Source organism: Lactobacillus sp. ESL0260, from assembly GCF_003692935.1.
Taxonomy (GTDB): Bacteria; Bacillota; Bacilli; order Lactobacillales; family Lactobacillaceae; genus Lactobacillus; species Lactobacillus melliventris.
The window spans coordinates 115,343-173,013 of record NZ_REHO01000010.1; the positions used below are offsets into that span (position 1 = coordinate 115,343).

59 protein-coding genes and 1 riboswitch (2 of these 60 running past the window's edge) are annotated in these 57,671 nt (G+C 36.3%); of the genes, 50 read left to right on the plus strand and 9 right to left on the minus strand.

The window, feature by feature from the left end:
• The 5 genes from F5ESL0260_RS04290 to F5ESL0260_RS04310 form a co-directional block, all read left to right on the plus strand.
• A protein-coding gene (locus F5ESL0260_RS04290; protein ID WP_122025996.1) for an ATP-dependent RecD-like DNA helicase crosses the window boundary here: on the plus strand, window positions 1–1,098 show its end. The gene continues 1,278 nt to the left of window position 1, outside the view; 1,098 of the gene's 2,376 nt are visible here — the last part of the coding sequence; its start codon lies beyond the left edge, outside the window; the stop codon is at window positions 1,096–1,098.
• A gap of 9 nt (window positions 1,099–1,107) precedes the next feature.
• On the plus strand, window positions 1,108–1,497 hold the full coding sequence (locus F5ESL0260_RS04295; RefSeq protein WP_122025997.1) for a DUF1828 domain-containing protein: 390 nt from the start codon (window positions 1,108–1,110) through the stop codon (window positions 1,495–1,497).
• Between the two features lie 93 nt (window positions 1,498–1,590).
• Complete coding sequence (locus F5ESL0260_RS04300) at window positions 1,591–2,304, plus strand: ABC transporter ATP-binding protein (protein WP_122025998.1); 714 nt, start codon at window positions 1,591–1,593, stop codon at window positions 2,302–2,304.
• Window positions 2,305–2,312: 8 nt separating this feature from the next.
• Window positions 2,313–3,104 (plus strand): ABC transporter permease, encoded by a 792-nt coding sequence (locus tag F5ESL0260_RS04305; protein ID WP_122025999.1) that lies wholly within the window; start codon window positions 2,313–2,315, stop codon window positions 3,102–3,104.
• Window positions 3,105–3,238: 134 nt separating this feature from the next.
• Complete coding sequence (locus tag F5ESL0260_RS04310) at window positions 3,239–3,661, plus strand: GNAT family N-acetyltransferase (RefSeq protein ID WP_158593813.1); 423 nt, start codon at window positions 3,239–3,241, stop codon at window positions 3,659–3,661.
• A gap of 136 nt (window positions 3,662–3,797) precedes the next feature.
• Here F5ESL0260_RS04310 and F5ESL0260_RS04315 read toward each other — a convergent pair whose 3' ends face one another.
• The 4 genes from F5ESL0260_RS04315 to def form a co-directional block, all read right to left on the minus strand.
• A complete protein-coding gene (locus tag F5ESL0260_RS04315) occupies window positions 3,798–4,748 on the minus strand; it encodes a diacylglycerol kinase family protein (protein ID WP_122026001.1) in 951 nt (316 codons plus the stop codon).
• Window positions 4,749–4,793: 45 nt separating this feature from the next.
• A complete protein-coding gene (gene rnjA, locus F5ESL0260_RS04320; protein ID WP_110446035.1) occupies window positions 4,794–6,473 on the minus strand; it encodes a ribonuclease J1 in 1,680 nt (559 codons plus the stop codon).
• Window positions 6,474–6,478: 5 nt separating this feature from the next.
• Window positions 6,479–6,703 carry a DNA-dependent RNA polymerase subunit epsilon gene (locus F5ESL0260_RS04325; RefSeq protein ID WP_046324764.1) on the minus strand — a complete coding sequence of 75 codons (225 nt, stop codon included), beginning with the start codon at window positions 6,701–6,703 and terminating at the stop codon, window positions 6,479–6,481.
• Between the two features lie 175 nt (window positions 6,704–6,878).
• Window positions 6,879–7,433 carry a peptide deformylase gene (gene def, locus F5ESL0260_RS04330; RefSeq protein ID WP_122026002.1) on the minus strand — a complete coding sequence of 185 codons (555 nt, stop codon included), beginning with the start codon at window positions 7,431–7,433 and terminating at the stop codon, window positions 6,879–6,881.
• Between the two features lie 254 nt (window positions 7,434–7,687).
• On the opposite strand from def, the gene typA reads away from it, so the two are divergent.
• The 9 genes from typA (at window position 7,688) to holA (ending at window position 17,240) form a co-directional block, all read left to right on the plus strand.
• The gene (gene typA / locus F5ESL0260_RS04335; protein ID WP_122026003.1) at window positions 7,688–9,529 is read left to right on the plus strand and encodes a translational GTPase TypA; all 1,842 of its coding nucleotides are present in this window, start codon (window positions 7,688–7,690) and stop codon (window positions 9,527–9,529) included.
• Window positions 9,530–9,630: 101 nt separating this feature from the next.
• Window positions 9,631–10,809, plus strand: coding sequence for an FtsW/RodA/SpoVE family cell cycle protein (locus F5ESL0260_RS04340; protein WP_122026004.1), 1,179 nt, complete (start codon window positions 9,631–9,633; stop codon window positions 10,807–10,809).
• A complete protein-coding gene (locus F5ESL0260_RS04345; RefSeq protein WP_122026005.1) occupies window positions 10,806–11,147 on the plus strand; it encodes a YlbG family protein in 342 nt (113 codons plus the stop codon). Before F5ESL0260_RS04340 ends, F5ESL0260_RS04345 begins: the two co-directional genes overlap by 4 nt.
• Complete coding sequence (gene rsmD / locus F5ESL0260_RS04350) at window positions 11,144–11,692, plus strand: 16S rRNA (guanine(966)-N(2))-methyltransferase RsmD (RefSeq protein WP_122026006.1); 549 nt, start codon at window positions 11,144–11,146, stop codon at window positions 11,690–11,692. Before F5ESL0260_RS04345 ends, rsmD begins: the two co-directional genes overlap by 4 nt.
• Window positions 11,693–11,701: 9 nt before the next feature.
• Complete coding sequence (coaD, locus tag F5ESL0260_RS04355) at window positions 11,702–12,181, plus strand: pantetheine-phosphate adenylyltransferase (protein ID WP_122026007.1); 480 nt, start codon at window positions 11,702–11,704, stop codon at window positions 12,179–12,181.
• The gene (locus F5ESL0260_RS04360) at window positions 12,178–13,227 is read left to right on the plus strand and encodes a SepM family pheromone-processing serine protease (protein WP_122026008.1); all 1,050 of its coding nucleotides are present in this window, start codon (window positions 12,178–12,180) and stop codon (window positions 13,225–13,227) included. Before coaD ends, F5ESL0260_RS04360 begins: the two co-directional genes overlap by 4 nt.
• 59 nt (window positions 13,228–13,286) lie before the next feature.
• Window positions 13,287–14,000, plus strand: coding sequence for a helix-hairpin-helix domain-containing protein (locus F5ESL0260_RS04365; RefSeq protein WP_122026009.1), 714 nt, complete (start codon window positions 13,287–13,289; stop codon window positions 13,998–14,000).
• A complete protein-coding gene (locus tag F5ESL0260_RS04370) occupies window positions 13,969–16,257 on the plus strand; it encodes a DNA internalization-related competence protein ComEC/Rec2 (protein WP_122026010.1) in 2,289 nt (762 codons plus the stop codon). The genes F5ESL0260_RS04365 and F5ESL0260_RS04370 overlap by 32 nt, the downstream gene beginning before the upstream one ends.
• Complete coding sequence (gene holA, locus F5ESL0260_RS04375) at window positions 16,254–17,240, plus strand: DNA polymerase III subunit delta (protein ID WP_122026011.1); 987 nt, start codon at window positions 16,254–16,256, stop codon at window positions 17,238–17,240. Before F5ESL0260_RS04370 ends, holA begins: the two co-directional genes overlap by 4 nt.
• A gap of 78 nt (window positions 17,241–17,318) precedes the next feature.
• Here holA and rpsT read toward each other — a convergent pair whose 3' ends face one another.
• Entirely contained in the window at window positions 17,319–17,570 is a 252-nt protein-coding gene (gene rpsT, locus F5ESL0260_RS04380; protein WP_046324775.1) for a 30S ribosomal protein S20, read from the minus strand.
• 200 nt (window positions 17,571–17,770) lie between these two features.
• On the opposite strand from rpsT, the gene rpsO reads away from it, so the two are divergent.
• The 7 genes from rpsO (at window position 17,771) to yihA (ending at window position 25,639) form a co-directional block, all read left to right on the plus strand.
• Window positions 17,771–18,040 (plus strand): 30S ribosomal protein S15, encoded by a 270-nt coding sequence (rpsO, locus tag F5ESL0260_RS04385; protein WP_034979304.1) that lies wholly within the window; start codon window positions 17,771–17,773, stop codon window positions 18,038–18,040.
• Window positions 18,041–18,200: 160 nt separating this feature from the next.
• The gene (locus F5ESL0260_RS04390) at window positions 18,201–19,985 is read left to right on the plus strand and encodes a ribonuclease J (RefSeq protein ID WP_122026012.1); all 1,785 of its coding nucleotides are present in this window, start codon (window positions 18,201–18,203) and stop codon (window positions 19,983–19,985) included.
• The gene (locus F5ESL0260_RS04395; protein ID WP_122026013.1) at window positions 19,986–20,819 is read left to right on the plus strand and encodes a tetratricopeptide repeat protein; all 834 of its coding nucleotides are present in this window, start codon (window positions 19,986–19,988) and stop codon (window positions 20,817–20,819) included. It abuts the gene before it with no gap.
• A gap of 185 nt (window positions 20,820–21,004) precedes the next feature.
• Complete coding sequence (gene tuf / locus F5ESL0260_RS04400) at window positions 21,005–22,195, plus strand: elongation factor Tu (protein ID WP_045928030.1); 1,191 nt, start codon at window positions 21,005–21,007, stop codon at window positions 22,193–22,195.
• Between the two features lie 143 nt (window positions 22,196–22,338).
• The gene (tig, locus tag F5ESL0260_RS04405; RefSeq protein ID WP_122026014.1) at window positions 22,339–23,664 is read left to right on the plus strand and encodes a trigger factor; all 1,326 of its coding nucleotides are present in this window, start codon (window positions 22,339–22,341) and stop codon (window positions 23,662–23,664) included.
• Between the two features lie 123 nt (window positions 23,665–23,787).
• Window positions 23,788–25,065 (plus strand): ATP-dependent Clp protease ATP-binding subunit ClpX, encoded by a 1,278-nt coding sequence (gene clpX, locus F5ESL0260_RS04410; RefSeq protein WP_122026015.1) that lies wholly within the window; start codon window positions 23,788–23,790, stop codon window positions 25,063–25,065.
• Window positions 25,055–25,639, plus strand: coding sequence for a ribosome biogenesis GTP-binding protein YihA/YsxC (gene yihA / locus F5ESL0260_RS04415; RefSeq protein WP_046324780.1), 585 nt, complete (start codon window positions 25,055–25,057; stop codon window positions 25,637–25,639). The genes clpX and yihA overlap by 11 nt, the downstream gene beginning before the upstream one ends.
• 39 nt (window positions 25,640–25,678) lie before the next feature.
• Here yihA and F5ESL0260_RS09570 read toward each other — a convergent pair whose 3' ends face one another.
• On the minus strand, window positions 25,679–25,804 hold the full coding sequence (locus F5ESL0260_RS09570; protein ID WP_255410400.1) for an SPJ_0845 family protein: 126 nt from the start codon (window positions 25,802–25,804) through the stop codon (window positions 25,679–25,681).
• A gap of 214 nt (window positions 25,805–26,018) precedes the next feature.
• Here F5ESL0260_RS09570 and uvrC point away from each other — a divergent pair, with 214 nt between their 5' ends.
• The 8 genes from uvrC (at window position 26,019) to F5ESL0260_RS04455 (ending at window position 35,045) form a co-directional block, all read left to right on the plus strand.
• Window positions 26,019–27,821, plus strand: coding sequence for an excinuclease ABC subunit UvrC (uvrC, locus tag F5ESL0260_RS04420; protein ID WP_122026016.1), 1,803 nt, complete (start codon window positions 26,019–26,021; stop codon window positions 27,819–27,821).
• A 66-nt stretch (window positions 27,822–27,887) separates the two neighbouring features.
• The gene (gene obgE / locus F5ESL0260_RS04425; RefSeq protein ID WP_122026017.1) at window positions 27,888–29,192 is read left to right on the plus strand and encodes a GTPase ObgE; all 1,305 of its coding nucleotides are present in this window, start codon (window positions 27,888–27,890) and stop codon (window positions 29,190–29,192) included.
• A 23-nt stretch (window positions 29,193–29,215) separates the two neighbouring features.
• Window positions 29,216–31,135 (plus strand): acyltransferase family protein, encoded by a 1,920-nt coding sequence (locus F5ESL0260_RS04430; RefSeq protein WP_122026018.1) that lies wholly within the window; start codon window positions 29,216–29,218, stop codon window positions 31,133–31,135.
• Window positions 31,136–31,146: 11 nt separating this feature from the next.
• Entirely contained in the window at window positions 31,147–32,088 is a 942-nt protein-coding gene (gene rnz / locus F5ESL0260_RS04435; protein WP_046324784.1) for a ribonuclease Z, read from the plus strand.
• Window positions 32,081–32,875, plus strand: coding sequence for an SDR family oxidoreductase (locus F5ESL0260_RS04440; RefSeq protein ID WP_122026019.1), 795 nt, complete (start codon window positions 32,081–32,083; stop codon window positions 32,873–32,875). Before rnz ends, F5ESL0260_RS04440 begins: the two co-directional genes overlap by 8 nt.
• 8 nt (window positions 32,876–32,883) lie before the next feature.
• Entirely contained in the window at window positions 32,884–33,105 is a 222-nt protein-coding gene (locus F5ESL0260_RS04445; protein WP_122026020.1) for a lipopolysaccharide assembly protein LapA domain-containing protein, read from the plus strand.
• Between the two features lie 109 nt (window positions 33,106–33,214).
• Window positions 33,215–33,406 (plus strand): 50S ribosomal protein L32, encoded by a 192-nt coding sequence (gene rpmF, locus F5ESL0260_RS04450; protein WP_122026021.1) that lies wholly within the window; start codon window positions 33,215–33,217, stop codon window positions 33,404–33,406.
• A 91-nt stretch (window positions 33,407–33,497) separates the two neighbouring features.
• Window positions 33,498–35,045, plus strand: coding sequence for a bifunctional UDP-sugar hydrolase/5'-nucleotidase (locus F5ESL0260_RS04455; protein ID WP_122026022.1), 1,548 nt, complete (start codon window positions 33,498–33,500; stop codon window positions 35,043–35,045).
• 38 nt (window positions 35,046–35,083) lie between these two features.
• Here F5ESL0260_RS04455 and F5ESL0260_RS04460 read toward each other — a convergent pair whose 3' ends face one another.
• Window positions 35,084–35,290 (minus strand): YjzD family protein, encoded by a 207-nt coding sequence (locus F5ESL0260_RS04460; protein WP_046324788.1) that lies wholly within the window; start codon window positions 35,288–35,290, stop codon window positions 35,084–35,086.
• A gap of 107 nt (window positions 35,291–35,397) precedes the next feature.
• Here F5ESL0260_RS04460 and F5ESL0260_RS04465 point away from each other — a divergent pair, with 107 nt between their 5' ends.
• The 16 genes from F5ESL0260_RS04465 (at window position 35,398) to F5ESL0260_RS04540 (ending at window position 52,523) form a co-directional block, all read left to right on the plus strand.
• The gene (locus tag F5ESL0260_RS04465) at window positions 35,398–38,538 is read left to right on the plus strand and encodes a DNA polymerase III subunit alpha (protein ID WP_122026023.1); all 3,141 of its coding nucleotides are present in this window, start codon (window positions 35,398–35,400) and stop codon (window positions 38,536–38,538) included.
• Window positions 38,539–38,701: 163 nt separating this feature from the next.
• Window positions 38,702–39,661, plus strand: a complete 960-nt coding sequence (gene pfkA / locus F5ESL0260_RS04470; RefSeq protein ID WP_110446052.1) for a 6-phosphofructokinase — start codon at window positions 38,702–38,704, stop codon at window positions 39,659–39,661.
• Window positions 39,662–39,690: 29 nt separating this feature from the next.
• The gene (gene pyk / locus F5ESL0260_RS04475; protein WP_110446053.1) at window positions 39,691–41,460 is read left to right on the plus strand and encodes a pyruvate kinase; all 1,770 of its coding nucleotides are present in this window, start codon (window positions 39,691–39,693) and stop codon (window positions 41,458–41,460) included.
• A 166-nt stretch (window positions 41,461–41,626) separates the two neighbouring features.
• Window positions 41,627–42,514 (plus strand): S1 RNA-binding domain-containing protein, encoded by an 888-nt coding sequence (locus F5ESL0260_RS04480; RefSeq protein ID WP_122026024.1) that lies wholly within the window; start codon window positions 41,627–41,629, stop codon window positions 42,512–42,514.
• Window positions 42,507–43,406: a site-specific tyrosine recombinase XerD gene (xerD, locus tag F5ESL0260_RS04485; RefSeq protein ID WP_122026025.1), complete on the plus strand. Its 900-nt coding sequence runs from the start codon at window positions 42,507–42,509 to the stop codon at window positions 43,404–43,406. The genes F5ESL0260_RS04480 and xerD overlap by 8 nt, the downstream gene beginning before the upstream one ends.
• A 9-nt stretch (window positions 43,407–43,415) precedes the next feature.
• On the plus strand, window positions 43,416–43,775 hold the full coding sequence (locus tag F5ESL0260_RS04490; protein WP_122026026.1) for a reductase: 360 nt from the start codon (window positions 43,416–43,418) through the stop codon (window positions 43,773–43,775).
• Window positions 43,772–44,509 carry a ScpA family protein gene (locus F5ESL0260_RS04495; RefSeq protein ID WP_122026027.1) on the plus strand — a complete coding sequence of 246 codons (738 nt, stop codon included), beginning with the start codon at window positions 43,772–43,774 and terminating at the stop codon, window positions 44,507–44,509. Before F5ESL0260_RS04490 ends, F5ESL0260_RS04495 begins: the two co-directional genes overlap by 4 nt.
• Window positions 44,499–45,107, plus strand: a complete 609-nt coding sequence (gene scpB, locus F5ESL0260_RS04500; RefSeq protein WP_122026028.1) for an SMC-Scp complex subunit ScpB — start codon at window positions 44,499–44,501, stop codon at window positions 45,105–45,107. The genes F5ESL0260_RS04495 and scpB overlap by 11 nt, the downstream gene beginning before the upstream one ends.
• Window positions 45,108–45,109: 2 nt before the next feature.
• Window positions 45,110–45,826, plus strand: coding sequence for a pseudouridine synthase (locus F5ESL0260_RS04505; RefSeq protein WP_046325201.1), 717 nt, complete (start codon window positions 45,110–45,112; stop codon window positions 45,824–45,826).
• 29 nt (window positions 45,827–45,855) lie between these two features.
• Window positions 45,856–45,970: riboswitch (FMN riboswitch) on the plus strand.
• An 82-nt stretch (window positions 45,971–46,052) separates the two neighbouring features.
• Window positions 46,053–46,739 carry an ECF transporter S component gene (locus tag F5ESL0260_RS04510; protein WP_110446702.1) on the plus strand — a complete coding sequence of 229 codons (687 nt, stop codon included), beginning with the start codon at window positions 46,053–46,055 and terminating at the stop codon, window positions 46,737–46,739.
• 103 nt (window positions 46,740–46,842) lie between these two features.
• Complete coding sequence (locus F5ESL0260_RS04515) at window positions 46,843–47,331, plus strand: LysM domain-containing protein (RefSeq protein WP_122026029.1); 489 nt, start codon at window positions 46,843–46,845, stop codon at window positions 47,329–47,331.
• Between the two features lie 38 nt (window positions 47,332–47,369).
• Entirely contained in the window at window positions 47,370–48,056 is a 687-nt protein-coding gene (gene cmk / locus F5ESL0260_RS04520) for a (d)CMP kinase (protein ID WP_122026030.1), read from the plus strand.
• A gap of 60 nt (window positions 48,057–48,116) precedes the next feature.
• Window positions 48,117–49,322 carry a 30S ribosomal protein S1 gene (rpsA, locus tag F5ESL0260_RS04525; protein WP_122026031.1) on the plus strand — a complete coding sequence of 402 codons (1,206 nt, stop codon included), beginning with the start codon at window positions 48,117–48,119 and terminating at the stop codon, window positions 49,320–49,322.
• 58 nt (window positions 49,323–49,380) lie between these two features.
• A complete protein-coding gene (gene der, locus F5ESL0260_RS04530) occupies window positions 49,381–50,688 on the plus strand; it encodes a ribosome biogenesis GTPase Der (protein WP_122026032.1) in 1,308 nt (435 codons plus the stop codon).
• A 185-nt stretch (window positions 50,689–50,873) separates the two neighbouring features.
• Window positions 50,874–51,149 (plus strand): HU family DNA-binding protein, encoded by a 276-nt coding sequence (locus F5ESL0260_RS04535; protein ID WP_046324801.1) that lies wholly within the window; start codon window positions 50,874–50,876, stop codon window positions 51,147–51,149.
• A gap of 117 nt (window positions 51,150–51,266) precedes the next feature.
• A complete protein-coding gene (locus F5ESL0260_RS04540) occupies window positions 51,267–52,523 on the plus strand; it encodes a tetratricopeptide repeat protein (protein ID WP_122026033.1) in 1,257 nt (418 codons plus the stop codon).
• Between the two features lie 137 nt (window positions 52,524–52,660).
• On the opposite strand, the gene F5ESL0260_RS04545 is transcribed toward F5ESL0260_RS04540, so the two are convergent.
• Entirely contained in the window at window positions 52,661–53,548 is an 888-nt protein-coding gene (locus F5ESL0260_RS04545; protein WP_122026034.1) for a YitT family protein, read from the minus strand.
• A gap of 84 nt (window positions 53,549–53,632) precedes the next feature.
• Here F5ESL0260_RS04545 and F5ESL0260_RS04550 point away from each other — a divergent pair, with 84 nt between their 5' ends.
• Window positions 53,633–54,832 (plus strand): CCA tRNA nucleotidyltransferase, encoded by a 1,200-nt coding sequence (locus F5ESL0260_RS04550; RefSeq protein WP_122026035.1) that lies wholly within the window; start codon window positions 53,633–53,635, stop codon window positions 54,830–54,832.
• A gap of 1 nt (window position 54,833) precedes the next feature.
• Here the strand turns inward: F5ESL0260_RS04550 and F5ESL0260_RS04555 are convergent, their stop codons facing one another.
• The gene (locus F5ESL0260_RS04555) at window positions 54,834–55,499 is read right to left on the minus strand and encodes a hemolysin III family protein (RefSeq protein ID WP_122026074.1); all 666 of its coding nucleotides are present in this window, start codon (window positions 55,497–55,499) and stop codon (window positions 54,834–54,836) included.
• Between the two features lie 121 nt (window positions 55,500–55,620).
• On the opposite strand from F5ESL0260_RS04555, the gene F5ESL0260_RS04560 reads away from it, so the two are divergent.
• The 4 genes in view from F5ESL0260_RS04560 to F5ESL0260_RS04575 are tightly spaced (at most 51 nt apart) and all read left to right on the plus strand, a layout consistent with a single transcriptional unit that may run on beyond the window.
• Window positions 55,621–56,481 carry a DegV family protein gene (locus F5ESL0260_RS04560; RefSeq protein WP_122026036.1) on the plus strand — a complete coding sequence of 287 codons (861 nt, stop codon included), beginning with the start codon at window positions 55,621–55,623 and terminating at the stop codon, window positions 56,479–56,481.
• 3 nt (window positions 56,482–56,484) lie between these two features.
• Window positions 56,485–56,715, plus strand: a complete 231-nt coding sequence (locus tag F5ESL0260_RS04565) for a YozE family protein (protein WP_046324806.1) — start codon at window positions 56,485–56,487, stop codon at window positions 56,713–56,715.
• Between the two features lie 51 nt (window positions 56,716–56,766).
• Window positions 56,767–57,606 carry a ribosome biogenesis GTPase YlqF gene (gene ylqF, locus F5ESL0260_RS04570; protein WP_122026037.1) on the plus strand — a complete coding sequence of 280 codons (840 nt, stop codon included), beginning with the start codon at window positions 56,767–56,769 and terminating at the stop codon, window positions 57,604–57,606.
• Window positions 57,603–57,671, plus strand: partial view of a ribonuclease HII gene (locus F5ESL0260_RS04575; RefSeq protein WP_122026038.1) — the 5' end (the start) only. The gene runs 687 nt beyond the window's last position; the window shows 69 of its 756 coding nt (coding positions 1–69); its start codon is at window positions 57,603–57,605; its stop codon lies off the right edge, out of view. The genes ylqF and F5ESL0260_RS04575 overlap by 4 nt, the downstream gene beginning before the upstream one ends.

Below are 57,671 nucleotides of genomic sequence, written 5' to 3' on the forward strand. Positions count from 1 at the left end.
GGTGAGATTTTAATCATTGATGAAATGTCAATGGTAGATATGTTTTTGTTTAAACAGTTGGTTTATAGCATTAATGAGACTAAACATATTGTTTTCGTAGGAGATAAAGATCAACTGCCTTCTGTTGGTGCAGGAAATGTGTTTGCTGATTTGATTAAATCGCAAGCTTTTCCCACTACAGTTCTCAAGCAAATCCACCGTCAAGGTGATGATTCCAGCATTATCACACTTGCTCATGACATTAATATGGGTAAAAATGTCCAAGAATTATTTCAAAAAACCAGCAACTATTCCTTCATTTCTTGTCCACCTCATGAAGTCGCTCACGTAGTTAGTCAAATTGTTGAGCGAGCTTTGGCAAAAGGTTTTAATCCCGATGATATCCAAGTCTTGGGGGCTATGTATCAGGGCGATGGCGGAGTAAATAATTTGAATGATGTAATTCAGGAAATTATGAATCCAGCTAAGCCAAACAGTAAAATTCTGGAAGTGCATGACGAGATTTTTCGTATTGGTGATCGCATTCTACAGCTGCAAAATAATCCGGAAAAAGATATTTATAACGGTCAAATCGGCAAAATTTTAGCAATTGATAACGAAAATTCGCAAAAGTGTATGGTTGCTGACTTCGATGATAGGGAAATTACTTTTAGCAAAAAGGATCTTTTCGATTTAACCAGAGCATATGCAATTACTATTCATAAAGCCCAGGGTTCTGAATTTCCTTTAGTTATCCTTAGTCTGACTATGCAAAATTATGTCATGCTCAAACGTAATTTGTTATATACTGCCGTTACTCGTGCAGAAAAAAATTTGGTTTTAATTGGTGACCCTCGTGCTTATGAAATGGCTTTGAATACTTCTGGTAATGATCGCAAGACTGGCTTAACTACTAAATTACAAGCGACGTTAAAAGTTGAGCCCATGGAAACTAAGAAGCAGATTCCAGCTAAAAGTGACCAAGACGTTGTATCAAATTCTGAAGAAATAAGTCCTGAGAAAACGAATTATATTTTGACACCTGAATTGATATACTCAGGACAGATAGATCCTATGATTGGGATGCAAGATGTCAAGTTAGTAACAAGAGCGGGGTAAAAATTCGCTATGATAGGAAAACATGCTGATTTGAATGAGTTTAATGATGCTTTACAAATATGGGTTAATAATCATACTCATGTTTTACTGCTGGATCAAATTACCCTGGAAGTTGAAACAATTTATCGAGATTCTTTTAATGAGTCAGTTTATTGTTTTGTAGAAAGAACTGCAAAAGAAAAGTTTATTGTCAGTGATGATGGCCGTTCACTTTTTAAGCTTGATCCTAGTGCAAGTGACGTTGATTTAATAGCAACTATTGGTGATATAGCGATAGCCTCAGAGTTTAATTTTAATCTCCAAAATGGCGTTATCAGTGCTAAAGCTGACAGAGAAAATTTAATCGACACCATTATGCGTTTAGCGCAACTCCAAGTAAATATTTCATATCTTAATTAAAAAATTTTTCAAATACAATTTTTATTGCTTTTTTTAAAATATAATGATTAAATTAGTAATATTATTTTATTTTAATCTGGGGGAGCAAAGTCTATGACAATAGTTTTTGATCAGGTAAAGAAAAATTACGGTAAAAAGCCAGTTTTACATGATATTAACATTAAAATCCCTTTGGAACCTATAGTAATTGGTTTGGTTGGACCTAATGGTGTGGGCAAGTCAACCATGTTAAGACTACTTGCAGGAGTACTAGAACCAACTGAGGGCACGATCAGGAATGATCAAACGAAAGGATCCTATTTTAAGTGGGCCTGCTTGCACACAAGTTTCGTTGCATCCGGAGAAAGGGGTCTTATGTATAGACTGAATACCCTTGAAAACGGAATGTACTTTTCCTCACTTAAAGGAATTAGTACTAAAAGAACTGAAAATAACATTCGTAAAATGGCTCAAGATTTTAATTTTTCAAATGAGCTTAATACTTTTTTTCAGAACTTGTCCACTGGCTTAAAGAAAAAAGCTGCTATCTTGGTGGGAGCTGCAATGGGAACAGAAGTTTTACTCTTGGATGAACCATCAAATGGTTTGGACATAGCAGCTCAAGAGGATTTAGCCTCTTTTATTCTGGATTTAAAAAATAAGAATGGCAATATTATTTTCATTTCTTCTCACGATACACAGATGCTCTCTGGAGTTGTTGATCATTATCTCTTCTTAAGAGATGGCCAAATAGAGCAAAATATTGAACATAAAATGGCTGAAGATGACCTAATTTCTGAATACCGTGAAATTTATAAGCGAAAGTAGGAAGCAAAATGAAAAAAATCAAAAAGCTATTTAATATTTTTTGGGTACAATTATATTTAGAGCTAAAACTGCAAATGCGCTATGTTAATTCTGCTATTAGTTCGCTTGTTTTATATGCTGGAGCTTTCTTAATTGTTATCCTTTTCACCAAGCCTGCCGAATTGGGCCAGGCCTATGGTACCAAACAAGGGGTTTTATTTACTATTGTTGGCTTTTTGTTTTGGAGTATTGGTATTGCCTCATTGGGTGGATGCAGTAATGGGGTGGAGACTGATGAGCGAACTGGTCTGCTTGAAAGTGAAACGCAATCCGTCTTTCCCTTGTGGGTTCTATACTTTATTCAAACTTTGGCAGAAAACTTATTTGTTTGGATTTATCTTTTAATTATAGGCATTGTAGCCTCGTTTTTTTCAATGTTTACAGTAGCGGAATTATTAAAAGCTATATTATTGACGTTTGCTTTTTCCTTAATTTCCAACTTAGGAATGTTTGGCATCGGAATGATTTTTGCTTCTGGTTCTATTAGATTTAAAAGAATGGGTCAGTGGGCTACTATTTTGCAGGCTTTATTGCTAATGTTGTCAAATGTTTATTTACCAGTATATAATGCGTTTCAGGAGATCATTCCCTATGTCGGTGGCATCGAAATAGTGCGGCAAATATTTCTTGGTCATGGAGTTTCATTGTCGAAACTGATGTTATTGATAGTGGTAAATGTAATTTGGTTCTTGTTTGGTATATTGATTTTCAATTATTGTATTAAAAAAGAGCGCAAAAACGGTTCATTTGACGCATTTTAAGTTAGAGAAAGGTGATATTTATTTTAACGTTTAAAAATGTTAAATGGGGAACAAAAAATTATTTTAAAGTAAAAAAATTATATTTAAGTGCATTTCCAAAAAGAGAGCGGTTTCCAATTAGTGGCTTGCTTGCAATGGGTCTGCAAAAAAGAGTAAATTTTCAGGCCGTTTATGACCAAGAAAATTTTATAGGTTTAATTTTCTGGACTTATGCGAAGCAAATCATTTATATTGGGTATTTGGCAGTTGATCCAATCTGGCGTGGCAAGGGCTATGGTAGTGAGATTTTAAATCTAATGAAAAGAAACCATCCAGGTCAGGAAATTGTTTTGGACATTGAGCCAGTTATTAAAACAGCAAAAAACTACTCTCAAAGGAGCAACAGATTATTATTTTACAAACATAATGGCTTCAAACTAACTCAAGATAATTTAGTCGACGAAGGAGGTCGTTATTCGATTTTAAGCTCAGATAAACACTTTAAAAAGCGTAGTTTAAGTCAGCTGCTTGATCATATGAGTTTTAATTGTTATAAGTATAAAATTGTAAAAAACTAAAAAACTAACGTGCAAAAAAGACTGATATTAAAAAGTGTATATCTTAATTAAGGTAAATGTAGTCAAAAACAAAATACCGAGCATAGCAAATGCGCGGTATTTTTTGTTTTTGCAAGTTTTGGCAAAACTAATTTTTTCAGCGTAAAAGATTAAAACTTGAAACAGAAAAATTAATGTTAAAAATATTACGTTTAATTTCTTCCCCATCTACTTGGGCATATTCTTTTTTTATTGTTGTTACCTTAACTTTATTAGTTTCAAAATAATGAAATTGAGGATCATTGACATGTGAGCCATCTTTTAGGAGGTTGATAAATAGTTTAATCAATTTGGCTAAGCTAAATTTTTCAACCACCACGGTGTATATTTTATGGCTGTCAATTCTAGCACTGGGTAAAAGGGGAAGACCTCCGCCTAAATAAGGATGATTAGTTGTGGTAACCATGAAAGCATCGTCAAAATGGAATTTTTGACCATTTTTTTCAATATCGACAATAAAAGTATCTTGCTTGGTAACAGTTGCTAAAACATTACAGCCGTATATTAATTTACCTTCACTAAGATGATTCAGAACCTTTTTCAATTTTGAAATATTACTATTATGGTTGACAAATGCGTCAAAGCCGATGCCAAAGCTATTGGCAAAATAATACTTCTTATTAGGGGCAATATCAGGAAAAATAAAAGTCCCGCAATCTATCCGCTCTGGTTTAAATTCTTGTTGCAAATGATCTATAAGAACTTTCGGATCATTCGTTAAACTAGCAGCACGCGCAAAGTCATTACCTGTTCCTGCAGGTAGGTAGGCAATAGGAGTTTTCGGATTTTGGGATCTTTTAATTCCATTTAACACCTCATTAAGAGAACCATCACCACCGATTACCAACAAAATTTCCGTAGGCGAGTGCTTTTGGTCACCATATTCTTGTGCAATGTAAATAGCCTCCCCGGCATAAGTGCTTTTTCGCAAGTCAAAGTTAATGTTTTCATTGATTAATAAAGCTGTGGTTTTCTTGAGTGCTTTTTTGGCACGCCCGTTACCAGCTACTTCATTAACCAAAAGATGTATTTTTAATTTGTTATCCATAAAATTTCATTCATTACATAAAAAGCCCTTAAAAAGGGCTTTTCGTTATTTTTTCTCAACTAACATTGGTAAAATCAGCGGCCGTCTTTTTGTCTTAGAATATAGAAAATCAGAAAGGTTAGCAATAATGGCATTGCGAATTACACTGTCTTTAGGATGTTCAGTTTTGTCCATTTCGGACTTTATAATGTGATAAATATGCTTTTGCGCCTGGTTGATTAATTCAGTAGATTCACGCATATAAACAAAACCACGACTCAAAACATCGGGGCCAGCTAAAACGCGTTTGTGCTTGTAATCAACTGTTGCCACCACAACTACCAATCCATCTTCGGATAAGACTTGCCGATCATGAACGACAACATTGCCTACATCGGCTGTGCCAGAGGTATCAACATAGACATCGCCAGCTGGAATATGGCCAGCTATGCGGGAGCCTTCTGGTCCAAAGCAAATGACTTCACCATTTTCCAAAACAAATGTATTTGCGGCCGGAACTCCTGCTGCTTGTGCCAGTTCGGTATGAATGACCTGCATGCGGTATTCACCATGAACAGGAATCATGTACTTAGGTTTTGTTAGGCGAACCATCATCTTTAATTCTTCTTGACCACCGTGTCCTGAAGTATGGACATTATTAATGCGGCCATGAACCACGCTGGCGCCACCTTCCATTAACTTGTTAATCAAATGATTAACGCTTAATGTGTTGCCAGGTATTGGGTTTGAAGAAAAGATCACTGTATCGCCGGGCTGTAAACTAATTTGTCTGTGGGTTCCATTTGCTATTCTGGAAAGAGCAGCTAAAGGTTCACCTTGTGAGCCGGTACATAAAATCATCACTTGTTCAGCTGGTGTGTGATTTATTTCATTAGCATCTACAATCAGACCATCAGGAACGTTCAAATAGCCTAAATCAATGCCATTTTGCACACCGTTTTCCATACTGCGTCCAAAAATGGCAACTTTACGTCCAGTATCTATTGCTGCCTGGATAGCAGTCGATACGCGGTAAAGATTAGAGGCGAAGGTAGCAAAGATTATGCGGCCATGGATTCCCGTAATAATGTCATGCAGCGATTTAGCCACAAAACGCTCGGACTTAGTAAATTGGGTGACTTCAGCGTTAGTTGAATCGGATAATAGAACTAAAACTCCCTCGTTACCTAATTTAGCCATCTTTTGAAAATCCGGAGCAGGTTGGTTCATTACCGGTGTTAAATCAAATTTGAAGTCTCCTGTAAACACGACCGCACCTAATGGGGTATGAACAGCTATGCCTAAGGTATCCGGAATAGAGTGAGTGGTTCTGAAAAAAGTAACCGTTAGTTTCTTGAATTTAAGTACAGTGTCCTCGTGCTCTTCGTGTAATTCTGTTGTTCGCAAAATGCCGTGTTCTTCAAGCTTGCCCTTAATTAAAGCTAAGGCAAATGGTGTGGCATATACGGGAATTTCCGGAATCTTTTCAAGCAGAAATGGTATCCCGCCAATGTGATCTTCGTGTCCATGGCTAACAACAAGTGCTTTAATCTTTTTACGATTTTTAACTAAATATGAATAGTCAGAAATGACGTAATTAATACCAAGAAGATCATCTTCAGGGAATTTAATTCCGCAATCCATAATAATAATTTCGTCTTGGTACTGTACACAGTACATATTCTTGCCTATCTCGTGCAACCCCCCGATTGCAACGACGGCTACTTCATTATTTTTTATGCGCACAGATATTACTTCTTACTCTCAAAAGAAGTTAGCTTAAAATCGGCATGCTCCTTTTCATAAGTCAGTGAATTACCGGCTAATTCTTGGATGAGTTCAATATTATAGGGGGTATTTTCCTCAACCATAGTCCTTGCGGCGACCAAATTTTCTGCCTCAAGGTAAAGAGTCTTGGTTGTTTCTCGTCTAGGATTGACAACCTTGTCTTTTTGATACAAAACTTTGTAGATCATATTTGTATTCTCCTTATTCAGTTAATAAAACGTTCTAATTTTGGACAGCATTAAAGCTTCCAATAGCTAGTAAAATTCTACCATACATGCAAAAACAAGTATAGAATCAAGTTTTGCGAGCTTTATTAAAAAAGCCGTCAAAACGACAGCTGACGACATGAATATCTGTGAAAAATTAATAGATGACCACTGTATCTTCATCTAATTTAAAGGGGTCTTGCTTATTGATGCGGTCGTAAAAAAGGTGGCCTCGCAGATGTTCAATTTCATGTGAAGCTACGATTGCAGGATAATCCTTTAGACGAATTGTTTTTTCTTCACCTAAAACAGTGTAATAATGTATTTTCAATTTATCAGGACGGGGCACATAACCATCAATTACTTTGTCAACGCTTAGACAACCTTCACCTTCACTTAAACAAGCTTGTCTGACAGATTCGGATAAAATTTCCGGGTTAACAAAAGTTTCCTTGAAAACTATTTCATTTTTATCATTTGGTACTAATAATGAGGCCATCTGGACGCTCTCACCAACCTGAGGTGCGGCTAAACCAACGCCAGCACGTAATTGGTGCTTTTTTGCAATTTTAGGATCTTGAGAGTTAATCAGATATTCCATCATTTCTTTTGCTAAATTTTGATAATGTTCGCTTAAAGGAAAAGTTAGTGGTTTGGCTACCTTGCGTAATACCGGATTTCCATCTCGGGTAATATCTTTCATTAATATCAATTACATTCACTCTTTCATAAAAGTTTATAGTTATATTTGTAACATAAAATAAACTAATTTGTCTGCTTTTTATTCTATACTAAATTTTTAATTTGAAAAAGAGGGATAAACGTTGACCCTTAAACAGTTAGGTGGTAAAATCAATGAGCGTAAATATACAGATATGAAACACTTCGATCAGCATGTTTTTGACGTGCCGCCGAAACTGTGACCACGTCACAGTTTTTTTATTGAGGAGTGGAGGAGGAATACTTTTGTCAGAAAAAAGAAGAAACGATATTAGAAATATAGCTATCATAGCGCACGTTGACCATGGTAAAACTACCTTGGTTAATCAATTATTGAAGCAATCCGACACTCTCCCTGAACATATGGCTCTGGAAGATCGGGCAATGGACTCCAACGATATTGAGCGTGAACGTGGTATTACTATTTTATCTAAAAATACAGCGGTTAAGTATGGTGACACTACCATCAATATTTTGGATACTCCAGGACATGCCGATTTTGGTGGTGAAGTTGAACGAATCATGCATATGGTCGATGGTGCCTTATTGCTGGTTGATGCTTATGAAGGTACTATGCCGCAAACTCGTTTCGTACTCAAAAAGGCATTAGAGGCTGGAGTTAAGCCCATTGTGGTTATCAATAAAATTGATCGTCCTGGTGCTCGTCCCAAAGAAGTTCTTGACGAAGTTTTGGAATTATTTATCGAACTTGGCGCTAACGATGAACAACTTGATTTTCCAGTCGTTTATGCATCGGCCTTGAATGGTACCTCATCCTATGATCCAGATCCTGCTAAACAGGAAGAAACGATGAATCCTATTTTTGACACTATTATTAAGGCTATTCCTGCGCCTATTGACAATGCTGATGAGCCTTTGCAGTTCCAAATTACAATGCTTGACTGGGATGATTATGTTGGTCGAATTGGTGTTGGCCGCATTTATCGCGGTAAAGTTAAAGTTGGTGATAATATCACTGTCATGAAGCGTGACGGGTCTACCCAAAACTTTAGGGTTACGAAATTGTTCGGTTTCTTCGGCTTGAAGCGTAATGAAATTAATGAAGCTAAAGCAGGGGATATTATTGCCATCAGCGGTATTAACGATATTTTTGTTGGTGAGACTATTGCTTCTGCTGAAAGTCCTGAAGCTTTACCTCTTCTTAAAATAGATCCGCCAACTTTGCAAATGGACTTTGTTGCTAATGACTCACCATTTTCTGGTCGTGAGGGTGACAAAGTTACGCCTAAGAAGTTAGAGGATCGACTAATTAAGCAAACACGTACTGATGTGTCATTAAGAGTTGAGCCGACTGATCAATTAAACGCCTGGACTGTTTCTGGTCGTGGTGAATTACACCTTTCAATTTTAGTTGAAGAAATGCGGCGGGAAGGTTTTGAATTACAGTTATCAAGACCAAAGGTAATTTATCGTGAAATTGACGGCAAAATGTGTGAACCATTTGAAGCTGTCCAGGTTGATACTCCAGATGAATATGTTGGCTCTGTCATTGATTCTCTTTCACAAAGAAAAGGTGAGATGAAGAATATGACTTCAACTGGCAATAATCAAACCCGTTTAGACTTCTTGGTTCCTTCTCGTGGCTTAATTGGTTATAATAATGAATTTATGTCCCAAACCGGTGGCTACGGCATTATGAACCACAGTTTTGATTCATATAAGCCAGTTGTCAAAAATTGGGAACCGGGACGGCAAAATGGTGCTTTAGTATCGATTAGCCAGGGTAAATCAACTACGTATTCTTTACAAACTGTTGAACAACGTGGTGAATTATTTATTGGTGCTGGAGTAGAAGTTTATGAAGGGATGATTGTTGGCCAATCTTCCCGTGATCGTGATATTGCGGTCAACGTTATTAAAGGTAAGAATTTAACAAACACTCGTGCTGCCGGGAAAGATCATGCTGCCGCAATCAGAACTCCTAAGACTTTAACACTTGAAGAGGCCATTGAATTCTTAAATGATGATGAATACTGTGAAGTAACTCCTGATTCAATTAGATTAAGAAAGAAAATTCTCAATACTTCAGAAAGACAAAAAGCTGATAAGAAACGTAATAAAAAATAAATAAATGTTTTAGAAGGGCACTCACTGATGAAGTGGTGCTCTTTTTGTTTTATAATGCTTATAATAAAGGTAGATTAAGTTACAGAAGGAGAGATCGGCTAGTGCGGCAAAAACTTCACCATTTAAATTACAATATTTTCATACCTTATATTCTCTTAGTCGTTTTTGGAATTGTAATGGTTTATTCGGCTAGCTCGGACATATTACTAGTTAATGGCTTTAACCCGGCAATATATGGTATTCGCCAGGCTCTGTATGCCGTCTTTGCCGTATTTGTTTGCTGTGCTCTGTGCTTTTTCTTAAAACTAGAAATTTTTAAGAGTCGCAAATTTGTTATCTGGTTTTTAGGTCTTAGTTTTTTGCTGCTCATTTACCTAATTCTCTTGAAAATTTTTAAGGGATCTGCCGCAGCCGTAAATGGTTCTGTTGGCTGGATTGATTTAAAGATAATAAAGATTCAACCATTAGAAATTGCCAAGCTGTCGCTGATAATTTACTTAGCTTATTTCTTAGACCGTCATGATGGAGCTTTCAAAAAAGGCCAAATTATTCGTAATTTGTATAGGCCAGCAATTTTAGCTGCTTTTATGATGCTTTTGGTTATACTTGAACCGGATTTTGGCGGTACTGCTATTTTAGCCATGATTGTGATTATCATGTTTTCTGTTTCTGGTGTTCCTGCTAAAAATGCAGTATTATGCTTAATTGGTATTGCAGTTGGAATATATTTATTTATCTTCCTAGTTATCAAATTGAATCCTGCTTTTTTACAAAATAAGTATCAATATCACCGTTTTATGTCTTTTCTGCATCCTTTTGAACTTGAGCAAAAGGGTGGTGCCCAGCTAGTTAATTCGTATTATGCTATTCATAATGGTGGTTTGCTCGGAGTAGGATTAGGCAATAGCATGCAAAAACGGGGCTATCTCCCAGAACCATACACAGACTTTATTTTAGCTATAATTGCAGAAGAAATTGGGGTTATTGGTGCTCTAGTCATACTAAGTCTTATGTTTTATCTGATATGGAGTATCATGGAAGTTGGTATCCATGCCAGTTCTCAATTCAATGCTCTGGTATGTTTTGGAGTTACTACAATTATCTTTATTCAAACTCTGTTTAATGTAGGCGCCGTGCTTGGTCTATTGCCTATAACCGGGGTCACATTACCTTTTATTTCCTACGGTGGCTCTTCTTTAATTATCTTATCAGCCGCTATTGGGATTGTACTGAACATATCAGCAAATGAACGAATCGAAAAAGAAGGAAGTTTTAAATGAGCATCAAGCAAGACTTAACCAATAAAAATATTAGCCAAAGGCTGAGCATTATTGTTTATTTAAATTCAGTCAGCAACCAATATAAGCTAAGGCATTATGGTGATATAGTATATTTTTCTAAAAAATTCGGTTATTGTATTTTATATGTAAATCAAAATGAGATCGATCAAGTTATTCGGAATCTGAATGCACTTGATTTTGTTGACAGGGTTGAAAGATCAAAATGGGATCAAATCGATCTTTCAAGTGATCATATTGAACAACAAATTACGGATTTAGCAGCAGATGCTGAAAGAAAGTTACAAGAACGTCAGGAAAATACAGAACAACTATTATGAGAATTATTTCTGGAAAATATGCCAAAAGAAATTTATTTACTTTAAAGAGTCAAAAGACAAGACCGACTAGTGATAAAGTTAAAGAGTCACTGTTTAATTCATTAGGTCAATTCTTTTCTGGTGGTGAAGTCCTTGATCTATATGGCGGAAGTGGTGCTTTAGCAATAGAAGCCGTTTCTCGCGGTTGTCACCATGCCGTGATAATAGACATTAATTACCAGGCCGTAGCGATTATTCGCAAAAATATTGCCTTGACCAAAGAGCCTAATCTTTTCTCTGTATATAAGATGTCCAGTAAAGCCGCCTTGAATAAATTGGCTGAAGATCAACAGAAATTTGATTTAGTTTTTTTGGACCCGCCATATGCAAAGCAAAAAATTGCGTCTGATATGGCAAAAATGCGTGATTTAGCTTTGCTACATCAAGGAGCAATAATAGTAGCTGAAACAGATGATCAGACGGATTTGGAGGTAGTTGCTGGTTTTGAGTTTATTAAAGAAAAGCACCTGGGTAAAACCATTATCCGTTTTTATCGAAAGGAATAAAAAATAATAATGAGTGTAGCAATTTTTCCGGGCAGTTTTGATCCTGTTACTAATGGACATGTTGATGTTATTAAGCAGGCAGCTGCAATTTTTGATAAAGTTTACGTAGTAGTAATGGTTAATACGGCTAAAAAATATCTTTTTAAGGATAACGAAAGGCAAAAATTATGCCAAGCTGCTGTTAAAAACCTGCCAAATGTTGAGGTGCTGCTAAAGCCTGATCAGCTGACAGTTAATGTAGCACGAGATTTACACGCAAATGTTATCGTGCGGGGAGTCAGAAACACTACAGACTTCTTATTTGAACAACAGATTGCGGAAATGAATAGAAAAATGGCAAATGATATTAGTACAGTCTTGCTTTTTACTAAACCGGAAAATAGTTATGTTGCATCTAGTATTATTAAAGAAATTGCACAATTTAATGGTGATTTTAATAGTTTCTTGCCCAGCGAGGCTGCAAAGGCTTTAAAGGAAAAATTCTCATGAATAAAGAAGAAAATCATGCTAAAAGAAATAGTAAGACACGTAAATGGCTGCTTTTTATTCTGACTCTTTTTCTAGTTTTTATTGGGTTGAACTGGCCGACAAATTATTATATTGAAATGCCGGGAAGCGCAGTGCCAGTAGGACAATTTGTGAAAAGTAAGGCCAAGGCGCCCAATAATTTCTATCTAGTTACAGTTAGTGAAACTAGCCAGCCGGCATCAGTCTGGGAGTACCTTTTTAGTTATACTCAAAAATATGCCAGTCGCATTCCCAAGTCTGAATTACTGGGTAATTCAAGTAACAGTCAGTATCAGGAACTACAAAATTGGTATATGCAAACAAGTCAGCAAAATGCACTTTATTGTGCGGCTAAAAAGGCAGGTCTTAAGCCTAAACTGCATTATAAAGGCGTATATGTTATGCAGGTACAAAAGGGTTCCAGTTTTAGAAATAAGTTGCAAATAGGAGATACCGTTTTGGGAGCAAATGGTCATAAATTTCGCTCAACTGAAGAAATGATCAATTACTTTCAAAAGAAAAAGATTGGCTCTGAAGTTGTAATTAATGCTTTGCGTGAACAGAAAAAAATAAATTTTAAAGGGAAAATCGTTAAAGTTGCAGGAACAGGAAAGCCAGGTATTGGCATTCAATTGGTCGAACATTTACAGGTCGAAACCCATCCTCAAGTAACGATTAATGCTGGCGCAATTGGTGGTCCTTCAGCTGGTTTAATGTTTACCTTGACCAGTTACGAAGTTTTTTCGGGTAAACATTTGGCTCAAGGACATAAAATAGCTGGAACTGGAACTATCAGTCCTACTGGAAAAGTTGGCATGATTGGCGGCGTTGATAAAAAAGTAGTAGCTGCTGACAAAGCCGGCGCTGAAGTGTTTTTTGCCCCGACGGATACTGCAGGAATGAAAAAAGTCACCAGCAATTATTTATTAGCTAAAAAAACAGCTAAGCAGATTGGTACTAGAATGAAAATAGTTCCCGTTCGTACTTTTGATGATGCACTCCATTATTTACAACAAAAATATCAATAATTACTAAAAGCCCAAGTTTTTGGGCTTTTTTTGCGTACTTATCAATGGGGGTTGAAAAAATGAACTGGGAAAAAATTAAAGCTTTTATTGAGGAACACAAACAATATTTTTTCATTGGAATAGTCCTTTTGGGCATTGTTCTAGTAGTTTGGTCTCAAAGGCCAAACTCAAATGACACTTTTGACGAATTAGATTATAAAAATGAGAATACTGTGCAAAATAAAAATCAGTCCGGCAGTGACGCAAGTAAACAGTTGTCAAATACTGAATCTGTTACCAAAAAGGTAGCCGCGACTAAGCCTAAAGATGTGACCTGTGATATATCAGGCGCGATTAATCACCAAGGCGTTTATACTTTAAAAAGTGGAGCACGTTTAAACGATTTAATTGCCGCCGCAGGGGGGATTAAGAATAATGCGCAGCTAAAGAATGTTAATCGAGCATTGATATTGAAAGATCAAGATAAAATTCACATTCCATACAAAGGTGAAAAAATTAAAGCAGAACAAGTCGTTGAATCGGTTTCTTCCAATGCTTCTAATTCTGCCCCTGAGACAACAAGTGACCAAACTAATGCCGGTAACAAGGTGAATATTAATACTGCAAACGTAAGTCAACTGCAACAACTAAATGGTATTGGTGAAAAAAAGGCTCAGCAAATTATTGCTTACCGTCAAAAAAGCGGGGAATTCAAATCTGTTGAAGATTTAATGCAGGTATCAGGAATTGGAGAAAAGACTTTTGCTGCGCTTAAAGACCAACTGGAAATTTGATATTCTGCGACCTGGGTTTTTCCTGCTACTGGCCTTATTACTAATTAATTTAAGTTTCTTGGAATATCAATGCTATACCTTTGTGCAAAAATGTACTTGCCTATTAATAGTTTTTTATTTAGGTTTTTTACTTTTACTTAAATTTAATTCTTTAAAATGGCTAATTTTTATTATTCTTTTGGCAACTATTTTTGGTTTTCACTCTGACATGAGTAAAACTGATTTTGCACTTAAACCCAATACAGCTATTACCTTTTTTCCAGACAAAATGAAGATTTCCGATGACTGGTTTACGGTTGAAGGGCAGACGGCTGGAAGTAAGATTTTAGTTTCTGGCAAATTGAGTTCAAGTCAGCTAAAGCAATTAAATTATGGCTATAAAGTTATATTACATGATTTGTCTGGTGAGGTTAACCCAATTGAACCAGCTTCGAATTTTGGAGAATTTGACCAGCAAAAATATTACCGCAGTAAAAAGATTACTCAGCAAGTTAATTTAACGAGCTTTAAGATCCAAATTAAGAAAGGAGGATTAGCAAATTACCTGCATTACTGGCGTTTTCAGTTAAAGAAATTTTTGCAAAAGTTTCCACCGATATTGTCTTTTTTTAGTAATGAACTTATATTGGGAGAAAGCCCTGACCAGAAATTCCAAACAATACTCAATAATTATCGTGACCTCGGTGTCATTCATATCTTAAGCATTTCTGGTTTGCATGTTGGTATTTACACGCTAGTAATAAGCACAATGTGCTATTACTGTAAATTAACTGAAAAAGAAACTTTCATTTTTTGCTTGTTTATCTTATTAGTCGGTATTTTTCTAAGTAATGGTCAAGCTGGATTTATTAGAGCGAGTTTAACCTATATCTTGGGGCAAATTTTTTCGTTGCATAAGCTAAGAATTAATAAGGCAGATCTGCTAGGATTAACGGCTGTTTTGCATATGTCCGTCAATCCTCGACTCATGATGAGTACTGGAGCTCTTTTAAGTTACACTTTAGCCTTGGGCCTTGAAATGACTAAAAGCCTGACTAAGTTTAGACAGTCCTGGGCTTTAAACAATTTGTTATTGCCACTACTTTTATTTCATTTCTTTCAGTTTAATCTGCTAACGGTCTTTTTTAATTTGTTAGTGGTACCATATTTTAACTGGGTTGTTATGCCCTTGACTTTTTTTAATTTAATTATTTTTAACATTAGTCCCCGATGTAGTTATTTCCTTGAAAAGATACTTGAACAAGGTGAGAAAGTAATTGCGAAGGTTTCTAATAGTAAAATTGGTCTTTTAACATTTGGGAAAATTAATTGGTGGCAATGCCTGTTTTTATTACTGTTAACTTCTATATTGTTGGTATTAATAAATGAAAAGTCTAAAAATCAAAAACTAATCAGATATCTTTTTAAGCTGGCCTTAATTATATACGGACTAATCTTCTTAACGATTCATTTTCCCCTCAAGGGTCAAGTAACTTTTATTGACGTAGGACAGGGGGATAGTATCTTAATATCTACGCCTCTTTTTAGGCATGTTTATCTCATTGACGTTGGTGGAAAGTTAAATTTTAACGGTAAAAAAATAACCCCGCAGATTAATAAAATCACCGTGCCTTTTTTGAAAGCACAGGGAATAAATAAAATTGACGGAATTTTTATCAGCCATCAGGATGCCGATCACGTAGGGGACTTAAGGCCACTTTTGAGTCAAATTCGGGTAAAAAAATTGTATATGGCGCAAGGATTGATAAGGAATCCTTCATTTTGCAAAAGAATAACAGGTCGAATTCAAAAAGGGCAGATTGTACAGCTGTTAGCCGGTGAAACAATAAATGAGCCACCAATTTCCTTCAAAGTTGTATATCCCTTTAAGCCAGGTATTGGTAAAAATGAAGATTCACTTTCGTTATTATTTAAATTAGCAAACAAAAGCTGGCTTTTTACCGGAGACCTGGGCCAAAAAGGGGAACTGGAAATATTGAGCCGTTATCATTTACATGCTGATTATTTTAAGTTAGGACATCATGGAAGTCGAACCGCTTCCAATAAAGAATTTTTGCAAGCTTTGCAACCAGAAAGAGTCTTTATTTCTGCTGGCCGCAAGAATCGCTTTGGGCACCCTCATCCAGAAACTATTGCTACTCTTCGCAGCCAACATATTCCATGGGCTTCGACTCAGGACTGTGGTATGATAACTTGGAACTATGGTGTTTTAATAAAACCCAAATTTAAAAGATTTTTGCCGGTGATTAAAAAATGACATTACTTTCTTTATTTAAAAACTCAAATAAAAAAATTTTGCATACTTTAATTAATGGAAATGATAGTTTTTTAAATGAATATCTAACTAGCTCGTATATACATGATGAGATTTTCGCAGACTATGAAAAAGTTTCCGTTGATTGCGAAGCAGAGGGGCTAGACGAATTAATTGCTGATCTTACTGAATCAAGTCTTTTTAGCCAGAAAAAAGTAATAACAATTAAGAACCCTTTTTTCTTAACGTCAAAGGTTCCCAAAAAATATCAAAAGCAGATCACCCAGCTGCAAAATATTTTTGTAAATACTGCAAAACTTGAAGATGTCATAGTTATTGTCGCCTCTTATGAAAAATTAGATCGGCGCAAAAAAATAACGAAGTCCGTCACGCAAAATTTTAACGTTGTTGAGACTCAAGTTCGGCCTTATGATCTGAATAAAGTAATTAAAGCAATTATAACGACCGAGGGCTATCATATTACAAATTCTGCTGCAACATTGTTGCTTGAACGCAGTGACCAGGTTTTAGATATAGTTTTAAGTAATTATAATAAGCTGAAGATGGTAGCTGTTGACAGAAATATCACTACTGAAATAGTTAAAAAGAATGTTGATTTATCACTAGCACAAAATATTTTTGCAATTTTAGATTCAGCTTTAGCCCAAAACTACCAAGAAGCTATCGCTCGGTTAAATAATCAACTTCAAAACGGAAATAATCCAATTCAAATACTTGCGGTTTTTGAAAACCAATTAGAAATGATTTTGCTAGTTAAAATACTTAAAGCAAGAGGGAGAAGTGAAGCTGAAATTGTAAGAAAACTTGGTGTTCATCCTTATCGTGTTAAGTTGGCGCTAAAAAATAAGTTAGCAAAAGAAAAAGTAGCACAGCTATTAGAGCAAGCAATTAAACTGGATTATAATTATAAAAATGGTCAATATCGAGCCGATAATTTTTTGAAGCTCTTTATTCTTAATGTCTAATTACGTATAAATTTTGGTAAATAAAAAGACAGAAATGATTTTCACTTCTGTCTTTTTGATTATCATTTAATCAAATTATTATTTTGCAAGTTTAGCTAAACGACTCTTATCACGGCTAGCTTTATTCTTGTGAATAAGTCCTTTTGAAGCTGCCTTGTCAATAGCACGAGCAGCAGCTACATGTAATTCGGAGGCATTATCAGCACCAGCAGCTTGAGCAGTCTTAAACTTCTTAACGGCAGTTCTTAACTTGTTCATTTGAGCAGCATTGCGCTTTCTAGCAGCATCTTGAGTCTTCACACGCTTAATAGCTGATTTGATTTGTGGCATAAAATTCACCTCCATTGATCGTAATTCTACTTTATAGATTATACTGAAAGATAATTGCAGATGCAAGATAAATTATACTTGCTTTTTAAAAAAATTGTCTGTATTATACTATTGTTGTGAACCGTTAACGCTGTTTGCACGCTCACACCTGACGGTTAACGTTGTTAACGGCAATTATTTTAGTGAAAGGTGAAAATATTATGGCAATTTCAAAAGCTGAAAAAGATGAAATCATTCAAAAATTTGCGACTCACGAAGGCGATACAGGTTCAACTGAGGTTCAAGTGGCAATCTTGACTACAGATATTAACAATCTGACTGAGCATATGAGAAATCACTCACATGACCACCATTCTTATGTTGGCCTGCTGAAGAAAATCGGTCACCGTCGTAACTTGCTTCGTTATTTACAAAACAAAGATATTAATCGCTATCGTGAATTAATTAAGAAGTTAGGCTTACGTCGTTAATTTTAATTGAGATCTAAAAAAGCTGGTTCGAGTATTGAATCGGCTTTTTTATTTTTGTCATAATACCATTTTATGCTAGAATAAAAAAAGATACTTTTTACGTTGTGATCATCTGATCCATAAATAACAACTGAATAGCAATTAAAGAAAAGGAAATATAATGACTGATCAAGTTAAAATTATGATTCTGAGCGGTGTTCGTGAGCAAGGAAAAGACATGTTCGCTGTTCAAGTTAATGATGAAATTTTTGTTCTTGATGCTGGCCTTAAATATCCCGACAGTACATTGTTTGGAATAGATCTGGTTATTCCAGATCTGGATTTTTTCGAGCAATATGGTGATCAGGTAGTCGGCATCTTTTTGACACATGGACATGCAGATTCAATTGGGGCACTACCTTATATTCTACGAAAATATGACATTCCAGTTTTTGGCTCCCAATTAACAATTGAATTGGCTAAGATAACAGTAAGACGTGAGAATAAACGGTGTAAAAACAGTCTCTTTCACGTGATTGATGCGGAAACAGAGATTGAATTTAAAAACGCCAATATTTCTTTTTTCCCAACTACGCATTCCATCCCTGATTCTCTTGGTATTGACGTGCATACTCCAGCCGGAGAGGTGGTTTACACAGGTGATTTTAAATTTGACCCTTCCGCTGCTCCTAAATACCGGACTGATCTAGATCGATTAGCTGAAATTGGTCAAAAAAAGGTATTGGCTTTATTAAGTGATTCTTCAAATGCAGAGGCATCTTTACCAAATGTTGCTGAACAGGACATTGGAGATTATGTTACAAATGTTTTTCGTAATGCAAATGGTCGGGTAATTGTTGCTGCAAAAGCCTCGAATTTGATTAGAATTCAAGAAGTTTTAAACGCTGCCTATCAAACGGGTAGGCATGTTTTACTAACAGGTAGAGATTTAGCTAAAATCGTTCGTACTGCAATGAATCTGGGTTATTTGAATGTCCCTAAAGGTTTACTAATGAGGGTTAAAAATTTAAAAGAAACTCCAGATGAAAAGACAGTTATTTTGGAAACCGGTCAAATGGGTGAGCCCTTAAATTCATTGCAAAAAATGGCTAAGAACCGTCACAGCATGATCACAATTCATAAGGGAGACCTAGTCTTTATTGCGACGACACCTTCTCATTCTGTGGAAACGGTTGTGGCACAAACCAGTGATCTGGTTTATCGTGCTGGTGGGACCGTTATTCAATTAGGTAAGGCAAAGCATACCAGTGGACACGCGACAGGCCGTGATTTGCAACTACTTATTGATATTTTGAAACCGCAATTTTTAATTCCCGTTATTGGTGAATATCGACTGCTTGAAGTACACAAGGACTTAGCTATTAGGGCAGGAATGGATAAAGATAATATTTTTATTACCAAGAATGGAGATTGCTTAAACTACGATTTCAATCAAAAGCGCCTTTATTTAACAGATCCGGTCCCAGGTGAGGATACAATGATTGACGGTTCTGGTATCGGGGATGTTGGTAATATTGTTTTACGAGACAGAGAAGTATTATCAGATGACGGTATTTTCATTGCTGTAGTCACAATTGATCGCCGTAAGAAAAAGATTATTGCTCAACCACAAGTTACCAGCAGAGGCTTTGTTTACATTAAGGCCAATCAGCAACTGATGCGTGACAGCATTGAATTGATTAAAAAAACTATCACTAATAACTTTGAACATAAAAAATTTGATTGGACTGAAATTAAGCAGGATGTTCGTAATGATTTGGAAAAGTTTCTCTATCGCAAAACGAATAGACGCCCAGTAGTTTTACCAGTAGTAATGGAGGTTAACCAAAACCGCCATCGTGCTATGCAAAAGAGAAACAACAAGAGCGAGTTGCCCAATAAAGAAACCCATCATCCTGTTGATGTCAATAAAACCGGTCAAAGAATTATCAAGAAAGATAAATAAATGACCTCATTAAGTCAAAAAAATCTGCTTAGTTTAGCCAAAAAATCCGCAGCAAAAGGAGATTTTGCTCAAGCAATACAAAATCTTGAAGAGGCATTAAGAATTGGACCAAGTAATGAAGTCGTACTTTGTCTTTGCGAGCTTTATCTCAAGGATAAACAAAATTATTCAGCTTATGAGTTAATTAAAGAAGAAAAAGACTTGTTTACTAATCCTAAAATTTTTCGTGAATACAGTAGAATTCTGAAAATGAATCACTTTTCTATTGAAGCATTAGAGGTAAAAAATATTACTGCCTACGAGTTACCGGATTTAGTTGAACCTGTTAGTAAGACAAAGCAGCAGCAAATAATGGTTACTTTCAAGCAAAAAAGCAAGCCGACAAAATTTGATTACGAACAATTATTTAAGTTAGATTTACCAAATTTTAAAAATTATGCTCAGAGTTTGCTGCTGGATCCCAGTTTAAACTTTGCAATTCGGCTGGTTTTAATTGAAGATTTGTTTCGCCTGGGCCTTCAAGAAACATTTAGGGTTTTGGTATTGGGGCAGGAAGAGCAATTTATTCCTCAAAAAATAAATTTACTCGAAAAAGATGCGATATATCGGGAAGTTGTATCAGGCATCGGCTCTCGGTATTATCATAAACCGAGCCAGCTTCCTGCAGTTTTAGGCGAAGTAAATTTGATTTTAGGCAGTCTTTATCCTAAACTATATAAGTATGTTGATAATCCCGACAGTTTTGCCAGTGACATTGCTTCTTATATTGAAAATCATGATGGCCGAAGCAATCAAAAACTGTTTGAGAAAATCGATAATAATATATCCGAATAAAATTGGATAAAATGTCTTTACTTTTTCAAAGTATTTAGTATAATAGCAAAGGACGTTTTCATTAGGCATGGCTCTATGCATTAAAATACTAGGCATTTGCCTATGAAAGTAGTACAATATTCAACAGAGAACTATCCGTTACTTACTCAACGGACTTCTTGCAAATTTACAGGAGGGTCATTTTAATGGCAGAAAAAGAACATTACGTTAGAACAAAGCCACACGTAAACATTGGTACTATCGGTCACGTTGACCATGGTAAGACCACTTTAACAGCGGCTATTACTAAAGTTTTATCAGAAAAGGGCTTGGCTAAGGCAGAAGATTATTCAGAAATCGATGCAGCTCCAGAAGAAAAGGAACGTGGTATTACTATTAATACCGCTCACGTAGAGTACGAAACTGAAAATCGTCACTACGCCCACATGGATGCCCCAGGTCACGCCGATTACATCAAGAACATGATTACTGGTGCCGCACAAATGGATGGAGCCATTTTAGTTGTTGCCGCAACTGATGGTCCTATGCCACAAACTCGTGAACACATTTTACTTGCTCGTCAAGTTGGTGTTAACTACATTGTTGTTTTCTTAAACAAGACTGACTTAGTTGACGACCCAGAATTAATTGACTTGGTTGAAATGGAAGTTCGTGACTTGTTGACTGAATACGATTATCCTGGTGATGACATTCCAGTTATCCGTGGTTCAGCATTGAAAGCTTTACAAGGTGACAAGGAACAAGAAGAAGTTATCATGAAGTTGATGGACACAGTTGATGAATACATTCCAACTCCTGAACGTCAAACTGATAAGCCATTCTTGATGCCAGTTGAAGATGTCTTCACTATTACTGGTCGTGGTACTGTTGCTTCTGGTCGTATCGATCGTGGTACAGTTAAGATTGGTGATGAAGTTGAGATTGTCGGTTTGGTAGATAAAGTTCTTAAATCAGTTGTAACTGGTTTGGAAATGTTCCACAAGACTTTGGACTTAGGTGAAGCTGGAGACAACGTTGGTGTATTGCTTCGTGGTATTGACCGTGACCAAGTTGTTCGTGGACAAGTTTTGGCTGCACCTGGCTCAATTCAAACTCACCACGAGTTTAAAGGCCAAGTTTACGTTTTGAAGAAAGAGGAAGGCGGACGTCATACCCCATTCTTCTCAGATTACCGTCCACAATTCTATTTCCACACTACAGATATTACTGGAGAAATTGAATTACCAGAAGGTACTGAAATGGTTATGCCTGGCGATAACACAGAATTTACTGTTAAATTAATTAAACCAGCAGCCATTGAAAAGGGTACTAAATTCACTATCCGTGAAGGTGGTCGTACTGTTGGTGCTGGTCAAGTTACTGAAATTCTTGACTAGTTCGTTAAAAACAGTTTAAAAAGATGTACTTCTTCATAGAAGTACATCTTTTTTTGCCTAAGTTTGTTTTTTGCGAGCGTTTAATGTAAGATAATTTAGTATGTAACGATGCAATTTAACTTGACATTGGAGGTATTTAATTAATGTCTGTAAAATGGAATAAAACCGATAAAACTACCGGTGAACTTACTTTTGATATTCCCCAAGCTGATGTAAAGCGTGGGCTAGATCAAGCCTTTAAAAGGGTAAAGGGTAGCCTGCGTGTTCCCGGCTTTAGAAAGGGACATGTTTCTCGTGTGATCTTTGATCAATATTACGGTGAGGAATCTTTATATGAAAATGCATTGAACATTGTGCTGCCAAATGCTTATTCTGCAGCGGTTAAAGAAGCTGGTATTGCTGCTGTAGGTCAACCCCAAATTTTGCCGGTTTCAATGGAAAAAGGTCAAGATTGGCAAATGAAAGCCACTGTTACTATTGAGCCAGAAGTAAAATTGGGTGAATACAAGGGAGTTGAAGTTCCAAAACAAAACACTCGTGTATATGCTAAAGATGTTGATGCCAAATTAAAAGAAGAGCGTGAAAAGAACGCTGAATTAGTATTGAAGAAGAGCGCAGCTGCTAACGGAGATACTGTTACTATTGATTATAAGGGAACAGTTGATGGTAAGGCATTTGAAGGCGGCTCAGCTGATGATTATTCACTTAGTTTAGGTTCAAATACTTTTATACCAGGCTTTGAAGATCAATTGGTTGGTCATAAGGCCGGTGACGAAGTTGATGTTGTTGTCACATTTCCTGAAGACTATGGTGCAAAAGACTTAGCTGGTAAAGAAGCTCATTTTGCTACTAAGATTCATGAAGTTAAAACTAAGCAATTGCCTAAGCTAGATGACGAATTTGCTAAAGATGTAGACGATTCAGTTGATACTCTTGATGATTTAAAAGAAAAAATCAAGAAGGACTTAAAGTCGCAAAAAGAAGAGGCTGCAAGAGACGAAATCGAACAAGCTGCCATTGAAGGTGCAGTTGCCAATGCTACTATTGATAAGATTCCAGATGCGATGATTCAAGAAGATATCGATACACAAATGAATCAGTATTTAGGCAATATGCAGCGCCAAGGCATCAGTCCGGAAACATATTACAAGATAACTAATACGACAGAAGCACAGCTGCGTTCACAATTCAGTAAAGATGCTGAAGAAAGGGTTAAAACCAACCTTGTCCTTGAAGCTATTGTCAAGAAAGAAGATATTAAAGCTTCACAAGAAGAAATTGACAAGGAAATTAAGAACCTGGCAGCCGAATACAACATGGATGAAAAAACTGTGCGCAATACTTTGACTGATGATATGCTTTCACATGATATCAATGTTCGTAAGGCTATTAAAATTGTTGCTGACAGCGCAAAGCAAGTTGCTAAATCCAAAACAAAAAAAGATGAAAAAAAGTCTGACGAAAAATAGGATTTTAATATCTAAGTAAAAAGGTGGTGTCAAACTGCCTTTTTATTTTTCTCCGAGCAAATAATTCATATACACAGCGCAATTTATGCTAATCTAGGACTTGTAGATATTAGGAGGATAAGAATGGCATCACAATTTACTGATCAAGAGGAAATTAGATGTTCCTTTTGTGACAAAACACAAGATCAAGTTAAAAAGATGATTGCGGGTAACGGGGTTTATATTTGTAACGAATGTGTTGATCTGTCTAAAAGAATAATTGATGATGAATTAAAATCTGATTCTTTGAAAAAAGCACAAGATTTACCGAAACCAATGGAAATCAAAAAGCAGCTAGATCAGTATGTTATTGGCCAAGAACGTGCCAAAAAGATTCTTTCAGTAGCTGTTTATAATCATTATAAACGGATTACTCAAATGGATGTTGACTCTGCAACAGAATTACAAAAATCGAATATTGCCTTAATAGGACCAACTGGTTCTGGCAAAACTTATTTGGCACAAACATTGGCGCGGATTTTGGACGTGCCTTTTGCGATTGCTGATGCAACCACTTTAACAGAAGCTGGTTATGTCGGTGAAGATGTCGAGAATATTTTGCTAAAGCTATTGCAAAATGCAGATTACGATATTGAACGTGCAGAAAAAGGAATCGTTTATATTGATGAAATTGATAAAATTTCCAAAAAATCTGAGAATGTTTCTATTACAAGAGACGTTTCAGGTGAAGGCGTTCAACAGTCATTACTGAAGATTTTGGAAGGAACTGTTGCTTCTGTTCCCCCTCAGGGCGGTCGTAAGCATCCCCAACAAGAATTAATTCAGATAAATACCACTAATATTTTATTTATTGTTGGTGGAGCTTTTGACGGTATTGAGCAAATCGTTAAAAGTCGTCTGGGCAATAAAATAATCGGCTTCAGTGCTGAAAATGAATTAAACAAAGTTCAAGATGATTCCTGGATGAAACACCTGACAACAGGAGATCTCGTCAAATTTGGTTTGATTCCAGAATTTATTGGACGAATTCCGATTATCGCAACACTTGATAAACTTGACAGAAACGATCTGGTAAGAATTTTAACCGAACCAAAGAATGCTTTAGTAAAGCAATATAAAAAATTGCTGTCACTTGATCAAGTTAACTTGGAGTTTACACCGAGTGCTTTGAACGCTATTGCGGATTTAGCAATTGATCGCAATATGGGCGCCCGTGGTTTAAGGACCATTATAGAAAATGCAATGATGGGTATTATGTATCAAACACCGAGTGAACCTGATATTGAGAGCGTTAAAGTTACAAAAGAAGTGATAGAAGATAGTGCTGAACCGGTAGTAACTCGTCGCTTAGATGATGAACAAGACGACGGAGAAGAAATTAAGGCAGCCAATGATCATTAAAAATAGCTCGTATGCGATTAGTGCAGTGCGTGAAGACCAGTATCCAACAGATAATTTGCCTGAAATCGCGCTTTCCGGTCGTTCAAATGTAGGTAAATCCAGCTTAATAAATACACTGCTGAGTCGCAAAAACTTAGCAAGAACATCAGCACAGCCTGGGAAAACTCAAACACTAAATTTTTATTTGGTAAACCAAGAGTTTTACTTAGTTGATGTACCCGGTTATGGTTATGCTAAAGTTTCGCAAAAAAAGCGACAGCAGTTTGGAACTATGATTCAGGATTACCTTGAAACGCGAGCAAACTTGCAAGGGCTAATTATCTTAATGGACTCACGGCATGAACCTACCAAAAATGATGTGGCCATGTATAATTATGCACTTTATCTCAATTTACCTATTTTGATAATCTGTACCAAAATTGATAAGGTCAAGAAAAATCAGCAAAATCAAGTTATTAATACTTTAAAACAAAAGATAAACTTAAATTATGACAATGTAAGTGTAATTACTTTTAGTTCTGTCCAAAAGTTGCATGTAAAAGAAGTATGGCAATGGATAGAAGAAAATCTGTAAATTTGTAAGAAAAAAATGGTTCTCGTAGCAGAACCATTTTTATTTATTACTATCTTCTACTTTCTGATTGTTTTTAGCTATTTTCTTCTTTTTATTTTCAGGAATAGTAGCGAATTTATCAAATAATTTTTCTAATTCATCTTGTTTTTTAAAAGTTAAACCCATAATAATTTTCCTTTCTGTTTTTATTATATTAAAAATAGAATTAACAAGCTAGAAAAATATGCGTTAATCAACTTGAAATAATTAAATTTATGTAAAGTAATCCATAATGAATTAGTTCTTTATCTTTTACTTGATCTTTTTTGTTAAGCAAAAGCAAATTTCAATTTACAAATTGTATGTTAAAATATGATAGCGAATTTGGGGGAGTGATTTTTTGGCAACTCAGTTAATTGAAAACAAATTAAAACTTTTGCCGGCTAAACCAGGCTGTTACTTAATGAAAGACGTTAACGGTAAGGTAATATATGTCGGTAAGTCGAAAAATCTTAAAAGCCGAGTACGTTCATATTTTAAGAGTACCCAAGTTGGCAGACGAGCAGAACTGGTTGAAAATATTCGCGATTATGACATTATCACTGTTTCAACCGATAAAGAGGCTTTTCTGCTTGAAGTAACTTTAATTAAAAAATACCAACCGTATTATAATGTGCAGTTAAAGCAAGGTACTGGCTATCCCTATATTGAGATTACTAACGAGCGGGATCCCCAGACCAAATTAACTAGTATTATTAGAAAAGACGGAGGCTATTATTTCGGACCGTATCCAAATGTCTATGCTGCTCAAGCGACTCTTAAGTTTATTCAAAAAGTTTTCCCTTTAAGGCGCTGTCATGGTAAACAGGGCAGGCCTTGTCTGTATTATCATATGGGACAATGTTTAGGCGCATGTTTTAAAACAGTACCAAAGTCTGTTTATGAAGCACAAATAAAAAAGATCAAAAGCTTTTTAAACGGAGATATTGGCTGGGTTAAAAAAGATCTTAATCAAAAAATGGCTGTTGCATCTAAAAAGCTTGAATTTGAGCGTGCTGCCGAAATTCGTGATCAACTTAATTACATTGAAGAAACAGTTGAAAAGCAGAAAATTATTTCTCATGATAATACTCAACGTGATATTTTCAATTTCTACGTTGATAAATCATGGATAGCTATTCAAATTTTCTTTTTAAGGCAGGCAAAATTGCTTAGAAGTGAAACCAGAATGTACCCTTTGACTGATACTAATGACCCCGAGGATACATTTTCCTCATTTATTGTTCAGTTTTACGGGCAAAGAAACAGAATAGTGCCTAAGGAAGTTTTAGTACCTGCTAAGATTGATAATGAAGCTTTAAGTGAAGTTTTGCATGTACCGGTGAGGACGCCTAAGAGAGGGCAGAAACGGTCTTTATTAAACATGGCCAAGGACAATGCCAAACTTAAATTAGACGAAAAGTTTCGTCTCTTAGAGCTGGGCAATAGAAAAACTAAAGGAGCACAAAAAGAAATTTTTGATTCTTTAGGGCTGCCATATGGACATGTGATTGAAAGCTTTGACCATTCGCATATTCAGGGAGCCGACCCCGTTTCTGCTTTAGTTGTCTTTAAAGACGGTGAACCTGATAAAAATTCCTATCGTAAATATAAACTAAAGGGTGAAGTAGAACACCAAAATGGTGGTGATGAAGTGCGTAATACTCGTGAAGTGGTGCGCAGAAGATACAGCAGACTACTTAAAGAACATAAACCCATGCCAGATTTAATTTTGATGGATGGCGGTCAGATCCAAGTAGATGCTTGTGAGGATATTTTACGCAATGAATTAAACCTTAATATTCCAGTTGCCGGTATGGTAAAGGATAATAAGCACAGAACTAATCATTTACTTTATGGTGATCCTATTAACGGCATACCACTAAAACTAATTCCTTTAGATCCTAAATCTCAAGGTTTTTATTTAATGACCAGAATTCAAGATGAAGTACACAGATTTGCAATTACTTTTCACCGAAGAACACATGCTAAAAATGCATTGTCCAGTAAACTAGATGCGATCAAAGGAATAGGTCCAAAAAGTAGAAATAAGCTTTTAAGACAATTTGGCTCTCTAAAGAAGATTAAGGAAGCTTCTATTGACGAGTTACGTTCTGCTGGTTTAACTTTGCCTCAGGCGCAAACAGTTAAGTTAACCTTATAACAAGTGATATTAAACATAATAGTGTGGTATAGTAATGTAGTTAAGAAAGACGGAAGGAGATTCTATATGCCTACATTTGTCGATCAAACTAAGATTGAAGTCCAAGCTGGTAAAGGCGGAGACGGCATGGTCGCTTTCCGCCATGAAAAATATGTCCCGAATGGTGGCCCTGCCGGCGGCGATGGTGGCCGCGGCGGAAGCATTATTTTTGTTGCCGATAGTGGCCTTAGAACATTAATGGATTTTCGCTATCGCCGTAAGTTTAAAGCAGAAAATGGTGAAAATGGTCGTATTAAGTCCCAATATGGTCGCGGAGCTAAGGACTTATACTTAAAAGTGCCAATTGGAACGACTGTTTATGATTTCAACACTAATGAAGAAATTGGTGATTTAACTAAGAATAAACAAGAATTAGTTGTAGCCCGCGGTGGCCGTGGTGGTCGCGGCAACATTCACTTTGCAACGAGTGTCAATACTGCGCCCGAAATTGCAGAGAATGGGGAACCGGGAGAAGACCGTGTTTTACGCCTGGAATTGAAAGTTTTGGCTGATGTCGGACTGGTGGGCTTTCCCTCAGTTGGTAAGTCAACATTATTATCAGTCGTAACTAAGGCTAAGCCGAAGATTGCAGCGTATGCTTTTACCACCCTAACACCAAATTTGGGTATGGTAATTTTACCTGATGGCCGAGATTTTTCAATGGCTGATTTACCCGGCTTAATTGCAGGAGCCAGTCAGGGAGTCGGGCTCGGTTTACAGTTTTTGCGTCATATTGAGAGAACAAAAGTAATTTTGCACTTAGTAAGTATGGATCCTAACAACGGGCGAGATGCAATCAAAGACTACCAGACTGTTAGGCAAGAACTACTTGAATATGATCAAAGTCTTAAAAACAGGCGCGAGATTATCGTAGCTACTCAGATGGATCTTCCGGGTTCTGCTGAAAAGTTGCAGCAATTTAAACACGGCTTAGAAGAGCAACAAATTAAAAAACCTGTATATGCTGTTTCCAGTGTGACACATCAAGGCATTGATCAGTTAATGCAGGATACAGCATCCTTAATTGAACAGGTAGAAAAAGAGCAGCAGAAGCAAGAACTACAACCTCAGCGAGTTGTAAAAGAATATAAGTATCAACCTCAGCAAAAGAACACTTTTACAGTCACAAAACTGGAAGACCATGTTTATGAAATTAAAGGTGAGAGTCTGGAAAGATTAGTAGCTCGAACCAATCTCGATTACCAGGATGGTGTCATGAGATTAGCTCGAAAACTTAAAAATCTCGGAGTAGATGACGCTCTGCGTAAAAAAGGAGCCGTTGACGGCGATGATGTAATCATTGGCTCATTCAATTTTGAATTTGTCCAATAAAAAATAGAAAAGTTTTGAAAAATATGACAAAAAATCGATACATTACAGGATATTCTGGACTTAGGGCTTTAGCGGTAATCGGTGTAATACTTTATCACCTTGACCCTAATACTTTTGCAGGCGGCTATCTTGGTGTACCGATTTTTTTCGTACTATCAGGATATTTAGTTACGTGTCAGATGCTTAAGTCATATGAAAAAAGTGGCTTTTACGATACTAAAAAATTTTACTTGAGCCGATTAAAAAAAATTTATCCGCCATTGATTGCGGTATTATGGCTGTCTGCGGCATATATAATTCTTTTTCAGCGCAACTTATTGGCCAAGTTAAGTCAAATAGTTGTGACTAATTTACTCAATATTTATAATTTTTGGCAGATTTTAAACGGACAAAGTTATTTTGAACGTTTTGCAGCTAATGAATCACCTTTTGTTCATTTATGGACAATGTCCATTAACGGTCAGTTTTACATATTATGGCCGCTAATTATTTTTTTATTAGTGAAGTACGGTAAAAAGAGAAAAAACATTTTTAAAATTATTTTGTTTTTCACTTTACTTTCTGCACTTGAAATGACGGTATTGTATAACACTGGTGCCGACATCAATCGCATATATTATGGCACCGACACTAGATTTTTTTCTTTGGGTTTAGGTGCAGCTTTGGCTGTTATTTGGCCCATGGATAAATTAAAAACTACTATAAAGCATAATGATGCAATTATTTTGGATATCATTGGTATGATTTGTCTCGTTGGTATAATCGCTTTGCTGTTTAATCCGTTAATGGCTGCTGAAAAGCCCTTTACATATTGCGGGGGAATGCTTTTGTTTACGCTGCTCGTAACTGTACTTGTCGGTATAATTGCTCATCCGGCAAGTCGCTGGAACAGGTGGTTGACTAATCCAATTTTTAACTGGATTGGATCTCGAAGCTATGAAATTTATCTTTACCAATTTCCCGTAATGATATTCTTTGAAGATAAAGTTTTTGACATGGCCGATCACGTGCAACTTTACCATCTAATTGAGCTTGTTCTAATCATTTTTTTAAGTGAAGCTGCGTACAGGCTGGTAGAAAAGCCTTGTGGAAAAATTTCAGGGCAAAAAGTTAAAAAATACTGGCAACAAATTTGGGATAAAAACACTAAAAATTATCTAATGAAAGCAAAAGCGGTACTGGCAGGTTTAATTTTTCTTACAGGGAGTACTGCAATTTTGATTTCACCAGCAGTTAAAGCGCAAAACTTTAATCAAAGTCAATTAGCGCGCAGAATTAGAGCTAATCGCAAACAACAAAAAAGAGATAATAATGAGTTAATAGCACAATATAAAAAAATTAGGCCTAAAGAGCAAAAAAAAGCTAAACTATTAAAAGAAGCTGAGCGAGCTGCAAAAAAGCATCCCGTTAATAAGTCTTTTACAAAATTTGGTATTTCACAGACGGAGTTACAGTTGGCACGAAAGGTAGAATTAACTGCAATTGGTGATTCTGTCATGGCGGGGTCGAGTGCAGACTTAAATCGTCTGCTGCCTAAAGCTGTGATTGATGCCGCAATTTCCCGGCAGCTAAATGTTTCCTTTGGCTTATTAAAACAATATCAAAATAAAAAAGTTTTAAGTAAAAATGTCTTAATCGGCTTAGGAACTAATGGCCCTTTCAAAATGTCCGATATAGATGATTTAATGAAACAATTGGGAAATAAAAGACAAGTGTTTTGGATTAATACCTATGTGCCGGCTAAACCCTGGCAAAATGAGGTTAACGGCTTATTAGCCAAAGCTGCCAAAAAGTATCATAATTTTGTAGTAATTAATTGGCACGCTTATGCAGAAAAGCATCCTGACTGGTTTTATGAAGATAGAACACACCCTACGCCATTAGGATCGAAGCATTATAGCGTCTTAATTGTTAAAAAAATAGTTGAAAAAGCTAAGTATTAGATAGGAATAAGATGGAGTTACAATTTTTAGGAACTGGAGCAGGACAACCTTCAAAGAAACGTAATGTATCAAGTATTGCTTTGAAAATGCTTGATGAGATCAATGAAATTTGGTTATTTGATGTGGGAGAAGCAACACAACACCAAATTTTACGAACCAATATTAGGTTGCGTAAAGTCACCAAAATATTTATTTCCCACAATCATGGTGATCATATTTTTGGGCTACCGGGATTACTGGCAACGAGATCTTTTCAAGGTGACGTGGGACCAATTACCATTTATGGTCCTGCTGGATTAGAACAATTTGTACGGACAGCTTTAAAAATTTCTCGTACAAAAATTAGTTATCCGATCAAATTTGTCGTTTTGGACGAAGGTGGGTTAATCTATCAAGGAAAAGGTTTTAGAGTTTATACCGAAAAATTAGCCCACCGAATACCTAGTTTTGGCTATCGTGTAGTTGAAGATGATAAACCGGGAGAACTTTTAATGGATAAATTAGCGCAATATAATGTACCTAATGGTCCGTTACTTGGTAAACTTAAAAATGGGGAAGAAATAACTCTAGAAAATGGTACTATATTAGATGGTAAGAACTTTTTGGGACCTGATAAAAAGGGCAGAATAGTTACTATTATCTATGATACGCGCTCAACTCCCGCAATAGCCCAGTTGGCACAAAATGCGGATGTGTTGGTACATGAATCAACCTTTGCGGGTAATGAAACTAATTTAGCTCATTCATACTATCATTCCACAGCCGTTGAAGCCGCAAAGATTGCACGTGATAATAATGTTAAATATTTATATTTAAATCATATTTCTGCCAGGTATTTGGGCGCTAAGGCTAAAAAATTGGAAAATCAGGCACAAAAAGTTTTTTCAAACACTAAATTAGCTAACGATTTTGATCGGATTGTAATTCCTATGAAAGGGGAAAAAAATGAGTGATTCTCTTAGAAATAAAGTAGTGGTTATTACTGGCGCTTCCAGTGGAATAGGTCACTCTATTGCGCTCGAAAGTGCTGGTAGAGGCGCAACGGTAATTCTGATTGCCAGAAATAAAGCTAAACTGGAAAAAGTGGCTTCTGAAGCCCATGAATTGTCGGGAGCTGCTTCTTATACAATAGCAACTGACATGAGTCAAAGCGACCAAATTGACGCTGCTTTTACTGAAATTATTAAATTAACTAAGCATATTGATTATTTAGTCAATTGTGCTGGTTTTGGCAAATTTGAAAACTTTGTGGAATCAGATCGGCGCGAAGTCACTGCGATGTTTCAAGTTAACGTTTTAGGATTAATGTATTTTAGTCGTCTAGTGGGCCGCCTAATGATGGAACAAAAATCAGGTCAAATCATCAATATTGGTTCAATTGCCGGCAAAATTCCTACTGTGAAATCTGCAGCCTACAGCGCCTCAAAAGCTGCGGTTATTCAGTTCTCAAATGTATTGCGTTTGGAGCTAAAACCATTTGGTGTTAAAGTGATGACGGTTAATCCTGGCCCTGTTTACACCAATTTCTTCAATATTGCAGATACCAGCGGCCATTATGCCGACAACGTGCAAAAATTTATGCTGGATCCCGATGATGTTGCCTGGCAAGTAGTTCATTTCTTCGGCAGTAATAAACGGGAACTGAATTTACCTGTCAGTCTGGCTGTTTTGGCGAAATTATATAACTTGTTTCCGAAGATTGGTGACAAGCTGTCCCTTAAGTTTGCTTCCAGAAAGTAGTGCGGATTATGAAAAGTAAAACTAGTCAGATTAAACTTATTTTTACATTAATTTTAACGTTATTGGCAGTGGTATTCGTTGTTCTGAATACTAACAATGTGGCTATTAATTTTGGTTTGTTCAAACTTAAATTACCCTTGATCATTATTTTAGTAATAATGATCATAATTGGAGTTTTGATTGGTTACTTCTGGGGCTCCTATGGTCATAATCAAGACAAGAATAACTAATATAGCTTGATTTATTTGGGATACAATAGTATCATTAACAAGCGTGAAGTATTTTGGGCGCTTAAAAGCAGCCTAAAATCGTAATTCTACAAAAAAGGAGATCAGTTAAATGGCAGTTCCTAAAAGACATACTTCTAAGCAAAAGAAACGTTCACGTCGTGGTCATATTAAGTTAACTGTGCCAGCAATGCACTATGATGCAACTACTGGTGAATATCGCTTAAGCCACCGCGTTTCACCTAAAGGATATTACAAGGGTCGTCAAGTTGTTAGTCAAGCTAACTCAAATGACAATCAATAATTAAGAGGCACCAAGAAGCGGTGTCTTTTTTTGTGCCAAAAGATACTGCTTTTTACTTGCTTAGTTTGATTAGAAAGATTAAAAAGACGAAATGAAATTAGTAATTTTACATTCCAGCGATATTCATGGCTTTATTATGCCTACTGACTATCAAAACCAGAATGATTATTCAGCTCCTTTCGGACTTAGCCGGCTAAAAAGCGTAATAGAAGAGCAAAAAAGAAAATATGGACCTGAAAACGTGATAATTACAGATGCAGGTGACAGCCTGCAGGGTTCACCTTTAGCAACTTATGTCCACGAAAGCAAAAATAACTCTACATTAAAAAAGTTTGCGGAGTGTTATAACCTAATTAACTATGATGCGCGTTGTTTGGGTAATCATGATTTTAATTTTGGCTTGAATTATTTAAAACAGTATCTCTCATATAGCAGAGCGCCATTTGTAAACAGTAATATTTTGGCCAGAAAAACTGGTCGACCAGCTTTTGGTCAAGATTATATCATTATTAATAAAAATGGTATAAAAGTGGGGATTATCGGAATTGCTACGCAGAGAATACCTTTTTGGGAACCAGCAGAACATGTTGCAAACTTGGAATTTAAGTCTGCTTTAGCACAGGTTAAGCAGTTAATACCCTTTTTAAGGCCAAAAGTTAATGTTTTAGCTGTCCTTTATCATGGCGGCTTCGAGGCTGATATTGAATCAGGAATTAACACCGAACCAGCTACAGGAGAAAATGAGGGCTATCGTCTTTTACAAGAAATTCCTGAAATAGATCTAATGTTAACTGGGCATCAGCATCGCAAACTGAACGCAGTGATAAATAAAACTGCGATTGTCCAGCCGGGTTATCGCGGAGAAACTGTTGGTAAGATAGTGCTGGAGATTGACAAGCATAGTAAGAAGATTAAAGCTATGTCAACTGAATTAATTGATGTAAGTGATTATAAGCCCGCTGCCGCAATTAATTCAGTCTGCCTATCTTTAGACAAAAAGACGCAAAAATGGCTTGATCAGCCAATCGCTCATTTAGATATTCCTGCACATATAGCTAATGCTAAGCAGGCAAGAATTGAGGGTTCACCTTTTATCAATTTGCTGCAAAATATGCAGCTTTATTTTACCCATGCTGATATTTCAGCAACTGCATTAATGAGTGAAACTGCTAAGGGCTTTGGCAAAAATGTTTCAATGCGCGACATCTTGTTAAATTATCCCTTTGCTAATCAGTTATGTGTTGTTAAAGTAACCGGTAAGGAATTACACCATATTGTTGAATACTCACTTAAATTTTTAACTAAAGACCAAAAAGGCAATGTTAGCTTTGCTCCTCAATATCGCAGTCAACTTTTTAATTTTGATTTGTTTTACCCGCTTGTTTATGAAGCTGATATTCAAAAACCGGTAGGTGGACGTTTGACAAAGTTGGAGTTACACGGACAAGCAATTTTAGCCCACAAGACATATCGCTTGGCTGTTAATAACTATCGTGCTATGGGTGGGGGATTTTATCCAGAATACAATATTAGTAAGATTGAGCAAATTGGTGATAAAGATTATATAGAAATGTTTCAGGAATACTTAACTAAAGGTCGACCTACGAGCGAAGTAACACATAACTATCATTTTAAATAAAGAAAAAAGTCATTAGCGAGTATGCTAATGACTTTTGTTTACTTAAGTTTTGAATATTTGCTCTTGTCTTTATGAGAATGTGCTGTAATTGTAGGAATAATTGCTGCAAATAGCAAGCCGAAGATCAAACCTACAATAGCAGCCTCGCCAAAATTAAAAACATGTTGGGTTAACGGAGCGGCAATAAAGCCTACAATTAGCATGTAAACGACGCTCCAGCAAATAGTTACAATATATCGACCCATAGCGTTTCCTTCTTTCATACCCTTGAATTCTAACAAATATTATGCAGGTTTTCAATCCAAAAGATAGCTTTTTGGTATACTAAATTATATGGAGGGTGACCCGAAAAATGAAATACGCTGCATTACAGAATCTTAGCTCTTTTACACTTTTAGAAAGTCCAGTAAAAATTTATGATTTGGTTACTACTGCCAAAAAATTAGGCTATGAAGCTATTGGATTGACCGACGTGAATGTCACGTACGGTCTGGTTAGCTTTTTTGAGGTAGCCCAAAAAGTTGGTATTAAACCTCTTTTAGGGATGCAATTAAGATTAAACGGCTTAATTGACAGTGCTCACCAATATGATCTAATAGCATTGGCAAAATCTGATGAGGGCTACCGTAACATTTTGCGTTTATCAAGTAGAATTAACCTTTTGACGGATAATGGCAATAAGCAAAAAATCTTAACTTTAGCAGATTTGACTAAGGATTTGCATGAACTAGTTTTGATAATACCTGCAAATTCTCACAGTGAGTTGTTGAACCTGCAAATACAAAATGACAATTTAGGGACAGATTTTTTACGTCAATTAATCAGTTTAGTACCTAAGTCTAGTTCTCTTTATATTGGTGTTTATGGCAACGAAAAGCAAAAAAGATACATTCAATATGTTAAAACTTTGTCAAAGCAATTTGAACTACCATTAGTTTGCGTTGAAGATACTTGTTACTTAAAACCGCGTGATCAATTTTTACGAAAAACTTTACAGGCCATTAAAAGAGGAGAAGTGTTACAAGATACTGCTGAACTGGCAAAACAGTCAGGCTCACATTATTTACCAGCCATTCAGGAATTAAGTAAGCGCTACCATGAATTAGGCTTGGACGACGCATTAAGTAATACCGGAAAGATAGCCTCCTTATGTAATGCAAAAGTTGTTTTTCAAACGCCTGTCTTACCGAAATATAAGCAAAAAAAATTTACAAGCTCAAAGGATTACCTAAGATATTTAGTCGAGAATGGCTTAAAGAGTCGTTTTAAGCAGCGCCAAGTTCCTGCAGGTTATCAAAAGCAGCTCAACTATGAGTTGCAGGTAATCGATCAAATGGGCTTTAACGACTATTTTTTGATTGTTTGGGATGTTGTAAACTATTGCCATCGAAGTGATATTGTAATGGGTCCTGGAAGAGGATCAGCATGTGGATCTTTAGTTTCATATGCACTGTACATCACAGAGGTTGATCCACTTAAATATCATTTGCTTTTTGAGCGTTTTCTTAATCCAGCTCGCCACGAAATGCCTGATATTGATTTAGATATTCCAGACAATCGCCGCGATGATGTCATTAAATATATGTTTACCAAATATGGTATGGATCACGCGGCTCAAATTCTTACTTTTGGCACATTAGCCGCCAAACAGGTTTTGCGTGATACCGGACGGGTTTTTGGCCTGCAGGAAATGCAATTGAGTGAATGGTCAAAAAGCGTGCCTTTTGCAAAAGGTAAAATTAGTCTTGCTCAAGCCTATAAGGAATCTAAAAAAATGCAAATGCTGGTAAATGCTAGTGATACCAACAAACTGCTTTTTGAAACTGCCAGTGGCTTAGAAGGGTTACCGCGACACTACTCAATTCATGCTGCTGGTTTAGTTGTCAGTGATAATTCTATTGCAGCCATTGCAGGCTTACAGGCGGGCCAACTGGGGATACCGCTAACGCAGCAAACTAAGAAATACGTGGAAGCTCTGGGTTTGTTAAAGATCGACTTTTTAGGGTTAAGAAATTTGACTATCCTTGGAGATACAGCAAAAATGATTCGTGATCAAGGTAAAAAAATCGCTTTTAATCAGATTCCTTTGGATGATCCGCCAACTTTAAATATTTTTCAAAAAGGCGAAACAGAACTCGTTTTTCAATTTGAATCTGCTGGGATTCGTAATGTGCTTCGCGAACTGCACCCAGATAATTTTGAAGACCTAGTAGCAGTCAATGCACTTTATCGTCCGGGTCCAATGCAGAATATTAACACTTTTATTGCTCGCAAAAAGGGTAAACAAAAAGTTACTTATCCTGATCCCAGTTTAGAGACAATCTTGGCTCCAACATATGGAATTTTAGTCTACCAGGAGCAGGTTATGCAGACTGCGCAGGTTTTAGCAGGCTTTTCTTTAGGCGAAGCTGATATTTTACGCAGGGCAATGTCAAAAAAAGATCAAAAAGTTATTGAACAGGAAAAAGCTAAATTTATCTCTGGTGCTGTAAAAAAGGGTCATAGCACTCAAGTTGCCACTCGGGTATATGACTATATTGAACAATTTGCTAATTATGGCTTTAACCGCTCGCATGCTGTGGCATATACTATGATCGCTTTTTGGCTGGCTTATTTACAGGTTCATTATCCCGCTGAGTTTTATGCGGCTATGCTTAATTCCAATATCGGTAATCAAAATAAAGCAAGTGAATATATAATGCGAGCACAAGAAGATGGCGTTAAAATTTTGCCACCTGATATTAATAAAAGCTCTTTATGGTATCAGGTAATTGATGGTCAGATTTTAGTTGGTCTCAGAGCGATTAAGGGTGTCAGAATTGACTTTCTTAAAGAAATAATTGCTAAACGCCAGCCAAAACCATTTACATCTTTAGCAGGCTTTTTACGACAAATTGATACTAAATTTATTAATGCCAATAGTATTACAAATGTCATTGAAACTCTTATTAAAGCGGGCTGTTTTGATCGGATAAACAAAAATCGTAACGAATTATTGCAAAACTGCCCTGAAACTATTGAAAATGTTAAATTGACAGGAGAAAATTTAGCTTTATCGGAAGGGCTGGGAGGCATACCCGTCAAAGCTGCCCCTGAACCAAGTAAACAGGAAAAAGCAGTCATGGAGGTAGAGTCCTTGGGCTTTTCCACGTTAACATCACCTTTAATAACGGTAGAAAAATACGCGCAAAAGTTTAATGCTAAAGCACTAAGTGAATTTCAAATTCATGAAAGTGGCATAGCCGTAGGAAAATTAATGTCATTAAAGTTAGTCAGAACTAAAAAGGGGCAAACCATGGCTTTTGGCAATTTTGCCGATACGACTAGTAAGCAGGATATTGTAATTTTTCCTGGTGTTTATGATAAAATTCAATCGAATTTAAAGGAGGGTAACATTTATTTATTAGGCATTAGAGTTCAGAACAATCGTTTCGATTCGAGTAAAAAACAATATATTTTAACAAATTTAAAGGTTGTTAATTTACAAGAGTAGGGTTTTTGGTTAAGCGTTAACAAATAAGTATTGTTACCGCTAACATCAAAAAAGACTGTCAAATCAAGAATTTTAATCCTTTTTTGTGAGATTTTTTCGTGAAAGAATGTTAAAATTTAGTGGATGTGAGAAATTACACAATAAATCTTGATGAGGTGAATTCATGAAGCGAATTGGAATTTTAACGAGCGGTGGCGACGCTCCTGGCATGAATGCGGCTGTTAGGGCAGTAACTAAAACCGCTATTCATCATGGACTTGGTGTTGTTGGTATTCGTTATGGTTTTGCCGGGCTTGTAGCTGGTGACTTTGTAACCTTAACTGCTGAAAATATTGATCACATGATTAATGCAGGTGGTACTTTTCTCTACAGTGCCCGTTATCCGGAATTTGCACAAAAAGAAGTGCAAGAAAAGGGAGTAGAGCAATTAAAAAAGCATGACATCGATACTGTAATTGTTATTGGTGGTGATGGTTCATATCATGGTGCGCTGGCATTAACCCGTTTGGGAATTAATTCTATTGGGTTACCAGGTACCATCGATAATGATATTCCATACACTGAATATACAATTGGTCTTGATACCGCCTGCAATACGGCCATGCAAGCCATCGACAGAATTCGTGATACTGCCAGCAGTCATCACCGTGTTTTTGTTGTGAATGTGATGGGACGTGATTGTGGTGACATTGCTATGCGCGTTGGTTTAGCCAGCGGCGCCGATGCTATCGTCGTTCCAGAACGGCAATTTGATATTAAAGAAATTGCGGAGAGATTAAAACGTGGTTTCAAAGACGGCAAAGACAATGGTATTATCATTTTAGCTGAAGGTGTCATGAATGCTGCTGATTTTAGAACTGAGCTTTTAAAATACGGCGATTTCGATTGCAGAGCCAATATTATTGGTCATATGCAGCGTGGCGGATCACCTACAGTTTTGGATAGAATAAATGCTACAAAGATGGGCAATTATGCGGTTAAGTTACTTCTTGATGGTAAAGGCGGTTTAGCTGTCGGCATGGAGAATGGCCAACTGGAAACCCACGATATTCTGGATTTATTTGATGAAAAACATGCCAGCGAAGAGTCGTTAATTGATATTAATGAAGAAATGACTAAATAATTAGTCGATTTTGGGGAGATTTTTAAATAATGAAGAAAACTAAAATTGTTAGTACCTTAGGGCCAGCTTCAAATGATATTGAAACTATTACAGCTTTGGCTAAGTCAGGCGTAAATGTATTCCGTTTCAACTTTTCACATGGTGATCATGCTGAGCATCTGTCACGGATGAAAATGGTTCGTCAAGTCGAAAAAGAAACTGGCTTAGTACTTGGTATCGCATTAGACACCAAAGGTGCTGAGATTAGAACCACTGATCAAGAAGGTGGCAAGTTTACCATTAATACTGGAGACCAAATTCGTGTATCAATGGACGATTCCAAACCGGGTAACAAGGACATGATCCATGTTACTTACGAAGGTCTTTATGGTGATACCCACGTTGGTGGTCATGTTTTAATTGATGATGGTTTAGTTGACTTATTAATTAAAGAAAAAGACGAAGAAAAGAAAGAGCTAGTTTGTGAAGCTCAAAACACTGGTGTTATAGGTTCCAAAAAGGGTGTTAATGCACCTGGAGTTGAAATTCGCCTGCCAGGAATTACCGAAAAAGATGCTGATGACATCAAATTTGGTTTAGCTCATGGCATTAACTTTATTTTTGCTTCGTTTGCACGTAAGGCACAGGATATCCTTGATATCCGTAAGTTGTGTGAAGATGCAGGTTGTGATTATGTTAAGATTTATCCTAAGATTGAATCACAAGAAGGTATCGATAATGCAGATGAAATCTTGCAAGTTTCAGATGGTTTAATGGTTGCTCGTGGTGACATGGGGGTTGAAATTCCATTTATTGATGTGCCATTTGTTCAAAAAGATTTAATCAAGAGAGCAAATGCACTTGGTAAGCCAGTTATTACTGCTACCCAAATGCTTGACTCAATGCAAGAAAATCCTCGTCCAACTCGTGCTGAAGTATCAGATGTTGCCAATGCAGTTCTTGATGGTACTGATGCAACTATGCTTTCTGGTGAATCCGCCAACGGTTTGTACCCAGTTAAAGCTGTTTCTGCAATGGCTGAAATTGATGAAAGAACTGAACAAGAACTTCTTAAGCGTAATACTTTGGCTCTGCAAAGATTTGAAGAATACAAGGGTTCAAACGTTACTGAAGCTATTGGTGAATCTGTTGTGCGGACTGCCCAAGAATTAGGTGTTAAAACCATTATTACTGCAACTAATTCAGGCTATACTGCCAGAATGATTTCTAAATATCGTCCAAACGCCAATATTTTGGCCTTAACTTTTGACGAAAAGATCCAACACTCACTTGGCATTTCTTGGGGCGTTCAACCTTTACTTACTGACAAACCAGCTTCGACTGATGATATGTTTGAAGTAGCAGCTAATGTTGCCAAGGAACAAGGCTATGTTAAAGATGGTGATTTAGTAATCATTGTTGCTGGTGTTCCTGTTGGTGACTCCGGTACAACCAACTTAATGAAATTACAAATCATTGGTAGCAAATTGGCTCAAGGGCTGGGTGTTGGTAACGGCTCAGTTGTTGGTAAAACAGTTGTTGTTAATAGTGCTGAAGAAGCTATCAGCAAGGTTAAAGAGGGCGACATCATGGTTGCCAGAACTACTGATCCTGATTACATGCCAGCTATTAAGAAGGCTTCAGGTTTAGTTGTTGAAGCTTCTGGATTGACTTCACACGCTGCAGTTGTCGGTTTATCATTAGGAATCCCAGTTGTGGTCGGTGTTACTGGTGCTACTGAAAAGATTGGCAGTGGTATTACTATTACTGTTGATGCTCGTCGTGGTGCTATTTACCAAGGTGAAGTTTCAAATCTTTAATTAAAGTAAAATGTCAAAATAGCCAGTACTGGCTATTTTTGTTTGCTTTTGATCTGGGTAAATTAAATGAAAATCATTAGTTAATTTGGTTTGACTGATATCAATTTAAGCCATTAAAATGATATACTTGTTATCAGATCCAATATCTAGACTTAGGAGATTAATCATGCTAGGCACTATTGCAACTGGAAAAATAATAGATCAAAATGAAAATTCTTTTTTTGTTCAAGTCGAAGGTTTCACTTATGAATTGAAACGAAAGGAAATTACTCAGGAAGAAAAGCCAAAACTGGGAGATCAAATCAAAGGATTTCTGTACGATAATAAACAGCATAATCGCGAAATGACCCAGTTTCTACCCTTTGCTCAAGAAGATCAATATGCTTGGAGCAAAGTGACTGAAGTCAAGTATAACTTAGGTGTTTTTGTAGATATTGGTTTGCCAGATAAAGATATAGTGATTTCCTTGGATGATCTCCCTTATGACAAAGAACGCTGGCCTGAAGTTGGTGATCAACTGCTAGTTCATCTTGAAACTGATGAAAAAGATCGTATTTGGGCAAAAATGGCTGATGAAAATATTTTTGAACAACTTGCAGCTCATTTTCCAGACGGTATGAATAATAAAGATGTTTTTGGGACTGTTTATTCAGCCCGTGAAGTAGGAGCATTTGTAATTACTAAAGAATATTATTTGGGTTTTGTTCATCCGTCACAAATGGCTCGGCCACTACGTTTAGGTGAACAATTTAAGGGTAGAGTTGTTGGTGTTAGTCAGTATGGCCGCCTAAATTTGAGCAGTCTGCCGCGATCATTTGAAGAAATAGATGATGATGCGCAGATGATTTTGATGAGTTTGCGCAGAAAAAAAGATAAAACATTACCTTTTTATGATAAATCTGATGCAGAGGATATAAAAAGCTATTTTGGCATCTCAAAATCTGCTTTTAAACGAGCATTAGGACACTTGTTGAAGGGAAAATACATAGTGGAAGATAAAACTACTGGAACAATTTCATTAGTTAACGACCCCGAAGAAGACAAAAATGAATAATTTAACAGAACAAGTTGAGGACTATTTAAGATATAGTCAAATTGAGCGAGGACTAAGTGCTAATACAATTACTGCTTACAAGCAGGATTTAAGCTCTTTCATTAATTTTTTGCAAAAGGAAAATTTAAGTTCTTGGCCGACTAAAGCAATTGATATTGATGCTTTTTTGGCCGAGCAACGCGATCAAAAGAAAGCAACAAGTTCTATTAGTCGTTTAATTTCAAGTCTGCGGAAATTTTACCAGTGGCTGGTAAGACAAAATATTCAAAAATTGAATCCTATGCTTGAAATAGACTCACCCAAAAAACGTCGACCTTTACCAGTTGCTTTAACCACAGTTGAAGTTACTGACTTACTTAAGCAACCTGATATAAAAAAGAAACTGGGTTTACGAGACCGTGCTTTACTTGAAACGTTGTACGCAACGGGCATAAGGGTGAGCGAATTAATAAACCTTAAATTTACCGACTTGCATGAAGAATTGAAATTAGTCAAAGTTTTTGGTAAAGGGTCAAAAGAACGGTTGATTCCTATTAGTAAAGTTGCTTTGTCCTGGATTAATAGTTACAAAGAAAAAGTACGTGATCCACTCATATTAAAAGTGGGAAAAAATACGGATTTTATTTTTCTTAACAGCCGCGGAGGTTCTCTAACTCGACAAGCTGTTTGGCAAATTATCAAGCACTACTGCAAGCTGGCAGGTATTCAGAAAAATGTTACCCCTCATACTTTAAGACATACCTTTGCTACTCACTTACTTGAAAATGGGGCTGATTTGCGTGTGGTTCAAGAGATTTTAGGCCACTCAGATATTAGTACTACACAAATTTATACCAATTTGTCCCAAAAACATATCATACAAGTTTACGAGAAAACTCATCCTCGAATTTAAGGTGATTAAATGTTAATTGAATGTAAAAATGACACGGAAAAAGTAGCAATGGGTTTGTTATCCTATTTACCGGATTTTAAAAATCTCGCAAATCTTAAGGATGAAATTCAATTAAATAAAAATAGTGCTGAATTTTGTCTATATCTTTATCGGTCTAAGGATCCTAATTTTATTGGTGTAATTGGCACGCAAGCGAATAAACAATTTGTTGTCATTCGCTACATTTCATTTGCTCCTGATTTTCGCAAAGCTAAATATGAAGCAAAGGCAGTACAAGAACTGGCCCAAATTAATCCCCAAAGAAGAATTACAGCTGTTCCTGAATATATTGATCTGATTAAATATTTAAAAAAGGACTCAAAAATATGAGTGCTAATCTTACTTTGGAATTACCCAATTTTGAAGGCCCTTTAGATTTGTTGCTGCACTTAATTAAAGTACAGAAAATTGATATTTATGATATTCCGATAGCCCAAATTACCAGCCAATATTTAGCCTATTTACATCAAATGCAAAGTCTTAATTTGAAAATTGCCGGTGAATACTTTGTCATGTCATCATTGTTGTTACGCATAAAGTCTCAATCACTACTGCCGCAAAATGATTTCATAGAAAATGATGAGGAACAGGAAGATCCTAGGGATGAACTCGTACAGCAGCTTATTACCTATTCAATATTCAAAAAAATCTCGGTTTACTTTAAAAAGCGTAACGAAAAGGTTCCCATTACTGCTGCTAAAGAGGAAAGCGTGCCGCATAGTAAAAAGATTCAGCCGTTACCTCGAGGACAAATTACTTCCACCGAATTGGCTAATACGTTTATTTTAGTATTACAAAGGATGAAGATCAGACAGCCAGATATTGTTTCGGTTGAGGTGAAAGAGGCCTCTGTTAAAGAGATGAGTACTTTTTTGCAAACCGAATTGGCAAAGTGCAAAAAGGTCAGTTTTTTTGCATGTTGTCAAAAAATGAAAACTTTATCTGATGTTATTGGTTTGTTTTTAGCATTGCTTGAACTTTGTAAAAAGCAAGAATTGCGGGTAACACAAAATAGAACATTTGGCGATCTGGACTTGGAAAGAATTGATAGCGATGATAACTAAAATTGCCCAGTTAGAGGCTCTATTGTATGTGGCCGGTGATAATGGCATTGAAAGCACTAATTTGTGTGAACTGCTGCAAGTTGACAGGCCTGCACTGCGCGAATTAACTAAAAGTTTGCAGGAAAAATTACAGAAAAATTCAGATTCAGGTCTACAAATACAGCAACTAAACGATTCTTATAAATTGACAACAAGGCCGGAAGTAAGCAAAGCAATTGAAAACTTTTTTCAAAAAGATCTAACTAAAAATCTTAGTCAGTCCGCCCTGGAAATATTATCGATTATTGCTTATAAGCAGCCTATTACTCGGATTGAAATTGATGAAATCAGAGGGGTAAATTCATCTGGTGCTTTACAAACATTAATTTGGCGAGGTCTTGTAAAGATAAATGGCAAAAAAGAGTCACCGGGACATCCTAATTTATACGTGACCACTGACTATTTTTTGCAGTATTTTGGTTATCAAAGTTTAGCCGATTTACCTCTAATAGAAGATTTTGAAGACGATAGTGTTAATGCCGAAGGAGAAATCGATTTATTTGCGGCTAAGGGTCAAGCAGATAAGAATATTGCTAAAACTCAAAAAGGAGAATCATAATGGTGTTAGAACGATTACAAAAAGTAATTGCTGAAGCTGGAATTGCTTCACGACGCAAGGCTGAAAAAATGATCACCGCAGGACGGGTGACAGTTGATGGTAATGTAGTTACAAAATTAGGCACTAAGGTGGATACATTCAGTAACATTACTGTTGACGGTGAACCAATTGAGCGGGAAAGTTTGCACACTTATCTTTTCTATAAACCGCGTGGCGTGGTATCGACTGCCAGTGATGATAAAGGCAGAAAAACCGTTGTTGACTATTTTAAAGAATTACCTTACCGCTTATATCCGATTGGCAGACTAGATTATGATACGTCAGGTTTACTCTTGATGACCAATGACGGAGAGCTTGCAAATTTATTAATGCATCCACGCAATAATGTAGCCAAAGTATATGTTGCTAAAATTACGGGTGTACTTTCTCCTGCAGAAATTAGTCAGCTTACCCATGGAGTAAAAATTGATCGTCATAGATGTGCTCCAGCTAAAGTTAAAGTAATTAGAACTGATCGCAAAAAAAATAGCCAAATAGTACAGTTAACTATTCATGAGGGGCAGTATCATCAAGTAAAAAGAATGTTTAAGGCCGTTCATCATCAGGTTAAAAAATTAGCACGTGAAAGATACGCCTTTTTAACCTTAGATTCTCTGATTTCCGGAAGCTTTCGCGAATTATCCCATGAGGAAGTTGACAGATTAAAAGACGTAGATTAAGATGGTATTTGAAAATTAAATAATAAGTTTGTTGTCTTCATGGCAGGGTGAAAATCCCGACCGGCGGTGAGAGTCCGCGACCCACGTAAGTGGTGGAATCTATTGTGATACCGATAGTTAAAGTCTAGATGAAAGAAGACAGACTAAACTAAAAGCCAAGATCTTTAGCTTACTTTTACTCGGTCTGTTGCTAGGAGCAGCAGACCGAGTTTTTTTGGAGGTAAGAATTTTGCAAAGAAAAGGCAGAAATAATTTGGTCAATATTGTAGCTTATACTTTAATTGGAACAATTGCATATGTATTAATGCTTTTGGAAATACCATTGCCTGTCACTAGCTTCTTAAAATTTGATTTTTCTGATGTTGTAATTACAATTGGTACTTTTTTATTTGGTCCGTTACCCGGTATTTTCATCGCGTTTGTGAGAATGCTAATTAATTTAATATATAAAGGTTTTGCTCTACCAAGTTTAGTGGGTCAATCTGCGGCCTTTTTAGCATCAATTTCATTTGCTTTACCGTTTTATTATTTGACTAGAAATATCAATAAAGATGAAAAGAGTTTTACGAAAAAACATTTAAAACCAATTTTAGGTATAGTCCTTGGCATTATAGCAATGGCTTTTGTTTTGTCAGTTTTAAATGCTCTGGTCCTAACACCTTTTTATGCAGCAACTACAGTACCCAATTTGCCAACTATTCATGGTTATTCAGGTTTACTGGCATTTACTGAGAAAGTGTACTTGGGCAAATTGCTTCACATTCCTTCAATGAGTGCCTACATTTTTGGCATTATTGTGCCGTTTAATTTATTAAAAGGCGCAATAAATGGTACGGTTGTTTACTTACTGTTTGAAACTGTTTTGAGAACAATCAAACCATTTGTCAGAAAAAACTTTAATTTAAAAAACTAAAATAAAAAATTATGAAATCGGTCTATTAAATGACCGATTTTTTTATCCACTTAAATGTTAAATATGCTAAAATTAAACAGGTTAGGTAAGGAGGCTTTTTAAGATGACTAATAATCCTAAGGGACCATATCAACATTATAAACGTCCACAAAAAACAAGAGTTGAAGCGTACAACTCTGTTTCTAAAGGTTGGATTGTACTCATTGTTTTACTTATAATGATACTAATTGGCCTTGTTCCAGTAGTACATCATTTAGCAGCGAATAATAGTTCAAGTAATAAAATAGTTAAAGTACGCAAAACTCATAAAAAAGCTGCTAAAAAAGCAAAAACTAAAGCTTCTCCTGCAAAAAACAAACTTGTCGAAAATAAAACTAAGAGCAAGCCGAAAGCAGAACAGAAAGCTAAGGTTAAGCCAAAAAGGAAACACGCAAAAACTAAACCCAAAATTAAACAATATATAGTTCAAAGTGGAGATTCTTTAAGTAGTATTGCTCGTCGTTTTAAAATTTCTGTTGGTCAGTTAGCTGAGTTAAATCAACTTGACCCTAACAGTCAGGTGGATATCGGACAAGTATTGCGTATCAAATAATTTAGAAAGGATAGGGACTGCAGTCCCTTTTTTATTGAATGCAAATAGCAATTGACGGACCAGCTTCAGCTGGAAAAAGCACAGTAGCGAAGATTATAGCTCAAAAATTGAACTTTACGTATATTGATACGGGAGCAATGTACCGCGCTTCTACCTGGTTAGCACGTGAACACAAACTTAGTTATAGTGATGAAAAGGGCATATTGGCTGCCATTGATAAAGAAAAAATTGAACTAAAAAGCGAAAATGGCCAACAAAAAGTTTTTGCCGGTGAAGAAGATATATCCCAAGATATACGTACGCCGGATATTTCTGCTCACGTTTCTCAAGTATCAGCTTTAGCAGGTATCAGAGCCAAAATGGTCAGTTTGCAAAGACAAATGGCCGGTCAGATGAATGTAGTGATGGATGGTCGTGATATTGGGACCACGGTTTTGCCAGAAGCTGACGTTAAAATCTTTTTAGTTGCGTCTGCTCATTCTCGAGCTCAAAGAAGAATGCTTGATTTTAAAGAAAGAGGAATTAAAACTAACCAATCCCTTGAAGAAATTGAGCAAGACATATCGGAAAGGGATTATAAAGATTCGCATCGTAAAATTTCACCATTAAAGAAGGCACATGATGCTATTGAAATAGACACAACTTCTATGACTATAGACCAGGTAGTTAATGCAATCTTATCTGAAATTAAAAAAAGTCAAAAAAACTATAAAAAAAGGGTATAAAACAGTAGAAAAATATCAAACTTTCATTTAGAATTAGAGTATGATATTGGGAGGTAAATAATGTCAGAAAACAGTAATCAATTTTTAGATGCATTAAAGCAAATGCAAGGAGTTGAGGTCGGAGATATTGTAGATGTTGAAGTCTTAGACGTTGAAGAAGGTCAAATCGATGTTGGTGTTGAAAATGCCGGTATTGAAGGTGTAATTCCTCGTCGTGAATACACTTCAGATCGCAACGTTGACCTACGTGAAGCAGTTAAACCAGGCGATAAGCTCAAAGCTTTAGTTTTAAGAAAAGCCGGCGGAGATAAAGAGAATGGTGAATTCTTCTTCTCAGTTACCCGCTTGAAGGAAAGAGAAGCTTACGATGAACTGCAAAAAGATTTTGAAGCCGGAAAGACAATTGAAGGTACAGTTACTTCTTCAGTTCGTGGTGGTTTGTTAGTAGATGTAGGCACTAGAGGATTTTTACCTGCGTCATTAATTTCTAACCGTTATGTTTCAGATCTTAAGCCATTTATCGGCAAAACTATGAAACTTAAAATTACTGAAATTGATCCAAGTAAGAACCGCTTAATCCTTTCTCACAAAGATTTAATTGAAGAAGAGCGCGAAGAAGCTTTTGACAAGGTTGCATCACAGTTAGTTGTGGGTGATGTTGTTGAAGGCAAGGTTTCCCGTTTAACTAATTTTGGAGCTTTCGTTGATGTTGGCGGTGTTGATGGTTTAGTCCACATTTCCGAGATCTCATATAAACATGTTGATAAGCCAAGCGATGTTTTAAAGGCTGGTCAAGATGTCAAAGTTAAAGTAATTGGTATTGATGATGATAGACATCGCATCTCCCTTTCAATTAAGCAAACTGAACCTTCTCCTTTTGAACAAGCTACAGCTGACTTACACGAAGGCGATGTGTTTGAAGGCGAAGTTAAATCTTTAACTAACTTCGGTGCTTTTGTTGAAGTTGCTGATAATATTCAAGGTTTAGTTCACGTTTCTGAAATATCATATAAACACGTAGACAAGCCAAGTGATGTTTTAAAGGTTGGTCAAAAAGTTAAAGTCAAGGTCTTAAACATTGACCCTGGTGAGCGTCGCATTTCACTTTCTATGAAGGCTGCTGAGCCAAAGAATTCTGAAAATGAAGGAAACCGTTCACACAGTTCATATAACCGCAATTCAGTAAATAAAAAATATATGAACAATGATGACAGCGGCTTTGCTTTAGGTGACATCATAGGTGACCAATTAAAAGATCGTCGTTAATTTAAATAAAAAGCCGACTCTTAAGTCGGTTTTTTTATTTGTAAAAGGAGGCTGAAAAATGGTTTTACCCGTAGTTGCAATTGTAGGACAGCCTAATGTTGGTAAATCAACGCTTTTCAACCGGATTATTAATCAACGGTTAGCAATAGTTGAAGATAAACCAGGCGTGACTCGAGACCGTAATTATGCGCAAGCTGAATGGTTAGGGCACAAATTTGATTTGATTGATACTGGTGGAATAACCTGGGAAAATAGTAATATCGAAGAAGAAATAAGAGCCCAAGCTGAAATAGCAATTGAAGAAGCTGATGTAATCATCTTTTTAACTAATGTCGCTAATCACGTTACAAATCTTGATGAGCGCATTGCCCAAATGCTTTATCAAACTAAGAAGCCAGTGATTTTAGCTGTGAACAAAGCTGATAATCCTGAGCAGCGGATGGACATTTATGATTTTTATAGCTTAGGTTTTGGCGATCCTATTCCTGTTTCAAGCGTGCATGGCACGGGTATTGGTGATTTGCTGGATCAAATAGTGCAAAGTCTGCCGAAAGACTTGGAGCAAAATGAGCAGGAGCAAATTTCTTTTAGTGTAATAGGTCGTCCTAATGTAGGAAAATCATCAATTGTCAACCGTCTTGTCGGTGAAAAGCGTGTAATTGTTAATAACGAAGAGGGAACGACCCGCGATGCAGTTGATACCCCTTTTGAAATAGATGGTACTAAATTTAGAATTGTCGATACAGCTGGTATAAGGCGACGCGGAAAAGTTTACGAAAAGACTGAAAAATACTCAGTAATGAGAGCAATGGGTGCAATTGAACATTCCGATGTTGTCTGCTTAGTACTTGATGCTAGCACAGGTATTAGAGAGCAGGACAAGCATGTTGCTGGGTATGCCCACGATGCTGGTAGAGGGATTATTATTGTTGTCAATAAATGGGATTTGCCTAAAAAGACAAGTAACAGTGGCAAGGATTTTGAACAAATTATTCGTACAGAATTTCAATATCTTGATTACGCTCCTATTTTATTTGTTTCAGCAAAAACGGGGCAAAATCTGGTGAAAATTCCCGAATTGGTTCGAAGAGTTTCTCATAATCAGCAACAAAGAATTAAATCCAGCGTGTTAAATGACCTCTTACTAGAAACCAGCAAGTTAGTTCCGACGCCTATGATTAAAGGTAAAAGATTACGCGTTTACTACATGACACAGGTATCCACTAATCCACCAACTTTTGTCGTATTTGTCAATGATCCGGAATTAATGCATTTTTCATATCAGCGCTTTTTAATTAACCAGTTAAGGGAAAATTTTGACTTCTCCGGCACCCCTATAAAAATTATTGCTCGAAAAAGAAAATAGTTTGTATCTACCAAAGACACAAAAATCACATTTTTAGAGGTAATTGCTTGTTGTATCAAGGGTTTTGTGCTATTTTGAAATCAAGGAAAAAAGTGATGCTAATAATCATTTATTCCCTGTTCCTCTATTGAGGAATTAAATAAGGATCTTACTAAGAGATTCAAGTTACAGGAGGTGAATTCCCAATGGCAAATAAGGCAGAATTAGTCACTGAAGTTGCAGCAAAAGCTAAATTAACTAAAAAAGATGCAGCTACAGCAGTTGATGCAATTTTTAGTTCAATCCAAGAAGATCTTGCTAAAGGCAAAAAAGTACAATTAATTGGCTTTGGTACTTTTGAAGTACGTAAGCGCGCAGCTCGTAAAGGACGTAATCCACAAACAGGCGATGAAATCCAAATTCCAGCAAGTGTTGTACCTGCATTTAGACCTGGTAAAGCTCTTAAGGAAGCTGTTAAATAGCTCAATGACTTTATTTAAAAGGTGGTGGCTTAATTCGCCATCATCTTTTTTGTTTGATATTATTTATAGGTGTGATTGACCTGATCGGCAAAAAATAAAATAATGGAGGAATGAAAAATGAGCTATTCTGAAAAGCTGCTTGACGCAATTGAGCGGCAAGATTTTTCTCAAGAAAAGTCATTATTACAAAAAGCCTTGGACAAAGATAAACCAGAGATTTTAGCATCACTGGCTGAGAATTTGGTGGGATTAGGATTTACCGATCTAGCAAAAGAAATTTATCGCAGTTTAATTGCCCGTTTTCCCAAAGAAGACTTATTTAAAATTTATTTAGCTGAGATATTATTAAATGATGGTCAAGATGATGATGGCTTAACTTTGCTTTATAATGTTACTCCTGGCTCCTCTGCCTATCTCGACAGTTTGCTTGTTCAAGCTGACTATTATCAAACTAATGGTCTACTGGAAACGGCCTATCAAAAACTGCTAGAAGCTGAAAAAATTGCACCTGATGAAGATGTCGTGAAGTTTGGGTTGGCAGAATTAGATTATCTAAGTGGCCATTATGAACAAGCACTTTCGAGATACCAAGATTTGTTGAAACGTCATCAAACATTTAGTGAAGTCAATTTAAATGACCGTCTGTTTCAAACTTTAGCCAAATTAGGACGTTATGAAGAGGCAGGAGAAGTAATTGCTAAAAATGGCAATGATATTCTTGATATTGACAGTAAATATCAGGCTGCCTTAGTAATGTTAACACTACATAGAGACGATCAGGCAATCAAGTATTTGAACGAAGTAATCGATCAAAGTCCTGATTATGTTAATGCCTATAGGTTGTTAACTACGGCATATGAGCATAAAAATGATAATGAACAAGAATTACGCTCAGCGCAATTAGGAATTGCGTATAACGAACTTGACCCCGTCCTTTATCAAAAAGGAGCACAAGCAGCTGTAAAATTGAATGACTTAGATACAGCTAGAAATTTATTACAAAAAGGAATAAAAAAACTTCCTGAAAACTTTGATTTGCGTTTGCAGCTATCTAATCTTTACGTTAGAGAAAACGACAATGAAGCAAATATTGCTCTTTTTGCCCAGGTTGACGCTGAAGATTTGGAACCACAGGTTCACTGGAATTTAGCACTTTCTTACCAAAATTTAGATCAAAGTGCAAAAGCAAAAAGTGAATTTTTATTAGCCTATCCTGAATTTAAAAATAATAGTGCTTTTTTAAAACAAATGCTACTATTTTTTAATACCGAACCTAATTCCCAACATATCGTAAGAGAATTATTAGAAGCATATCTAAAACTCGAACCCGAAGATACTGAGATGCAGGAAATGTATGATGAATTATTGTCATAATTGCTCAATTAATATAAGTATCTGGATTTTTTTAAAAAAGTTTTGTAATCATCCACCTTAGATTTAATAATTTAAAAAGGCAAATTAACTAGTTACGAAAAACTTGAGTTATTTGCCTTTTTTAAATCTTTATGCTGCTATTTCCTAATCAGCAGGTGGTGGCTTTTTTGTTTATAAGTAAAGCCTTCGCCTAAAACCTCATGAACTTCAATAACACTGACAAATGCCTTGGGATCTTCAGCAGCTATTAATTCTTTTACTAGGGGAATTTCTCTGGGAGAAACTACTAAGTAAATTACTGGTCTTTTAGTTTTTTTATAACCACCACGAGCCTCAAGATAGGTGAAGCCGCGATCCAGCTTTAAGTCAATCATTTTTGCAATTTCTTGATAATGATCAGAAATAATAAGCAGACCACGTGCAGAATATGCACCCTGTTGAACTGCGTCCATAACACGTGACAGAATAAACGCGGCTACTAGCGTATACATGATATGTTTGAGGTCTAGGTACGTTAATGAAGATAATAAAATAATGGTATCACAAAACAGTAGAACTTTGCCAGAAGATATGCCATATTTCATTTGAATAATTCTGGCGATAATATCTGTACCACCTGAAGTGCCATTAAAACGAAAAACTAACCCTAACCCAATGCCAGAAAGGGTGCCTGCCAGAATTGCTGACAAGAAGAGGTCGTGTTCTAGGTTTAATTGAGATATAATAGGAATTAAGCGCCAGAACCATAGGAAAAAGGACAGCCATAATGTTCCCCATATAGTATAGGCCAATAGTCTTTTGCCCATAAAACGGTATCCTAAGATGATTAGCGGTATATTAAGCAGCAAGGACGATAATCCCATGTTAATGCCCCAGAAGTGTCTTAATAGCAAGGTAATACCGCTAATACCACCATCTGTGAGTTTATTTGGTACTGAAATCATGTCAAGGCTGAGAGCATAAATCGCACAGCCAATCATAATCATTAACAGTTCCATGATGCTTTTTTTGTTAATTTTTTGCATAATAAAAACTTTCTTTTCTAAACCATTACCTTTAGCCTACCATAAATTAAAAACAAAAAAACTAATAAATGAGTTGATTTAATAATGATGAAAATAAATAATTTACCAGCTATTTTTACCGCAGCTTTTCCGGTACTTCAACAGTTAGAACAAGCAAATTACGAAGCATATTTTGTTGGTGGTTCTGTTCGCGACCTGCTTTTAAAAAGGCCGATACACGACATTGATATTGCCACGAGTGCCTATCCAGAAGAAGTTAAACAGCTTTTTCCTAAGACAATTGATACCGGAATTAAGCATGGTACAGTTACCGTTTTGCATGGCGGTTCAAGCTATGAAATAACTACCTTTAGAACAGAATCAGGTTACCAGGACTTTCGCAGACCCGATCACGTTACTTTTGTGCAAAATTTAGCTGAAGATTTAAAAAGGCGTGATTTTACCATTAATGCTTTAGCGATGAATAGAAAAGGTGAAATAATTGACCTTTTCAACGGCATAGGGGATTTACAAAAACACCTCATTAAAGCAGTAGGAGATCCAATGAAGAGGTTTCATGAAGATGCCTTACGAATGATGAGAGCTGTTCGCTTTATGAGTCAGCTTTGTTTTGATCTGGAACCTCAAACTGAAAAAGCCGTAATGGATATGCATCAACTATTGCCCAAAATTTCAGTTGAACGAATTCGTGATGAGTTTGTCAAAATGGGTACCGGAATGAACTCACGCGCAGCTTTCAAAGTGTTTTTACGGACGAAATTAAGTGAGGGTGTGCCGGATTTTGCTGGTAAAAGTGAGTTGCTGGGGATCTATCCCAAACTGAAATTTAACCCAAGTATGGAAACCAGTTTGTGGGCTATCATAATCATTTTATTGAAAATTACTGATAATCAGATAACTCAGTTTATGCGTGATTGGAAAAATTCAAATGCCATGACGGAAAAAGTTAAAAAAATTGTAAATTTGTTTGACTTAATTTCTGCAAAATCTCCTTCTGACCTTGAATTATTCAATGCTGGTAAAGAGACTCTTCTTAACACTATTGATGTAGCTCACATTTTAGGACAACCAATCAATTCTGAAGCTTTAGTAGATCGCTATACAGCATTGCCGATTAAATCAATGTCTGAACTTGCCATTGACGGGCAATTCTTAATAGCTAATGGCGTAAAGCCAGGACCAAACTTAGGCCAAATACTTAATCAAATAAAGCAAAAAGTCATTGCAGGTGAATTAGTCAACTCTGAAGATGATATTCAAGAATATTTAGAGCAAATTAAGTAATTCAAACGTACAGTAGTACGGAGAAAAATATTAGGGTTGAGCCTAAAATAACGAATAGATGCCAGATTACATGAATAAAGGGAATACCTTTCATTGTGTAAAAAAGGGCACCAACAGTATAAGCTACGCCACCGCCAACTAAAAGCCAAAATCCCGTGGGACTGAGTCGGACATACAGGTAGTTGCCAGCTAAAATTACGAGCCAGCCCATTGCGACATACAAAATAGTATCAAGTATTACATGCTTACCCCTATTAAAAATATAGTAAATGATGCCAAATATAGCGATGATCCAAACCAAACTGAACAGTAAAATACCCCATTTACCACCAATGGCGACTAATGAAAAAGGGGTATACGAACCAGCAATTAGCAGAAAAATTGATGAGTGATCAAAAATTTGAAAAACATTGCGGGCGCGGGTAAAAATTAAACTATGAAAAAGTGTAGAGAATAAATATAGCAGAAGCAAACAGGAACCATAAATAGTAAAAGTTACGATTCTTAAGAGGCTATGGGTTGAAACTGCTTTAATGATTAACAGAATCAGACCTGCTACTGCTAAACAGAAGCCGATACCATGGGTGACAGCACTTAAAATGTTATCTATTAAGTAGTATGTTTTGGATCTTTGAGCAGGTTCCTGCCATAACTTTTGCAATTTCATCATGAAACAGTTTGTTCGCTTTCTTTTATTTACAAGTTTTTTTGCTATAATGATTTATAATTAATACAGTTCACATTCTATCATAAATGAGAACATCTAAGCAGAATTGAGGGCGAGTACGTTGTCAGAAATTAAAATTTTGACTGATTCTTCCGCGCAGTTAACGCCAGAAGAAATAAAAAAATATCATATTACCGTTGTGCCTTTGTCGGTCACAATTGACGGCAATACCTATATTGATGGAGTGGAAATAACCAGACAGCAATTTGTCCAAAAAATGAGCGAGTCTAAAAAGTTGCCAACCACCAGTCAACCACCAATCGGAACGATAGTTGATACCATTAATGAGCTGACTAAAGATGGCAGTGAGGTCATCGGCATTTTTCTAGCCAAAGTGTTAAGCGGAACAATTGATGCTGCTCGTCAGGCTGTGAAATTAACGGGTAAATCTGATCTGGTTCATATTGTTGACTCTGAATTGACGGATCGTTCTGAAGGCTTTCAGGTTTTGGCTGCTGCACGCGATATAGCTGCAGGCAAAACTATTCCTGAAATTTTAGCTCATATTGAAAAAATCAAAAAAACTCAGCGTTTACACTTACTAGTTGTTAATTTAGAAAATGTTATTAAGGGTGGACGTTTGGGTCCCTTAGCCGGCAAAATTGTGAACATGCTTAATATCAGAATTGAATTGCAGATGCCCAATGGCCATTTGAAAATTGCTAAAAAAGGTCGCGGCAAGAAGTTCTCTTTAGCTTTTGATAAGCGCATTTTAGATGAGATCGAAGCTAATAAAGAAAAAATTAAAGAAGTTGGCATATCGTATGTCGCTAATGGTAATACGCCGCAGAAGCTTCTTGATTTAGCCCAGAAAATTAAAGATATCAATTCCAAAATAGATGTTTTGGTGAGAGAAACCAGTCCTATTATTGCTACACACGCAGGGATGGGTGCTTACGCAATTTTGTATTATACGGAGTAGAAATTGGCCTATAGAGAAAGTTTTTATCGTTATTTGATGACTCAGCGCAATGCTGATTCAAATGATGAAGTTGCACAATTTGCCAATAACGCACAAAATGATCAGACTTTTCCTAAACAAGAACAGAATTATGAGAAGTTATCTGATTATCTTGAGCTCAACGCTGGCTATTTACCAAGTATGAGCATTTTTGATAAAGCATATCAAATGTATCGTGAAAAGATGACGTATTAATTTAAGGCTTCCTTGAAATTTGAAGCCATTTTAGTTTGGGAAAGGCAGATAATGGTTAACATTCAATGGTATCCGGGGCATATGAATAAAGCCCGGAATCAACTTGAAGATAAAATGAGCTTGATTGATGTCATCGTTGAAGTTTTGGATGCAAGAATTCCTCAATCCTCACGTAATCCAATGATCGAAAAATTGGTGGGAGATAAGCCACACTTAATTATTTTAAATAAGGCAGATTTAGCTGATCCAGTAATGACTAAAAGATGGCAAAAGAAATTTACCACCAAGGGAAAATATGTGATGGCTTTGGATTCTCTTCATAACACCAATATGCAGATATTAGTGAAAATGATTAAAAAAGCTGCTGCTAATAAAATTAATAAGTTAACGCAAAAAGGGGCAGTCAGCCCGGTGATTAGAGTGGCTATTGCCGGCATCCCTAATTGTGGTAAATCAACCATTATTAATCGTCTTGTAGGCCGAAATGTGACTCAAGTTGGTAATAAACCGGGAGTAACAAAGGGTCAAAATTGGTTAAAAACTACTGAAAATATTCAAGTTTTAGATACTCCAGGTATTTTATGGCCTAAGTTTGAAGACCAAACAGTTGGGTTAAAGCTTGCCGCTCTTGGTGCCATTAAGGATACTGTCTTTAGTGCCGATGATGTAGCTTTATTTGTTTTATCAAAATTGCGCAAACACTATTTGAACGGTTTAAGTAAGTTTGCTCGTACACCAAAAGCTGAAATTGAACGAATTAATGACACAGATTTGTTATTGGCATTAACTGAAGAATACGGCATGCGTGATGATTATGATCGCTTTTCTATGTACCTACTACAAAGGTTGCGCAAGGGAAAAGTAGGAAGGATTACATTAGATCGCATATGACGATTGGAGAAATTAAAAAATTACTTGCTAAGGGTGCAGTTAGTCCAGAAGATTTAAGTATCTTG

Bases quoted from the DNA above. Each gene is read 5' to 3' on its own strand.
- F5ESL0260_RS04295 (WP_122025997.1), top strand. From the start codon at position 1,108: ATGATAGGAAAACATGCTGATTTGAATGAGTTTAATGATGCTTTACAA.
- F5ESL0260_RS04300 (WP_122025998.1), top strand. From the start codon at position 1,591: ATGACAATAGTTTTTGATCAGGTAAAGAAAAATTACGGTAAAAAGCCA.
- F5ESL0260_RS04305 (WP_122025999.1), top strand. From the start codon at position 2,313: ATGAAAAAAATCAAAAAGCTATTTAATATTTTTTGGGTACAATTATAT.
- F5ESL0260_RS04310 (WP_158593813.1), top strand. From the start codon at position 3,239: ATGGGTCTGCAAAAAAGAGTAAATTTTCAGGCCGTTTATGACCAAGAA.
- F5ESL0260_RS04315 (WP_122026001.1), bottom strand. From the start codon at position 4,748: ATGGATAACAAATTAAAAATACATCTTTTGGTTAATGAAGTAGCTGGT.
- F5ESL0260_RS04325 (WP_046324764.1), bottom strand. From the start codon at position 6,703: ATGATCTACAAAGTTTTGTATCAAAAAGACAAGGTTGTCAATCCTAGA.
- F5ESL0260_RS04345 (WP_122026005.1), top strand. From the start codon at position 10,806: ATGAGCATCAAGCAAGACTTAACCAATAAAAATATTAGCCAAAGGCTG.
- rsmD (WP_122026006.1), top strand. From the start codon at position 11,144: ATGAGAATTATTTCTGGAAAATATGCCAAAAGAAATTTATTTACTTTA.
- coaD (WP_122026007.1), top strand. From the start codon at position 11,702: ATGAGTGTAGCAATTTTTCCGGGCAGTTTTGATCCTGTTACTAATGGA.
- F5ESL0260_RS04360 (WP_122026008.1), top strand. From the start codon at position 12,178: ATGAATAAAGAAGAAAATCATGCTAAAAGAAATAGTAAGACACGTAAA.
- F5ESL0260_RS04365 (WP_122026009.1), top strand. From the start codon at position 13,287: ATGAACTGGGAAAAAATTAAAGCTTTTATTGAGGAACACAAACAATAT.
- holA (WP_122026011.1), top strand. From the start codon at position 16,254: ATGACATTACTTTCTTTATTTAAAAACTCAAATAAAAAAATTTTGCAT.
- rpsT (WP_046324775.1), bottom strand. From the start codon at position 17,570: ATGCCACAAATCAAATCAGCTATTAAGCGTGTGAAGACTCAAGATGCT.
- rpsO (WP_034979304.1), top strand. From the start codon at position 17,771: ATGGCAATTTCAAAAGCTGAAAAAGATGAAATCATTCAAAAATTTGCG.
- F5ESL0260_RS04390 (WP_122026012.1), top strand. From the start codon at position 18,201: ATGACTGATCAAGTTAAAATTATGATTCTGAGCGGTGTTCGTGAGCAA.
- F5ESL0260_RS04395 (WP_122026013.1), top strand. From the start codon at position 19,986: ATGACCTCATTAAGTCAAAAAAATCTGCTTAGTTTAGCCAAAAAATCC.
- tuf (WP_045928030.1), top strand. From the start codon at position 21,005: ATGGCAGAAAAAGAACATTACGTTAGAACAAAGCCACACGTAAACATT.
- tig (WP_122026014.1), top strand. From the start codon at position 22,339: ATGTCTGTAAAATGGAATAAAACCGATAAAACTACCGGTGAACTTACT.
- clpX (WP_122026015.1), top strand. From the start codon at position 23,788: ATGGCATCACAATTTACTGATCAAGAGGAAATTAGATGTTCCTTTTGT.
- yihA (WP_046324780.1), top strand. From the start codon at position 25,055: ATGATCATTAAAAATAGCTCGTATGCGATTAGTGCAGTGCGTGAAGAC.
- F5ESL0260_RS09570 (WP_255410400.1), bottom strand. From the start codon at position 25,804: ATGGGTTTAACTTTTAAAAAACAAGATGAATTAGAAAAATTATTTGAT.
- obgE (WP_122026017.1), top strand. From the start codon at position 27,888: ATGCCTACATTTGTCGATCAAACTAAGATTGAAGTCCAAGCTGGTAAA.
- F5ESL0260_RS04430 (WP_122026018.1), top strand. From the start codon at position 29,216: ATGACAAAAAATCGATACATTACAGGATATTCTGGACTTAGGGCTTTA.
- rnz (WP_046324784.1), top strand. From the start codon at position 31,147: ATGGAGTTACAATTTTTAGGAACTGGAGCAGGACAACCTTCAAAGAAA.
- F5ESL0260_RS04440 (WP_122026019.1), top strand. From the start codon at position 32,081: ATGAGTGATTCTCTTAGAAATAAAGTAGTGGTTATTACTGGCGCTTCC.
- F5ESL0260_RS04445 (WP_122026020.1), top strand. From the start codon at position 32,884: ATGAAAAGTAAAACTAGTCAGATTAAACTTATTTTTACATTAATTTTA.
- rpmF (WP_122026021.1), top strand. From the start codon at position 33,215: ATGGCAGTTCCTAAAAGACATACTTCTAAGCAAAAGAAACGTTCACGT.
- F5ESL0260_RS04455 (WP_122026022.1), top strand. From the start codon at position 33,498: ATGAAATTAGTAATTTTACATTCCAGCGATATTCATGGCTTTATTATG.
- F5ESL0260_RS04460 (WP_046324788.1), bottom strand. From the start codon at position 35,290: ATGGGTCGATATATTGTAACTATTTGCTGGAGCGTCGTTTACATGCTA.
- F5ESL0260_RS04465 (WP_122026023.1), top strand. From the start codon at position 35,398: ATGAAATACGCTGCATTACAGAATCTTAGCTCTTTTACACTTTTAGAA.
- pfkA (WP_110446052.1), top strand. From the start codon at position 38,702: ATGAAGCGAATTGGAATTTTAACGAGCGGTGGCGACGCTCCTGGCATG.
- pyk (WP_110446053.1), top strand. From the start codon at position 39,691: ATGAAGAAAACTAAAATTGTTAGTACCTTAGGGCCAGCTTCAAATGAT.
- F5ESL0260_RS04480 (WP_122026024.1), top strand. From the start codon at position 41,627: ATGCTAGGCACTATTGCAACTGGAAAAATAATAGATCAAAATGAAAAT.
- xerD (WP_122026025.1), top strand. From the start codon at position 42,507: ATGAATAATTTAACAGAACAAGTTGAGGACTATTTAAGATATAGTCAA.
- F5ESL0260_RS04490 (WP_122026026.1), top strand. From the start codon at position 43,416: ATGTTAATTGAATGTAAAAATGACACGGAAAAAGTAGCAATGGGTTTG.
- F5ESL0260_RS04495 (WP_122026027.1), top strand. From the start codon at position 43,772: ATGAGTGCTAATCTTACTTTGGAATTACCCAATTTTGAAGGCCCTTTA.
- scpB (WP_122026028.1), top strand. From the start codon at position 44,499: ATGATAACTAAAATTGCCCAGTTAGAGGCTCTATTGTATGTGGCCGGT.
- F5ESL0260_RS04515 (WP_122026029.1), top strand. From the start codon at position 46,843: ATGACTAATAATCCTAAGGGACCATATCAACATTATAAACGTCCACAA.
- cmk (WP_122026030.1), top strand. From the start codon at position 47,370: ATGCAAATAGCAATTGACGGACCAGCTTCAGCTGGAAAAAGCACAGTA.
- rpsA (WP_122026031.1), top strand. From the start codon at position 48,117: ATGTCAGAAAACAGTAATCAATTTTTAGATGCATTAAAGCAAATGCAA.
- der (WP_122026032.1), top strand. From the start codon at position 49,381: ATGGTTTTACCCGTAGTTGCAATTGTAGGACAGCCTAATGTTGGTAAA.
- F5ESL0260_RS04535 (WP_046324801.1), top strand. From the start codon at position 50,874: ATGGCAAATAAGGCAGAATTAGTCACTGAAGTTGCAGCAAAAGCTAAA.
- F5ESL0260_RS04540 (WP_122026033.1), top strand. From the start codon at position 51,267: ATGAGCTATTCTGAAAAGCTGCTTGACGCAATTGAGCGGCAAGATTTT.
- F5ESL0260_RS04545 (WP_122026034.1), bottom strand. From the start codon at position 53,548: ATGCAAAAAATTAACAAAAAAAGCATCATGGAACTGTTAATGATTATG.
- F5ESL0260_RS04550 (WP_122026035.1), top strand. From the start codon at position 53,633: ATGATGAAAATAAATAATTTACCAGCTATTTTTACCGCAGCTTTTCCG.
- F5ESL0260_RS04555 (WP_122026074.1), bottom strand. From the start codon at position 55,499: ATGAAATTGCAAAAGTTATGGCAGGAACCTGCTCAAAGATCCAAAACA.
- ylqF (WP_122026037.1), top strand. From the start codon at position 56,767: ATGGTTAACATTCAATGGTATCCGGGGCATATGAATAAAGCCCGGAAT.